The organism is Sphingobacterium suaedae (assembly GCF_042684625.1).
GTDB lineage: Bacteria > Bacteroidota > Bacteroidia > Sphingobacteriales > Sphingobacteriaceae > Sphingobacterium > Sphingobacterium suaedae.
Genome location: NZ_JBHULR010000015.1, coordinates 1 through 57,671, shown reverse-complemented (window position 1 = coordinate 57,671; position 57,671 = coordinate 1). Strand labels below are relative to the sequence as shown.

At 44.5% G+C, this 57,671-nt stretch carries 45 protein-coding genes (1 of these 45 running past the window's edge); 20 read left to right on the top strand and 25 right to left on the bottom strand.

Features of this window, described 5'->3' with window-relative positions; genetic code table 11:
- From uvrA to ACFSR5_RS15990, 3 genes are all read left to right on the top strand, one after another.
- Positions 1-1,897: the 3' portion of an excinuclease ABC subunit UvrA gene (uvrA, locus tag ACFSR5_RS16000; protein ID WP_380905469.1), read on the top strand. Its footprint begins 917 nt before the window's first position; 1,897 of the gene's 2,814 nt are visible here — the last part of the coding sequence; the start codon falls outside the window, past its left edge; the stop codon is at positions 1,895-1,897.
- Positions 1,898-1,909: 12 nt separating this feature from the next.
- Positions 1,910-3,550, top strand: coding sequence for an alkaline phosphatase PafA (pafA, locus tag ACFSR5_RS15995; protein ID WP_380905468.1), 1,641 nt, complete (start codon positions 1,910-1,912; stop codon positions 3,548-3,550).
- A 62-nt stretch (positions 3,551-3,612) separates the two neighbouring features.
- Positions 3,613-4,062, top strand: a complete 450-nt coding sequence (locus ACFSR5_RS15990) for an RrF2 family transcriptional regulator (protein WP_380905466.1) — start codon at positions 3,613-3,615, stop codon at positions 4,060-4,062.
- 61 nt (positions 4,063-4,123) lie between these two features.
- On the opposite strand, the gene ACFSR5_RS15985 is transcribed toward ACFSR5_RS15990, so the two are convergent.
- Together ACFSR5_RS15985 and ACFSR5_RS15980 are read right to left on the bottom strand one after the other, a co-directional pair.
- Positions 4,124-5,425 (bottom strand): UDP-N-acetylmuramoyl-tripeptide--D-alanyl-D-alanine ligase, encoded by a 1,302-nt coding sequence (locus ACFSR5_RS15985; protein ID WP_380905465.1) that lies wholly within the window; start codon positions 5,423-5,425, stop codon positions 4,124-4,126.
- Positions 5,426-5,653: 228 nt separating this feature from the next.
- Positions 5,654-6,475 (bottom strand): ATP-binding protein, encoded by an 822-nt coding sequence (locus ACFSR5_RS15980; RefSeq protein WP_380905464.1) that lies wholly within the window; start codon positions 6,473-6,475, stop codon positions 5,654-5,656.
- A 136-nt stretch (positions 6,476-6,611) separates the two neighbouring features.
- Here ACFSR5_RS15980 and uxaC point away from each other — a divergent pair, with 136 nt between their 5' ends.
- Positions 6,612-8,012 (top strand): glucuronate isomerase, encoded by a 1,401-nt coding sequence (gene uxaC, locus ACFSR5_RS15975; RefSeq protein ID WP_380905463.1) that lies wholly within the window; start codon positions 6,612-6,614, stop codon positions 8,010-8,012.
- Between the two features lie 12 nt (positions 8,013-8,024).
- Here uxaC and ACFSR5_RS15970 read toward each other — a convergent pair whose 3' ends face one another.
- From ACFSR5_RS15970 to ACFSR5_RS15955, 4 genes are all read right to left on the bottom strand, one after another.
- A complete protein-coding gene (locus ACFSR5_RS15970) occupies positions 8,025-8,615 on the bottom strand; it encodes an LOG family protein (protein WP_380905462.1) in 591 nt (196 codons plus the stop codon).
- A gap of 69 nt (positions 8,616-8,684) precedes the next feature.
- Positions 8,685-11,108, bottom strand: coding sequence for a TonB-dependent receptor domain-containing protein (locus tag ACFSR5_RS15965; protein WP_380905461.1), 2,424 nt, complete (start codon positions 11,106-11,108; stop codon positions 8,685-8,687).
- A gap of 110 nt (positions 11,109-11,218) precedes the next feature.
- Positions 11,219-12,970, bottom strand: coding sequence for a PspC domain-containing protein (locus ACFSR5_RS15960; RefSeq protein ID WP_380905460.1), 1,752 nt, complete (start codon positions 12,968-12,970; stop codon positions 11,219-11,221).
- Between the two features lie 33 nt (positions 12,971-13,003).
- Positions 13,004-13,336, bottom strand: a complete 333-nt coding sequence (locus tag ACFSR5_RS15955; protein WP_380905459.1) for a PadR family transcriptional regulator — start codon at positions 13,334-13,336, stop codon at positions 13,004-13,006.
- Between the two features lie 200 nt (positions 13,337-13,536).
- Between ACFSR5_RS15955 and ACFSR5_RS15950 the strand changes: the two genes are divergently transcribed.
- Complete coding sequence (locus ACFSR5_RS15950; protein ID WP_380905458.1) at positions 13,537-13,923, top strand: VanZ family protein; 387 nt, start codon at positions 13,537-13,539, stop codon at positions 13,921-13,923.
- Between the two features lie 818 nt (positions 13,924-14,741).
- Here the strand turns inward: ACFSR5_RS15950 and rlmN are convergent.
- The 8 genes from rlmN to ACFSR5_RS15910 form a co-directional block, all read right to left on the bottom strand.
- Positions 14,742-15,812: a 23S rRNA (adenine(2503)-C(2))-methyltransferase RlmN gene (gene rlmN / locus ACFSR5_RS15945; protein ID WP_380905457.1), complete on the bottom strand. Its 1,071-nt coding sequence runs from the start codon at positions 15,810-15,812 to the stop codon at positions 14,742-14,744.
- A 73-nt stretch (positions 15,813-15,885) separates the two neighbouring features.
- Complete coding sequence (locus tag ACFSR5_RS15940) at positions 15,886-16,773, bottom strand: DUF4349 domain-containing protein (RefSeq protein WP_380905456.1); 888 nt, start codon at positions 16,771-16,773, stop codon at positions 15,886-15,888.
- Positions 16,774-16,828: 55 nt separating this feature from the next.
- Positions 16,829-17,872 carry an LLM class flavin-dependent oxidoreductase gene (locus tag ACFSR5_RS15935; RefSeq protein ID WP_380905455.1) on the bottom strand — a complete coding sequence of 348 codons (1,044 nt, stop codon included), beginning with the start codon at positions 17,870-17,872 and terminating at the stop codon, positions 16,829-16,831.
- Positions 17,873-17,950: 78 nt separating this feature from the next.
- Entirely contained in the window at positions 17,951-18,532 is a 582-nt protein-coding gene (gene miaE, locus ACFSR5_RS15930; protein ID WP_380905454.1) for a tRNA-(ms[2]io[6]A)-hydroxylase, read from the bottom strand.
- Between the two features lie 157 nt (positions 18,533-18,689).
- Positions 18,690-19,325, bottom strand: coding sequence for a gluconate 2-dehydrogenase subunit 3 family protein (locus tag ACFSR5_RS15925; protein ID WP_380905453.1), 636 nt, complete (start codon positions 19,323-19,325; stop codon positions 18,690-18,692).
- A gap of 10 nt (positions 19,326-19,335) precedes the next feature.
- Positions 19,336-21,072 (bottom strand): GMC family oxidoreductase, encoded by a 1,737-nt coding sequence (locus ACFSR5_RS15920; RefSeq protein ID WP_380905452.1) that lies wholly within the window; start codon positions 21,070-21,072, stop codon positions 19,336-19,338.
- Positions 21,073-21,246: 174 nt separating this feature from the next.
- The gene (locus tag ACFSR5_RS15915; RefSeq protein ID WP_380905451.1) at positions 21,247-22,473 is read right to left on the bottom strand and encodes a glycosyltransferase family 4 protein; all 1,227 of its coding nucleotides are present in this window, start codon (positions 22,471-22,473) and stop codon (positions 21,247-21,249) included.
- 125 nt (positions 22,474-22,598) lie between these two features.
- Positions 22,599-23,027, bottom strand: coding sequence for a hypothetical protein (locus tag ACFSR5_RS15910; RefSeq protein ID WP_380905450.1), 429 nt, complete (start codon positions 23,025-23,027; stop codon positions 22,599-22,601).
- Between the two features lie 126 nt (positions 23,028-23,153).
- Between ACFSR5_RS15910 and ACFSR5_RS15905 the strand changes: the two genes are divergently transcribed.
- Both ACFSR5_RS15905 and ACFSR5_RS15900 read left to right on the top strand, forming a co-directional pair.
- Positions 23,154-24,050, top strand: coding sequence for a GLPGLI family protein (locus ACFSR5_RS15905; protein ID WP_380905449.1), 897 nt, complete (start codon positions 23,154-23,156; stop codon positions 24,048-24,050).
- A complete protein-coding gene (locus ACFSR5_RS15900) occupies positions 24,034-26,706 on the top strand; it encodes a carboxypeptidase-like regulatory domain-containing protein (protein ID WP_380905448.1) in 2,673 nt (890 codons plus the stop codon). The genes ACFSR5_RS15905 and ACFSR5_RS15900 overlap by 17 nt, the downstream gene beginning before the upstream one ends.
- 13 nt (positions 26,707-26,719) lie before the next feature.
- Here ACFSR5_RS15900 and ACFSR5_RS15895 read toward each other — a convergent pair whose 3' ends face one another.
- From ACFSR5_RS15895 to ACFSR5_RS15875, 5 genes are all read right to left on the bottom strand, one after another.
- Entirely contained in the window at positions 26,720-27,283 is a 564-nt protein-coding gene (locus ACFSR5_RS15895; RefSeq protein ID WP_380905447.1) for a DUF4256 domain-containing protein, read from the bottom strand.
- A gap of 12 nt (positions 27,284-27,295) precedes the next feature.
- Positions 27,296-27,691 (bottom strand): DoxX family protein, encoded by a 396-nt coding sequence (locus ACFSR5_RS15890; protein ID WP_380905446.1) that lies wholly within the window; start codon positions 27,689-27,691, stop codon positions 27,296-27,298.
- A gap of 10 nt (positions 27,692-27,701) precedes the next feature.
- Positions 27,702-28,949, bottom strand: a complete 1,248-nt coding sequence (locus ACFSR5_RS15885; RefSeq protein ID WP_380905445.1) for an RNA polymerase sigma factor — start codon at positions 28,947-28,949, stop codon at positions 27,702-27,704.
- Between the two features lie 26 nt (positions 28,950-28,975).
- Positions 28,976-29,323 (bottom strand): YciI family protein, encoded by a 348-nt coding sequence (locus ACFSR5_RS15880; RefSeq protein WP_380905444.1) that lies wholly within the window; start codon positions 29,321-29,323, stop codon positions 28,976-28,978.
- A gap of 346 nt (positions 29,324-29,669) precedes the next feature.
- Positions 29,670-31,100 carry an arylsulfatase gene (locus ACFSR5_RS15875; protein WP_380905443.1) on the bottom strand — a complete coding sequence of 477 codons (1,431 nt, stop codon included), beginning with the start codon at positions 31,098-31,100 and terminating at the stop codon, positions 29,670-29,672.
- 280 nt (positions 31,101-31,380) lie between these two features.
- Here ACFSR5_RS15875 and ACFSR5_RS15870 point away from each other — a divergent pair, with 280 nt between their 5' ends.
- Together ACFSR5_RS15870 and ACFSR5_RS15865 are read left to right on the top strand one after the other, a co-directional pair.
- Positions 31,381-34,398: a SusC/RagA family TonB-linked outer membrane protein gene (locus ACFSR5_RS15870; protein WP_380905442.1), complete on the top strand. Its 3,018-nt coding sequence runs from the start codon at positions 31,381-31,383 to the stop codon at positions 34,396-34,398.
- Between the two features lie 2 nt (positions 34,399-34,400).
- A complete protein-coding gene (locus ACFSR5_RS15865) occupies positions 34,401-36,179 on the top strand; it encodes a RagB/SusD family nutrient uptake outer membrane protein (RefSeq protein ID WP_380905441.1) in 1,779 nt (592 codons plus the stop codon).
- Positions 36,180-36,467: 288 nt separating this feature from the next.
- Here ACFSR5_RS15865 and ACFSR5_RS15860 read toward each other — a convergent pair whose 3' ends face one another.
- From ACFSR5_RS15860 to ACFSR5_RS15840, 5 genes are all read right to left on the bottom strand, one after another.
- Positions 36,468-37,064: an RNA polymerase sigma factor gene (locus ACFSR5_RS15860; protein ID WP_380905440.1), complete on the bottom strand. Its 597-nt coding sequence runs from the start codon at positions 37,062-37,064 to the stop codon at positions 36,468-36,470.
- A gap of 168 nt (positions 37,065-37,232) precedes the next feature.
- Positions 37,233-38,066, bottom strand: a complete 834-nt coding sequence (locus ACFSR5_RS15855; protein WP_380905439.1) for a hypothetical protein — start codon at positions 38,064-38,066, stop codon at positions 37,233-37,235.
- Between the two features lie 17 nt (positions 38,067-38,083).
- A complete protein-coding gene (locus ACFSR5_RS15850; RefSeq protein WP_380905438.1) occupies positions 38,084-39,775 on the bottom strand; it encodes a RagB/SusD family nutrient uptake outer membrane protein in 1,692 nt (563 codons plus the stop codon).
- Positions 39,776-39,785: 10 nt separating this feature from the next.
- Positions 39,786-43,268 carry a TonB-dependent receptor gene (locus ACFSR5_RS15845; RefSeq protein WP_380905437.1) on the bottom strand — a complete coding sequence of 1,161 codons (3,483 nt, stop codon included), beginning with the start codon at positions 43,266-43,268 and terminating at the stop codon, positions 39,786-39,788.
- Between the two features lie 182 nt (positions 43,269-43,450).
- Positions 43,451-44,641: a FecR family protein gene (locus tag ACFSR5_RS15840; protein ID WP_380905436.1), complete on the bottom strand. Its 1,191-nt coding sequence runs from the start codon at positions 44,639-44,641 to the stop codon at positions 43,451-43,453.
- A gap of 131 nt (positions 44,642-44,772) precedes the next feature.
- Between ACFSR5_RS15840 and murQ the strand changes: the two genes are divergently transcribed.
- From murQ to ACFSR5_RS15790, 9 genes are all read left to right on the top strand, one after another.
- Positions 44,773-45,591: an N-acetylmuramic acid 6-phosphate etherase gene (gene murQ, locus ACFSR5_RS15835; protein ID WP_380905435.1), complete on the top strand. Its 819-nt coding sequence runs from the start codon at positions 44,773-44,775 to the stop codon at positions 45,589-45,591.
- A 27-nt stretch (positions 45,592-45,618) separates the two neighbouring features.
- Positions 45,619-46,206 (top strand): RNA polymerase sigma-70 factor, encoded by a 588-nt coding sequence (locus tag ACFSR5_RS15830; RefSeq protein WP_380905434.1) that lies wholly within the window; start codon positions 45,619-45,621, stop codon positions 46,204-46,206.
- A 5-nt stretch (positions 46,207-46,211) separates the two neighbouring features.
- Complete coding sequence (locus ACFSR5_RS15825) at positions 46,212-47,225, top strand: FecR family protein (protein WP_380905433.1); 1,014 nt, start codon at positions 46,212-46,214, stop codon at positions 47,223-47,225.
- A 49-nt stretch (positions 47,226-47,274) separates the two neighbouring features.
- On the top strand, positions 47,275-49,878 hold the full coding sequence (locus tag ACFSR5_RS15820) for a TonB-dependent receptor domain-containing protein (protein ID WP_380905432.1): 2,604 nt from the start codon (positions 47,275-47,277) through the stop codon (positions 49,876-49,878).
- Between the two features lie 948 nt (positions 49,879-50,826).
- Positions 50,827-51,411, top strand: coding sequence for a hypothetical protein (locus tag ACFSR5_RS15810; RefSeq protein ID WP_380905431.1), 585 nt, complete (start codon positions 50,827-50,829; stop codon positions 51,409-51,411).
- A 65-nt stretch (positions 51,412-51,476) separates the two neighbouring features.
- Positions 51,477-51,821 carry a hypothetical protein gene (locus tag ACFSR5_RS15805; RefSeq protein WP_380905430.1) on the top strand — a complete coding sequence of 115 codons (345 nt, stop codon included), beginning with the start codon at positions 51,477-51,479 and terminating at the stop codon, positions 51,819-51,821.
- Positions 51,822-51,832: 11 nt separating this feature from the next.
- A complete protein-coding gene (locus ACFSR5_RS15800; RefSeq protein WP_380905429.1) occupies positions 51,833-52,690 on the top strand; it encodes a hypothetical protein in 858 nt (285 codons plus the stop codon).
- A 21-nt stretch (positions 52,691-52,711) separates the two neighbouring features.
- Positions 52,712-53,389: a response regulator transcription factor gene (locus ACFSR5_RS15795; protein WP_380905428.1), complete on the top strand. Its 678-nt coding sequence runs from the start codon at positions 52,712-52,714 to the stop codon at positions 53,387-53,389.
- A complete protein-coding gene (locus ACFSR5_RS15790; RefSeq protein WP_380905427.1) occupies positions 53,386-54,702 on the top strand; it encodes a sensor histidine kinase in 1,317 nt (438 codons plus the stop codon). Before ACFSR5_RS15795 ends, ACFSR5_RS15790 begins: the two co-directional genes overlap by 4 nt.
- Positions 54,703-54,849: 147 nt before the next feature.
- Here the strand turns inward: ACFSR5_RS15790 and ACFSR5_RS15785 are convergent, their stop codons facing one another.
- Positions 54,850-55,044, bottom strand: a complete 195-nt coding sequence (locus ACFSR5_RS15785; RefSeq protein WP_380905426.1) for a hypothetical protein — start codon at positions 55,042-55,044, stop codon at positions 54,850-54,852.
- 440 nt (positions 55,045-55,484) lie between these two features.
- On the opposite strand from ACFSR5_RS15785, the gene ACFSR5_RS15780 reads away from it, so the two are divergent.
- Together ACFSR5_RS15780 and ACFSR5_RS15775 are read left to right on the top strand one after the other, a co-directional pair.
- Positions 55,485-55,718, top strand: coding sequence for a hypothetical protein (locus tag ACFSR5_RS15780; protein ID WP_380905425.1), 234 nt, complete (start codon positions 55,485-55,487; stop codon positions 55,716-55,718).
- Positions 55,719-56,245: 527 nt separating this feature from the next.
- Positions 56,246-57,268, top strand: a complete 1,023-nt coding sequence (locus tag ACFSR5_RS15775) for a S41 family peptidase (RefSeq protein WP_380905424.1) — start codon at positions 56,246-56,248, stop codon at positions 57,266-57,268.
- Positions 57,269-57,671 lie beyond the last annotated feature (403 nt).

The following is a 57,671-nucleotide window of genomic DNA, read 5'->3' as shown; positions in this document are numbered from 1 at the left end:
GGACAAAAGCAAATCTGTATACGACGGTGCTATCGCTCCATGGCGAGGCGAAAAAATGGGGGAATGGCTAAATAAACTAGTGAAAAATGCGCTTAAATTTGATTTCCCCATCCACCGTGCCTATGCCGACTTAACCAAAGCGCAACAGGAACTTCTTTGGACGGGTAACAAATATTTCGCCGGGCTTCACCAGTTTTTTGAAGAGCTGGAGCAGCAAACCTATAAAATACAGTACCGGGTGATGCTCTCGCGCTACCGCGGGAAAACGGACTGTCCTGAATGTAAAGGCTCCCGGCTTCGTAAAGATGCTTCATATGTCAAGGTTGATGGGCGTTCCATCACCGATATTGTTCTTCTCCCGCTCGATGAAGCCTTACGCTTTTTTTCAAACCTGAACTTGAATGATCACGAACAAATTATTGCCAAACGCCTATTGGCCGAGATTGTTAACCGCATGCAGTTTCTTTGCGATGTCGGCTTAAGCTACCTGACACTGAATCGCCTGAGTAACACACTTTCCGGCGGGGAATCGCAACGTATCAATCTAGCTACTTCGCTGGGTAGTTCATTGGTCGGATCAATTTACGTCCTGGACGAACCCAGCATTGGTTTACATCCTCGAGATACACAACGCCTGATCGGCGTGCTCAAATCACTACGCGATGTAGGCAACACGGTCATCGTGGTAGAACACGAACAAGAAATGATGGAAGCTGCCGATTACATCATTGACATCGGTCCAGAAGCCGGCGTTAATGGTGGAAAATTAGTTTTTGCGGGCACGTACGACGAAATACGCTCCGATCAGAGCAGTCTCACAGGGAAATACCTGAACGGAACCCTAACCATCCCTACTCCTACGGTTCGCCGAAAATGGACGGATTCAGTCATCGTAAAGGGTGCGCGGGAAAACAATCTACAGGGTGTAAATGTGGCTTTTCCGCTGAATGTCTTTACGGTCGTGACTGGAGTCTCTGGCTCGGGGAAGACCTCGCTGGTAAAACGTGTACTATACCCTGCTCTGCAGAAAGCGATAGGCAATTATTCCGGTGAACAAACCGGAATCTTCGATTCGTTGGAAGGTGATGTGGAACGGGTGGAACAGATTGAAATGATTGACCAAAACCCCATAGGAAGGTCGTCCCGGTCTAATCCCGTGACTTACGTAAAGGGTTGGGACGAAATACGTGCGGTATATGCCAATCTCCCTGCCGCTAAAGCAGGTGGGCTGAAACCTGCCGCTTTTTCATTTAATGTGGAAGGCGGGCGCTGCGATGTTTGCCAAGGCGATGGCGAAGTGAAAATAGAGATGCAATTTATGGCGGACATCGTCCTACCGTGTGAGGCGTGCGGTGGCAAGCGGTTCAAACAACACGTCCTTGATGTTGAATACAAGGGTAAATCGGTGGCCGATATTTTAGAATTAAGCGTAGATGAAGCCATTTCCTTTTTCGAAGACCAACCCAAAATTCTGGCAAAAATCAAGCCTTTACAAGATGTGGGCTTAGGGTACGTCAAACTAGGACAGCCGTCCAGCACCCTGTCTGGGGGGGAGGCGCAGCGTATCAAATTAGCCTCGTTCCTGATCAAAGGAAACAACAGCAAGAAAACGCTGTTCATTTTTGACGAGCCGACAACGGGTCTTCATTTCCACGACATCCAAAAACTGATCAAAGCTTTTGATGCCCTAATTGCCTTAGGAAATAGCATTCTTGTAATTGAGCACAATATGGAAATGATCAAAACCGCAGACTGGGTCATTGACATCGGTCCGGAAGGAGGAAACAAGGGAGGAAAAGTCGTGTTCGAGGGAACGCCAGAGGGTCTAGCCGACTGTAACGAATCTTATACAGGGGAATTCCTAAAAAATCACCTACATTTAGCACTTCGTTCTTAAAACTACGTTATTATGTGGAAATCATTCTGTACAGGCGTTCTGAGTTTAGTGCTGGCTTTCCAAGCCTACGCCCAACCTGCACGACCAAAGTTAGTTGTTGGCCTCATGGTAGACCAAATGCGCTGGGACTATCTCTATCGTTTTGCGGATCGTTATGGAAGTGACGGCTTTAACCGCCTCTTAAACGAGGGGTTCTCCTGCGAAAACACGATCATCAACTATATCCCGACCTATACGGCTATCGGGCACAGCTCAGTGTACACCGGATCTGTCCCTTCCATTCACGGTATTGCAGGAAACGACTGGATTGTTCAAGCTACAGGACAGCCGATGTATTGCACACAGGACGACAACGTACAGGGCGTCGGTACTAACGAGAAAGAAGGACAGCAATCTCCGCGGAACTTACTTGCATCGACGATTACTGACCAGCTGAAATTAGCTACAAATTTTAAATCAAAAGTCATCGGTATATCCATCAAAGATCGTGGCGGAATATTGCCGGCCGGACACTTCGCAGATGCCGCATACTGGTTTGAAAGCAAATCTGGAAACTGGATATCCAGCACTTTCTATATGAAGTCTTTACCTACTTGGGTGCAGGCTTTCAACAAGCAAAAACTGGCCGAAAAATATCTGAAACAAGACTGGAATACGCTCTATCCCATCGAGACATACACCAATAACAGCATTGTCGACGACAATTCCTATGAAGGAAAATGGGCTGGCGAAGCGACCCCAACCTTTCCCCGAAGAACATCTGAGCTCATGAAAGATGCTGGGCTAGAACTGATCAAAACAACGCCGCAGGGGAATACACTAACTTTGGACTTTGCAAAAGCGGCCCTGGAAAGTGAACAACTTGGTAAAAACCCGACGAATAACACCGATTTCCTGTGCGTGAGCCTCTCGGCGACAGACTACGTCGGCCATCGTTACTCGCTGTCTGCTGTTGAGATCGAAGATACATACCTACGATTGGATAAAGACATTGCTAACTTTCTAGCTTACTTGGATAGACATGTCGGCAAGGGAAATTATACGATTTTCCTGACTGCAGACCACGCCGCTTCCTACAATCCTATGTATTACACCGACCAAAAAGGGAATGGGGGCTACTTATTTACAAGGCAGATACAGCGCAACCTGAACAACATCCTGAAAAACAAATTTGGAAACGATAAGATCGTGCGGAGTCTGCTGAACTACCAAGTGCATTTAAACGAGGGCCTGATAGACTCCTTGAAGCTGGATAAGAACCAAGTGAAGGAGACGATTATCCAACAACTGCACAAAGAAGAGGGAGTTGCCTATGTTGTTGACATGGAAAGTAACCAGAACATGTTCATCCCAGCTCCAATACGCGAGAAAATCATCAACGGCTATAACCGGAAAAATAGCGGTGCCATACAAATTATAGCGGAACCGCAGTGGTATTCGGGAACACCCCGCTCTACAGGCACTACACATGGCGTGTGGTCGGCCTACGATTCGCATATCCCACTCTTGTTCATGGGTTGGGGTATAGAACATGGCGTGAGCAATAAAGAGGTTCATATCGTGGATATCGCTCCAACCGTAGCATCATTGCTTCACGTTATGGAACCGAACGGTAGCATCGGTAAACCTATAGTAGAGGTCTTGGGGCAATAGTTTCAAGAGCAAACTAATTTCCGTACCTTTGCAAATAGATTTATTCGAAAAAAGGAAAACGTATGCTTTCTAAGAAAACAAAATACGCCATTAAGGCGCTAATGGTTTTAGGACGAAACTATGGAAAAGAGCCCATGCAGATTGTTAAAATCGCAGAAGAGGAGCGTATTCCAAAGAAATTTCTAGAACAAATTCTTTTAGAAATGCGCAACGCCGGGATCCTCTACTCTAAAAAAGGAGCTGGAGGCGGCTACAGTTTAAACAAGGCACCTGAAGATATCTTTCTATCGCAGGTGATGCGCCTAATTGACGGCCCGATTGCATTGCTCCCTTGTGTAAGTCTTAACTTCTACCGCTCCTGCGAAGAATGCGTAGAAGAACACGCCTGTGGTATACGGGATACCTTCGTAGAAGTAAGAAATGCTATGTTGCAGATACTAAATGATACCAGCATTGCTCAGTTAATAAATAAGGAAAAACAACTATCCTTCGATATTGAACCAGAACGATAAAAAGAGAGGAGCTTTTATAAACTCCTCTCTTTTCTTATATCCATTTTTTCGTCGACTTTGCTTACAGAACATCTATCAATAACTCAAAAGCCATCCCTCGCGAGGCCTTGAGCAATACTGTGCTGTCTGTTATAGGTCGGCTCTCTAATCCTGTCCTTGCCGCTTCAGTGGTCTCGTAAAATTCCCCCGCCGGCTGCTTATGTGCCCAGAACGCTTTTCCGACAAAAACCGTTCGATCCACACCTAGACGTAGAGCTTGCTCCACGAGTTTCCGGTGTTCTTCCCAGCTTTCCTCACCCATTTCAAACATATCACCCAATATAATAGCTTTATGTGTCCGCTCAATCACGGCAATATTTTCCAAGGCAGCTGCCATACTACTTGCATTGGCATTATAATAATCTGCAATAACCGTATTCCGCTCCGTTTGGGTTATCTGCGACCGATTATTTGTCGGAATATAACTCTCCACGCCGGCATTAATAGAATCCGCGTCCATCCCCAGAAAATTTCCGATCGCAACAGCCGCCAAAATATTTTCTGTATTATACGATCCAGTCAGGTGTGTAACTACCGTTTGGTAATCGGTTGCTTGGTTTAGCTTCCACCGGACCGTTAATAAGGGATCCGCCTGAGCTAATTGTCCCACCACATCATTTCCGGCCGAAAAACCATACCGAACTACATGCCGGATACCTCTAAAGGATTCCATAGCGACCAAGTGTTCATTATCTCCCTGAAGAAATAGCACGCCATCTTGGTCCTTTAGAAAGTCGTATAGCTCACCTTTTGTTTTCTTGACGCCCTCAAAAGAACCGAACCCTTCCAAATGCGCTTTACCAACATTGGTAATCAGACCGTGTGTCGGACGCGCAATTTCACAAAGGAATGCTATCTCCCCTTGATGATTGGCCCCCATTTCTATAACGGCCACTTCAACCTGGGCATCGATCGCCAATAAAGTCAACGGAACCCCAATATGATTGTTTAAATTTCCCTTCGTAGCGTAGGTTTTATAACGTTGGGATAGTACTGCATAAACGAGTTCTTTCGTGGTCGTTTTACCGTTTGTTCCTGTAATTCCAATAACAGGAATTGTCAACTGCTGCCGATGATATCGAGCAAGGTCCTGCAACGTTTTCAGAACATCGTCTACCAGGATATATCGGTCGTCCACCGCGTAGTCGGCTTGATCAACAACCGCACATCGTGCACCCGCATCCAGCGCTTGATGTGCAAATGCATTGGCATCAAACCGTTCCCCTTTCAACGCAAAAAAGATGCTTCCCGACGTAATCTTCCGGGTGTCTGTCGCGATAACGGGGTTTTCTATATAAAGCGAATATAATTGCTCAATCGTCATCTTCGTCATTTTAAGCAAAGGTACTTATCGTTCGCGTAAACAGTCAAGGCTCGTTAGAAAAACTTTTATAATTTGTAACGAATAAACGCACAAGGAAACATGAAATCCCACACGCCCACATGTAACACATCCTGATACGAATAAAAAAAAGATGCGTTAAAATCACATCTTTCTCCTTATCCCTTACCTTTTGGCCTCAGATAGTTGTCCGCAACGGTGTAGATATGTTTAGTTCAATTTATATGCTTTAACGCTGTTATTGTTAAATGTAGGAATATACACGGTGTTTGTTTGCGGATGGAAACCCAAATCAGCGGTGTTCATTTTTCCCCGCACGTCCATTAATTTTTCGAAGGAACCATCTGCTTTCACATAATATACAAGCCCGCCCCAACACGTGACTAAAAAATCCCCATTTCCTACGGGTTCCAATCCATCGCCGCCGAGCTCAAATCCCTTTGCTACCACGGTTGACTTTTTATTACTGTCAATCTTCCATAACTCCGGTCCCACCAACGCGTATAGAGCTCCATTCACATATTTTAATCCATTCACCGATTTTGTATTTTCCATGTATATCGTCGGTCTATTGTTCCGCATCTGATAGATCTTTCCCGAGCGCGTATCCGACACGTATACGACTCCATTATCGTCAATAGTCACATCATTTAACATGACTGCTCCTGGAAATTCGATTTTATTGATTTCATTTCCCGTGATAATATCAATAACGGAAACCGATGTAAGATCGGCTACATACAACATATCTTTATAAATCGCCAACCCTTTCGGGGAGTCCATTCCAGTAATCCAATCGACAGTTTTTACACTCCCATCCAAGTTTAATATCGCTACACCGCCTTTTCCATCTTTTCCCATAGCATCACCGTCGATCAGCGATACATACAATACATTATTACCTGGAGAGAACAATACGGATTCGGGTGTAGGTAGATTTTTTGTTTCCCACAGCTCGGTCAACTGTCGCTGGCCAAATGCAGTTCCAGCTAAGCCTATCCCCAAGGCCAAAAAGAAGAATCGTTTCATCATAGTCTGCTTATATAATTAATAAATCCACAATATACTCATTTTTAATCAATCGTTTTCGTAAAAAAAAATGTTCGCATCCTCGTATTTTCGTTCTATAATTATAAAATTTATATAAAAACCATAAACCTGTAACAGAATGCATTTCTTAGACGACAATTTTTTACTACAGAACGGTATTGCTGAAGCGCTTTTCCACGACTTCGCCAAGCCACTACCCATCATCGATTATCACAATCATCTACCTCCGGATCAAGTAGCGGATAATCGCTCTTTTGATAACCTTACGCAAGCCTGGCTATACGGCGATCACTATAAATGGCGCGCCATGCGGGCAAATGGTATCTCAGAGCACTTTATCACAGGAACAGCCTCAGATAAGGAAAAGTTTTTTAAATGGGCAGAAACTGTGCCTTATACAGTCCGAAATCCGCTATATCACTGGACACACCTCGAATTGCAACGATATTTTGGGATAAAAGAGCTGTTGGGACCATCTACGGCAGAACGAATTTACGAACAGGCTTCTGACCAACTGGCAATGCCTAGCCACAGGGTACAAGGACTTTTAGCAGGCATGGGCGTGGAGGTCATCTGCACCACAGATGATCCGATCGACTCTTTGGCACACCATCGGCGTTTCGCCGAAGAAGATAGGCCACTACGCATGTATCCGGCATTCCGGCCAGATAAAGCGATGCACTTGGATGATCCGCCCCTGTTCAATGCCTATGTCGATCGCTTGGGGGAGGTGACAAATCGCTCTATTCAGACGTTCAAAGAGTATCTCGAGGCCTTGAAATCCAGGCATGACTTTTTTGCCGATCATGGTTGCTGCATCTCTGACCACGGGCTACCTCATTTATTTGCGGCTGACTACACCGAAAAGGAACTGCAGAATATATTCGCGCGCACGCGGCGCGGAGAGAACCCATCGGAAATCGATATCACTAAATTTAAATCCGCCATGTTGGTTTACTTCGCTGAGTGGGACTATGAAAAAGGATGGGTACAACAATACCATGTTGGCGCATTTCGCAATACCAACGCCCGCAAGTTCAGGGAATTGGGGCCGGACACCGGTTGGGATAGTATAGGGGATTATCGCCAAGGAGAAGCCCTGGTCAAATTTCTAAATCGCTTGGATAACGGGAACAAACTCGCAAAGACCATCATTTATAACCTGAACGCGTCCGACAATGACTTATTTGCAGCGATGACCGGAAATTTCAATGATGGCGCTATTGCCGGAAAAATTCAATTTGGATCGGCTTGGTGGTTTCATGATCAGTTAGATGGGATGACTAAGCAAATGAATTCCTTGTCGAACATTGGATTGATCAGTCGATTCATTGGCATGCTGACCGATTCCCGTAGTTTTTTGTCGTTTCCGAGGCACGAATATTTCAGAAGATTGCTTTGCCGACTATTTGCCGAAGACATGCAACAAGGACTTATTCCGAACGATATACCGTGGATTGGTAGCATCGTCCAAGACATTTGCTATGGCAATGCCAAACGTTACTTTCCGTTTAAATAGACACGAGGCATATTAAACCTCATCTTTTTCTATCCATTTGGGCACTGCCGGTGCTTGGTAGTGTTCCATTTTTTCTAGAAGCTCTTCCACAGAACTGCCCACCAACAACATGTGTTGGTTTTCTGTTTTTAACAATCCTTCGGAGACCATATGGTGAATAAACGCCACCAAATGATCATAATACCCGTCTACATTTAATAAGCCTACGGGCTTGGTATGCAGGCCAAGTTGCGCCCAGGTAATCATTTCGAATAGCTCTTCGAGCGTGCCAAATCCACCTGGCAAAGCAATAACGCCATCAGCGTATTCGTTCATAATGCGCTTTCGATCATGCATGGTATCCACCGTGATCAGCTGTGTGACACCAGTATGTTCTCGTTCCTTCGAATTCAAAAAATGCGGGATAACGCCCACTACTCTCCCTCCGGCGGTCAATGTTGCGTTTGCAACAGCTCCCATAAGCCCTACTTTGCCTCCGCCATAAACCAGTTGAATGTCGCGCTGGGCAAAAACAGTCCCAACATGCTTCGCCACATGCTCGTACCGATCGGAATTTCCTAAACTAGACGCACAGAAAACAACGATACTTTCTAACTTATTCATATACAAGTATACAAAAAAACCGCAGGTACTGCTACCTACGGTCTATACTAATCCGTGAACCAGGAACGGCTACAACGCACGATTCTTTTCATCAGAATCTGTATTGTTGCGGCGATTTTGTTGTTTTAAGTTTCCAAATTTATACGTATACGTCAATCGTACCGTTTGGTTGTCGTTGTACTGCCGGATGTTTGAATTAAATTGTCCAAAATCGGTCGAGATATTGTTCTTCTGCGTGCGGAAGATGTCTGTACCCGCCAGCTTCAACGAACTACGCCCGTCTTTAAAATTATAATTGATACCCAAATCTGTTCCCCATCGCGCATGGATCTTATACACGTTATATAAAAATGGGCTATTGTAGTTCACAGAAAGCTCTGCCGAAAGCCCTTTACCCATTTTGAAGTTATTGGTGCTTCGCCCCTGAAAGAACACCGAACCTAGGTCAGCATATTCTCCAGCAATCGGTCCTTCAAAATGCATGTAAATCGTTGTCAGATTATTATTCATTGACCAAATTTTCCCAATTTGAAACGGAGCATTGATATTTAAATACGCGGTGACGTTCCTGGCTAGGTTTTCCCGCGTCACCCAAGATTCTCCTTTGATATTATCTTGCCCCATGCTTTCCACCATGGCATCATTGGTAATATCAGTTCCCAAAGTAATGTTGTACATTTTATACAAGGTATAGTTCAACGTAAATCCATCTGTGTATTGAGGATTTAGATACGGATTACCCAACATATAGGTAAATTTGTCAATGTAGTACGCAAACGGATTCAAAAATCTATAATTTGGTCGGGATATCTTTTTAGCGTAGCTGAGAGACAACATGTTGTTTTCATTCACCGTGTAGCTCAAGTTGACAGACGGAAACCAATCCAGGTAGTCGCGCTTGACGCGCTTTGCCAGCGTAATGGAATTTCCGTCAGAAATTGTATATTCGGCCCGTATTCCAGCTTTCGCGCTGAACTTTCCAAATTCCTGACTGTAGTCCACATACCCAGCTGCAAGCTGTTCGGTATATACGAAGTGATTTGGACGGCCAACATAATCTTGCCATTCACCATCTATAATCTGCTCAAACTGAAGATCGTTGTCCGATTTAACATGGCTATACTTTAAACCGCTTTCCAACTTTCCCTTTCCTATCCCTTTAGTGAAATCGATCTTTCCCACATAGATATCAATATCTACCGGCATACGGCTACGTTCAAACTCTGGATCGTAAAGAAGGTCACCGGCCGCATCCGTTGTCCGGTATTCATAGTTGATGTCGGAATTGTTTCGAAAGGCGCTCCAATCCAAATCAACGACTACTTTCCCGCCGACTGTGTCCAATTTAAACTCATTGTTGAAATTAACCGAATACCGATTGAAAGGAGTTATGCTTTTTGACGATGAGGTGAGTATAGAGTCTACTATGCCCAATTGTGGGCCAATATCGGTCAAGCTCTTGTTCAATGAGCTTTCTTTGTCGTTATCTCCTGAAAACTGCAAAAGCATCGTATTGCGTTCGGACGTCTTTTGTTCAATACCGAATTTATAGTTATGCGTTTTATTTGTTTCGGTCAGATTGGCCTGTTGATCAAAAACACGATCTCCTACTTCCTCCGATGGGATCGTCCGTTCTAAACCCAAATCGAATTCTCTTTTATTGTGCGTGTAACCATAGGAGCCGAAAACAGTCGTATTGTTTTTCTTATAGTTTAAGCTAAGCGACGAATTACCTCTAAAATGTTCCCCACGAGCAGCGCTAGCAAGAAATGTACCGTTAAATCCTTCTAAACGATTCTTCTTTAATACGATATTAATGGTACCCACAGCTCCTTCTGCATCATCCTTCGCACTCCGCTGCGTACTCACCTCCACACTTTTGATCTGGTCGCCATTCATGGCTTTCAAAAAAGTGGCTAATTGTTCTCCGCTCATGAACGTTTGTCGTCCGTCGATGGTGACGTTCACGCCCTGTTGTCCCATCAATTGTAGATTCTCGTCCTTATCTACACTAACGCCTGGAGCGCGCTGTACCACTTCCAATGCATTATTTCCAGCAGCGAGCGTAGAATTCTCCACATTTAGGATTAATTTTCCGTCACGTTGCTGCACCAATGGCACACGCCCTTCGACGGTCACTGCGCCAATCGTTTGAGTTTGCTCGACTAAATGAATATCATCCATAACGACCGATTTTCCATCGACCAGAACAACAGTAGATTTGAAAACATCGTATCCTACCGAAGATGCCTGCACAATAAATTCACCTTTGGGCGTGTTTTTAATAACATATGCACCCTGTTCATCTGAAACAGCGGTTTTAATAACGGCCTCTGCCTTCGCAGTCAGTAAGTAAACAGAAACGTTGGCTAACGGCTCACTTTTGCTGTTAAAAACTTTCCCCTTAACATCTACCTGTTGGGCAAACAAGGTAAATCCAGTGGACAACACTAAAAAACAGCTTAAAATTAAATGGGTAAATAGTCTCTTCATAGATAGATATAGATATAGATATAGATAAAATGTTCTCCTGTTCGCTTCGACCTTCATCTCGTCTATACAGGAGAACGGTAGCATGTAGTATTATTTATAGTAAGAATCCGTTAGGACCCCCCTTTTTCCTTCTTAGTGTTGATTTTTACGTTGTTGTCTTTGACTTCAATGGTCACATTAGAACCGTCTATACGAATAACGGAGTCTTGCTTGTTTTTAACAGCTTCCTTCACCGCCTTTTCCAGCTCTTCAGTGCGTTCCTCCTCCTTATCTTCTTCTTTGGGTGGTTCGGCTTGTGAACAAACTAGCCCTGTTGCTGTCATCGTCCATTCTGTGAACTTTTGATGATCGGGGTCGGGGTAATTATTTAAGCATTCCCAGCATGATATGTCCCGAATCTTACCTTCTATTTCCCGATGCAGAACCACTTTTGATCCACGAGGCAAATACACCGTTACGCTGACATATTGATCACGGTCCAACGAATTCCTATTTAAGATAAAGTGACTTGGAAACAAAATCGTATTTCCTTCCTGAATACCTTCATATACAATACTCTTAGCACGTTCAGCGGCCAATTGATAGGTTTTCCCTTTTGCCGAGTAATTGTATTGAATATACGGTTGACTTAAGGAGTCCACATTTTCAAAGTAAATTCCAACATTGGAGTGCAAATAGTTACGCAAATCCTGCCCATCGATCTGTATGTTGAATTTTGACTTTAATGAGTCCTTTTCGCTGGCATCTAGGACGCGTACATCCTTTTCTGTAAAGTAATACACCTTTTGCGCGACAATATTCTTCTGCACGTTGATGGTACTCTTTTCCCGGAAGTCCTGTGCGGCATACACACAGTAATAAATGACGCCAACGACAGATACAATCCACACAGCGAACATGGTTAGAGACAAGTAGTTATTCAATTTCTCTGTCTTAAATAGTACGCGCACGAGCCATAAAAACAGGGCCAAGAAAGGAATCGTCGTTGCCATAAAACCCAATGTCAATGCGATCACGGCATCATCTGCCGACAAGATCTGTAGCGGAGGGAAAACAATCGGGTTTTCAAGTCCAAACAAGTTCATCATATTAAAAACGTAAAAGATGAACATCCCCAAAATACTCAATCCGGTATTGATAAGCATAAGCCATGCAATCAGCTTTCCGATTAGCCCTAAGCATCCTCCCATCGCATTTCCCGCCGAACGTGCACCACGGCTAATGTGCTCGCCGGCTCCAGAAAAATTTTCAGAGAACGTCTTCACTTCTTCATCAAAAGATTTTTTGAAATTCTGCAGATTGGGAACTTCACCACGCATGGACATCTTGTCTGCCCTGGTCTCGGCAACCGGCATTACGATCCATAAAATCACATACACTAAAAATCCAGAACCACCGATGAGTACAAAGAGAACCAACAATATCCGTAACCATCTTGGCTCCATGCCGAAATAATGAGCCAAACCACTACACACACCACCCAATACTTTATCATCCGGATCACGCATCAATTTTTTTCCGACCGACTCGCCTGCATTACCTGTATAGCCTGCCGACCGAGGTTGCTCCTGTTGAAACTCGTCAGCACTTCCTTCCGTCTCTTCAAAGTCACTTACGCTTCCCATCTGCCCAATAACCTGTTGTACGTCCTCTAAATTAATGACTTCTTTCCGTCCTGTTTGAATGCGTTCGTTAAACATTTCTGCAATACGGTTCTCGATATCCTCTAGTATTTCCTTACTCTCGGCAGAGTGACCGAAATGTTTTTTGATATCGATCATATACGATCGCAGCGTCTCATACGCGTCTTCCTCAATGTGAAAGACGATGCTGTTTATGTTTATGATGATTGTCTTGTTCATGACCTTGTTTAATATTTTAGATTAGTATTGTTGTTAATTTCTTCCTTGTAATGATGTTTCTACGGCAAACACCAGTTCTTTCCACGTAATGTCCAACCGGGACAGTACTTCCCTTCCTTCGTCTGTAATCTGATAATACTTGCGAGGCGGGCCCGAAGTGGATTCTTGCCAATTATAACTCAGCAAACCATTATTCTTCAACCTCGTTAGCAATGGGTATAAAGTGCCCTCCACTATCAGAAGTTGCGCCTTCTTCAATTCTCCGATAATATCTGAAGCATATATCTCCCCTCGGGAAATTATAGAAAGAATACAGTATTCCAGTATTCCCTTCCGCATTTGGGTTTGTGTATTTTCTGCTATCATAACAATACAAAGATATATGCTTTATACTGTACTATGCAATACATAGTACTATAAAATTACAACTTTATTTATAAAACACCTGATTATCAGACAGAAAAAATTATTCTTCGAACAAGAAGAATACGTGAAAAAGTGTTAATATTTAATTTTTTGAAACGTATTTTTTGAAACGTGCAATATTAACCCGACTTTTATGAACCATGATACGATACGTATACAACTATTTATGGGCGATCATTTGGGCGATTATTATGTTGCTTTTGATGGGCTTGCCATCGGATGACTTACCGAACACGAACTTTTTTGAGGGCTTCGATAAGCTTTCTCATTGTGGATTTTTTTTCGTTTTTACAGTGTTGCTTTTGATGGGCTTTATCGTGCAATCAAAGGGACGGGCGTCGAAAACAAAAACAGTATTGCTCACGCTGCTTATTACCTCCGTCTTCGCGTTCGGTACGGAAGCTATACAGCGATACCTATCCAGTAATCGACAAGCGGATTGGTGGGATATTTTTGCCGACTATGTGGGAATCGGCATGGCTCTTTTTAGTTATATCGTACTGCACCGAAAAAGATTAGGTTATTGATATAAAATCAAAAAATTATTCCTGCTGTATTTTTCGTTATGACCAGCTCGGTCTACTAGAATCCTGTTCGATTTTCCAAAGAGGTTGTGGCTCTCCTACAGCATACGGCGGGAAACAAAAATAGACGATTACGCTGGCGCGAGTACAGCAACGATTTTTTGCAGCCGCACGTATCCTTCGAAGCGTTACATGTAGAGGCAACAATAACTCCCGTAGTCAGCACATCGTCCACTAGCAAAATATGTTGCCGGAAAACACATCAGGATCCATGTAACAAAAACGTTTTCCTCATTGTCGTAGCGTTCTAGTCGCACCTGACGTGTCTAGTTGTCGGTATGAGCAACCTGAACAAAGCCAGAAATCAGAATGGGTGTAAACAGTCAGCTATTCCGTATTCGATGTATTCACTTTGGTTACCTTCCCGTTCTGTTCGTTTTTTCTGATGAGTGGGGACAGGCACCACCATATCAAGTTCCGCAAAAAAGGAGATCTGCATAATTGTGTTCCGAACCTCCTCGCCCAAAGTAGGAGGCTATTTGATGAGCCTGCCTATATTTCAACTTATGGAAAGCACAAGTAGGGTGTTGCCATCTCGACGGGGTCCATGCCGCGTAACCACTGGAGAGTTCCGCTTAAAAAGATAGTGGTCCTTCACAGGAAGGTGGATTGACAGGAATTACATAGAAGTTCCTTTTGGTGCAAGAAAACAATTTCACAAGATACACAGATCGGAAGGAAACAACATCGAGACAAAACGCTACCAATAGTTTCTTATCTGCATAGTTTATAACCGGTATATGCAAATATAAAGCTGTTTTTTAGTTTTCCACGACCTTCTCCTTTTTTTCCTTGATAGCAAGCTGTCCGCAAGCAGCATCAATATCCTTTCCCCTACTTCGGCGAACATTCGTGACCACCCCTTGGCTACGTAGATAGTCTGCGAATTGCTCAATTTTGTCTGCTTCCGCATTCACAAAATCCGCCAAAGCGATGGGATTATATTCAATGATATTCACTTTACACGGTACGTGCTTACAAAACTTAGCCAGCTCTCTGGCATCCTCTAGTTCGTCATTGAAATGATGAAAAACGATATATTCAAACGTTACCGGATTTTTCGTTTTGGCGTAGTAATATTTAAGGGCGTCGGCAAGCGCCTTTAACGAGTTTTGCTCATTAATAGGCATGATTTCATTGCGCTTCTGATCATTTGCGGCATGCAGGGATAAGGCGAGATTAAAACGAACTTCATCGTCGCCGAGCTTCTTGATCATTTTTGCTATTCCTGCTGTAGAAACCGTAATACGCTTAGCGGCCATATTCAACCCGTCTGGGGCCGTTATCCGCTCTACGGATTTCATCATGCCGCTATAGTTTAGAAGCGGTTCTCCCATACCCATATAGACGATATTTGTCAGCGGCTGTTGATATTTTTCTTCCGCCTGCTTCGCGATAAGGACGACTTGATCATAGATTTCATCGGCTTGCAAATTCCGCTTGCGATCCATATATCCAGTCGCACAGAATTTGCAGGTGAGGCTACAACCGACCTGAGAACTGACACAAGCGGTCATCCGCTCTGGCGTGGGAATCAAAACACCTTCAATGACATTGCCATCGTACAACGTAAACGTGCTTTTTATAGTTTTATCCGTACTTACCTGCGACTGACGCACACTAACAGCACGAATTTCGAAATGTTTTTTCAAAGATTCCCGAAGAGCTTTGCTAAGGTTGCTCATCTGATCGAAATCGGTACATGATTTTGCCCACAACCACTCATAGACCTGCTTTGCACGAAATCCTTGCTCACCCATTTCCGTCAACTTATCTTTCAGTTCTGACAGGGATAAACTTCTGATATCTATCAATTTACTCTCCTTTACCACGTTGCAAAGATACACAAATTTCGATAGCCTGCCCCTACCTTCCGTTTGCCTTATGTAATAAAAACATCTATAATCAGCCTTTTGGAGTATCCGTCCTGCTTGTCTTGGCTTTTCGAATTCGTGCTTTTAAAAATCGTCTCCACAAAAAGATCGATGTTCCAATTACGATCCACAAAGGCCACACATAAATCACGCCCAATATAAAGTTTTTCATCAGTTCCCATCCCGAATGTACTGCTTGGGAGAGTTGACTCCAGAATGTCTGTGTTCCCATTGGTAAGTTGGCCTCCTGCTCAAACAGTTCAATGCGTAAGGTGCTGAATGCAATTTGATCTTTCAGACGACGCATAACGACCTCTTGACTATCTATTTCTTCCTGTAGCTGCCGTATTTGCTCTTGGATTTCCAATAATTCCTTCACATTCTTCGCTTGGCCGACCATCTGCTGGTACTTTACTAAGTACACCCGTTTGCTTTTCAGACGCGATTGTGTATCAAAATAGGTCAATGATACATCCTCGCCTTGTATTGATAAACTTGTTAATTGATCTTTTCCGTTTTCGACCGCTTTTAGGAACGCATCAAAATGCTGTGCAGGAATTCGAGCCACCAACGTATAGCTGAGATAGGCTCCCGAATTGGTAGAAGCCTCTTGTTCGTAGTAGCCTCCAAATTTTGCTAACTGTTTGTCCAGATCAGACTTACTACTCCGGATGTTTTTAGACTCCAAGGCGACCTGCCCGCTGCGGATTATTTTCTTTTCCGCCGGCACAATCGCAGATACGTTTGGTCCTTCGGCTGAAGGGGGATTTGATGTCGCGACGAAAGCCTGATCGGTTTGCTTGGCGGCATCCAAAGCAACCTCCTGCACTGATGCATTTTGCTCGGTAACCTTTTCCGGACGATTGCAGCTTAACAATAATGCCACAATGGTAAATAGAGAAAAACGTGCTCTTTTCATAACCTTATTTTAGTTAGTAGGATGCAACATTTTCCTCTATTCCATAATCTATGTCTTACTCTCCTTTTTTCAGGGCTTCTTTCACTTTAGGGATGATCTGCCCTCCATATAATTCAATGGCTTTCATCATATCGCTATGATCGGGACTTCCCACATCCATGTGGGCAGAGAAGCGGGTAAGTCCGAACATGTCAATAATATGAAGTATTTTCTCTACCGACTGATTGACATCACCTACCACGAGATGTCCGTGGATTGATCGTCCAAAATCGTATTGAGATCGCTGATAGGACGGCCATCCCCGAGAGGCTCCGATTCTATTCATTTGTCCAGCATAGACTGGATAATATTTGTCTGCTACAGCTTGACTATTTTCACCAAAGAAGGCATGCATATGAACGCCCACTTGAAAATCTTTCATATCGTGTCCATTATCAATCCAGGCTTGCTGATACACTTCAAACAACGGTTTGAAATTCTCGGGAGCACCGCCTATGATGGCGAACATCACCGGCAACCCCATCCTACCCGCCCGGATAACCGACGAAGTTGTTCCTCCAACCGCAACCCAAATCGGCAAAGAGCCATGTACGGGTCTAGGAAATATTTGCTGATTGATCAATGGTTTTCGGAATTTACCGGACCAGGTAATGGCATCCTGCTTATTCAGCCGGGTCAATAACTCCAGTTTTTCATCGAAAAGCTCGGAATAGTCCTTCAGATCATATCCAAATAAAGGAAACGATTCAATGAATGATCCTCGCCCAGCCATGATCTCTGCCCGTCCATTGGATAAGATGTCTACCGTCGCGAAGTCTTGAAAGAGCTTCACCGGATCCGCAGAGCTAAGTACTGACACCGCACTGCCCAATTTAATATTCTTTGTTACCGTTGCAGCAGCGGCCAAAATGATTTCTGGAGATGCCACGGCGTAATCTTCTCTATGGTGCTCACCCATTCCGAAGAAATCGACTCCCACTTCGTCCATGAGTTTGATCTCTTCGACGATCTCTTTCATACGTTCAGCTGCCGGCTGGATCTGTCCTGTAACAGCATTTATTTGCACGTCACCAAACATGCCTATACCTAATTCGATCATGTTGTTTTCCTTTCTTATTGTATAATACAAAGTTAAAGTAGCGCCGCATCTTGGGCATTGATCTACATCAAGAAACGATTAGCCATGGATATATTCTTTTGTGCCATAGCTTTGGATAAGCTTGCCTTCAAAGTCTAGCCACTCCTGCCATCTACGCTCGACATCCACATCGGTTGTATATTTTTTAGCAAAGTTTAGAAATGTAGTATAATGATTCGCTTCAGAAACCATAAGGTCGTAGTAAAATTTAGCCAGTTCCTCATCTTTGATGTTTTTGGAAAGCACCCGAAAACGCTCACAGCTCCTAGCTTCGATCATCGCCGCAAACAATAGTCGATCAATAAAAGATTGATTTCTCGAACCGTCTTTCTTGGAAAATTTCATCAATTGGCCAACATAATCATCCTTCCTCTCTCGGCCCAGTGCATAGCCCCGTTGCTTAATAATGTCAATAACCATCTGGAAGTGTTGCATCTCTTCAATGGCAATAGCGGTCAGCTCGTGCACGAGATCTTCCAATTCGGGGTTCTGCGTAATCAATGTAATTGCATTCGAGGCTGCCTTCTGCTCACACCAAGCGTGGTCTGTTAGAATTTCTTCCAGATTAGATTCCGCAATATTTGCCCAGCGCGGATCTGTTAATAATTTTAAACCTAGCATAGCTTTTCCTATCGTTTTCACAAAGGTACAAAATTATCCATGCCTCGCTGATCAACAGGTGGACGACAGGACACAATACCGCGACAGCCTTAAAATAAAAATAGGGAGACCGATTCGTACGATCTCCCTAAGTCTGTTAACAAAATATAAAGAAGGATCACCCAAAAAACTTCTCCGGGTCAAATCCGTGCTCTTTCAGTACATCTGCAGGGACGCCATTCCAGACCCCCGGTCTATTTCCCACGTAGCCGATATCTTTAACGCCCATTTCACTTGTAAAGAACCCAGAAGAAGTGAGGTTACGCATCAACGAGAAAAACGCCACACCCTGCTGCATTTCCGGCTTGGCTTGATCGGGATATGCGATTTCGTCGATTAATTCCATCTGCTGTTCCGATTTACATTTGATAAACACGCTTCCATACCGCTTCTGACACTGCACATCCATCCATTTAAGTCCCCCTCGCATGGGGATCTTATTGCTAGGTAGATCTTTTACCATGAATTCAATGAAATCGGGGACACCCGCATCTGACGCACTACCAGAAACATCGTCTTTAGGAATGATGATATCGGCTAAGACCGTGATAGTAGCCATCTCGTGTTCCGTAAAGAATTGCTCCGCTCGCAATTGTTTGTTCCGTGCGTGTTCAAATTCCTGAACACCGGGAAGTTTATCCGCATCGGTCACCGCGGCCTGTTCTTTTGCTTTATCTTGCTTACATGCTCCGGCCAATACGCCTGTACCCGCGGCTATCAGTCCGAGTGCTTTAAGAGAGTCTCTTCTGTTCATTACCTTGCAATTAACCGTTCAATTTCTTTTTCTGCTCTAAAATATATTCTGCGGTGCGCATAGACAGCGCTAGAATAGTCCAGGTCAAGTTTTTATCCCCCTGTTGTACAAAAGGCCCCGCATCGACCACATACAAATTCTTACAGTCGTGAGCCTGTCCCCATTTGTTCAGCACAGATGTTTTAGGATCATTCCCCATACGGGTTGTTCCTCCTTCGTGGATAATCTTTCCCGGAGCCTCTAAGCCATATAACGTATCCGCACCCGGAATGGTAGACGTAATGACCGCACCCATTTCGTGCATGATGGATTGAAATGTCTCCTGCATATGTTTTGCTTGGGCGATCTCCTCATTGGCCCAGGTATAATTAAATCGCAAAACCGGAATACCAAATTTATCAACTCTAGTCGGATCAATTTCACAGTAATTTTCCTTCCGGGCTAACGCAGTGCCGCGCCCCGCCATACCGACATTAGCACCATAAAACCGGCGATAATCCTGTTTTAAGCTTGTTCCGTATCCCCCAGCGTTTTGTTTTTCCCCATTCTTACCCGGAACATTTCCATTCACGTTAGGTACCCAGTTTAAGAATCCATACGATGGCATATGAAGTCCGCCTCCGTATTCGATATGGTACCCTCGCGGGAACGTCAATTTTTTATTATCATCCCACCAAGGAGAATAAATATGCACGCTACCAACGCCGTCTTCGTTGTACCGTTTCCGATCAAGCAATTGTGGTAAAAACCCGGACAAGCTAGCTCCGGTCGAGTCGTGCAAGTATCGTCCCACTAATCCACTACTATTTCCAACACCTCCAGGATGCGCAGCCGATTTCGAGTTCAACATCAAACGCGCGCTTTCACAAGCGCTAGCTCCTAGTATCACGGTTTTTCCCTTAACAGAGTATTCTTGCAAGTCTTTTGTATCCACATAAGAAACGCCGATAGCTATACCCTCGTCATTGGTCAAAACCTCACGTACCATTGCGTTATCAATCACTTTCAAATTCCCAGTCTTCATCGCAGGCATAACAAGACAAGAAGAAGAAGAAAAGTCGCCGTAAACCTTACACGAACGCCCGCATTGTCCACAATAGAAACATGTGCCACGGCCTTTTATTTCCGGAGAAGCTTCTGTGAGCACAGACCCGCGTCCCGGGATAACTGGAACGCCAGCTTTTTTTGCCCCTTTCGCTATATACAGTTCATTGAGTCGGGGTTTTGGCGGCTTCATGAAAATACCATCCGGTTCATTGCGGATGCCCTCGACCGTCCCGTAGATGCCAATCATACGATCCACGCGATCATAAAAAGGTTTCACCTCTTCATAAGTGATTGGCCATTCGTCCGTCACTCCATCGGTTGGTTTAAAATCGTCCGGTCCCATACGCAGCGAAATCCGCCCCCAATGGTTTGTGCGCCCACCCAACATACGCGCACGGAACCATTCAAATTCCGTTCCTGCCACTGTCGTATAGGGTTCACCATCCAACTGCCATCCTCCAAAGGCAGCATCAAAGTCGCCAAAGGGTCGTGTGGTTGAAGCGCCACGGCGCGGCGATTCCCAAGGCCAGCGCAATTGCAAGGCATCTTTTGCAGGGTCAAAAAATGGTCCAGCCTCCAACATTAACACCTTGAGCCCAGCATGGGCCAAGATATATCCCGCCATACCGCCGCCCGCACCCGAGCCCACGACAATGGCATCAAAAACTTCCGGATTTTCTTTTATTTGATAATCGGCCATAATCTCTCTCAATGATTATATGAAACGGTTTAAATGATGTATTACTCTAACTAATACCATTTAGCTCGGTTAAATATAGAAAAACTTTTCACGACATAAGAATTTCTGTGCGTATCTTTTTCGATACCTCCCATATATCGCTAGGACGCGTATACTTCGTACAACTAAAGTTCACTACCGATATTTATTTTTTTCCTCAATCCACCGAGACATATACATGCTACTGTTCAATTGCTGTGTTTGTAAAATCTGCCCAATAAAATGATCCTGCCGGTGCGTCACGAGTGACCGCTGCAGGTTGTTCAAATGCTGCAGGAAGGCTTCCTGATAAAGATCCTTGCTGTATCGTAGATTTAACAAACGCCTCCCCTCCTGCTGCGCACCTTCCCAAACGTCTTTCGTACGGTAGAGATGTGCGGCGCGCTCCACAAAAGCATCGATACGATCTTCCACGACGCCGCCCCATGTGCCGTCCTCCATCATGGATTCGGCACCAGTTGTCGTCGTAACGCTGGGCGTTCCGCTCTGCATGGCATCGACAAACTTGCCCTTTGCTCCCGCACCAAACTGAATCGGTGCGAGGAGCAGTCGATAGTGTGCCATCGTCTGCTTTGCATCCCCCGCCCTTCCTTTGATATAAAAGCGATCTTTTGCTTGTTGCAACTGATAGACCTTTTCCGTTGCGTAAGATCCATAAATGTGCAATTCTGCGTCGGGCAGACGTTCCTTTAACAAAGGCCAGATACGCATCTTCAGATATTGAACGGTATGCCAATTCGGCTCGTGCATAAAGTTACCAATGAACAGCAGATGCTTTCGATTTTCAAATATGTTCCAAGCTCGCGCGGTCGCATCTGTAATCGGCTCTTCCAGAAAGGGGAGATAATACAATAGACCTGTCGGAATATGGAAAAGCTCAGACAATAGGCGCAGTTCCTGCTGGGCAATGATCAGGGAAAGATCACAACGCAAAATGGCCGCTATCTCTCGCTTTGCTAGATCACTGTGATACACGATTGGTCTGTTTTTTTTCACCGCCTCCTGTCGAGCCGCGCGCAAAAAATGCAAATCTTCCGTATCCAGCATAGTCAGCGCCGAAGGGCAAGAACAACGGACCCTCCATCCATATTGTTCTTCCACCATAAACCGGTCGAACACCACGATATCCGGATTAAGTTCCTGTACAAATGCATCAAAACTGCTGTCATTAAGCTGGATGTCCACCTCCTGCACGTGTAGCAACATCAGCGGATAACTATGCGGGGATCTTGCTGCAGCACAGGCGAATGTCACCCGATCGCCGGCCTCCCGAAAGAGATTCAGTAACTGCAATATCCGTGTCCCAGCAGCTGATGAGGTAGGCTCCGGCCAAACCAAGCCGATAAAAAGTATGCTTCGCATAGGACTAAAATACGAATATCTAGGGAACGTTTATGATTCTTTCCGCATTCGTCCGGTGCGGAAAATTTCGGAATAAAAAAGGTGCGCTACATGCGCACCTACTCATTATTTAACCTGTTTATAAATTATCTTCTTTTGAATGTTATAGTTGTCGTTATACCATTCGACGAGTTTTTTAACGTAAATTTGGTGACAGTCTGTATGATATTTTCTTGTATATCATATTCTTTTCCGTCAAAATTCATCTTCTTGCTCGTTGGCATATCGTATGGATAAGACTCCGTACCTCCGCCTGATAGATATACATAAGCAAAACCATTCGATTTAAATTCCATGTTTTCGCCTTCACCCACCAGCACTTCGGTCACATCGGCTTGCCCCGCTATGCTTGTTGTTTTCACCACGTCGAACCATTTATTTGCACGTATAATATTCTGCGCCGTATCCCGCTCAATATTATCCACCGTTTCTTCACTACACGATGCCAACCCCAACGTAAGCACCCCAACAAGTAAGAACATCCAATTCTTAAAAGTCAATATCAATCCTCTCATCTCTTTAAGTTTTAAAATTTATGATAAGGCTCAACCAAGTATTGTGCCAAACGAAAAAAAATTAAACTCGATTTGTCATCTACGATATTTTCGTATATCTTTGATTTGTTCATAAATTGATCTATCATGAAAAAAACAGTATTTTTTACCACACTCCACCTTCTTTTCGTACTAATTTCTTCAGCGCAAGAACAAGCAATCGCTATAGTGCACTATCAATTCAAGCACATCAACGATACAATGCAAATGGGGCAATATCTACGCGACGAAGTGGCCACCTACCTTGGCAAGCACAGCAGCTACTATGCGAGCTATTCTGGTATTAGGGCGAATGAGGAAATGGAACAACAGATGAGCGATCCAAACTTCGATGGAAATCTGGTCCTCACGAAAAATAGTACGCCCATTACACGGTATTATTTTTTTGACAATCAACATTCCAAAGCAAAAGAGATTGTCCATATCGCCGGAGATCTATTTTCAACAGATAGCGATTATCCCGAACAAAAATGGGTTCTTACTAGCTCACAGAAGGTCATCGGTGGTTATACTTGTCAAAAAGCCACGACACACTTTAAAGGACGAGATTATGTTGTATGGTTTACAACCGAACTTCCGTTTGCGGCCGGACCGTGGAAACTACGCGGATTACCTGGATTAATCCTGGATGCTCGTGACACAAAGGAAGAAGTCATTTTCGAATATGCAGGTTTCGATAAATTAGAAAATAGTACATTTCTTATTGGAGTACCCGACAAGGCCTATTCGTCGACACCGACGGAGGTGAAAAAACTGCTGGACGCGTTCCGAGCGAACCCTCAGGCCTATCTGGAAGCAAAAAGTCGTACAGCTCGCTCTACTCCCGGTTCGGCCCAGCCGAACAGAGTCGATATTCATGCAAGTAAGGAAGTGGATAATACGAACAAAATGGATCCCAGCCGAATAAAATCGATGAACGTTAAAACCGACGAAAGCTATAAACCTTCAAAAACAACGAATAATCCAATTGAACGTACGCCATAGTTTAAAATCGATCTTTATTGTAGGCATTTTTTTAGTCCTAGTTCTCCACCTGCGTGCGCAAGATCGCATTACCGGATTCGTCCTGGATAAGAAAACCGCAAAACCGATTCCGTCGGCGAGCATCAACATTAAATCCGCTGATGGAAAAATCCGCTCATTTAGGGTTACAGATAAAAATGGAGCGTTCTCCGTCGAATTAAACGCATCATATGCCAATTGCTTGCTGGAAATTAATCATTTAGGTTATGAACGATACCAGCAGGCCTTTTCCAATCAACTGGAGCATTTGCGAATCGAATTGACCCCGCAAACAATTTTGTTAGAGGGTGTAACCGTTAAAAGCAAACCCAAAGCTTACCGTCTTGGCGACACGCTAACATATGATGTTGGAAGTTTCGCAACACAAGAGGATCGGAGCATCGGCGACGTCATCAAACGATTGCCTGGCATGGAAGTGTCTGACAATGGACAAATTAAATACCAAGGAAAAAGTATCACCAACTTTTATATTGATGGTGACGATCTACTCGATGACCGATATGCGATCGGTTCAAGAACAATTCCGCATAAATTAGTACAAGATATCCAGGTGCTGAACAATCATGAGCATATCAAGGTGCTAAAAGATAAGCGCTTCACGGATCAGGTAGCCATCAATCTGGTAGTCAAACCAGACGCTAGGCTGACCTTAACCGGAGAAGTAAAATTAGGGATTGGATCGCCAAAAATCTACGACAGCGAACTGAACACTATTTTATTTAACAAAAAATACAAAACGTTAAATGTACTCAATGGGAACAATCGCGGTACAGATCTGAGCAACGACTTCATCGGATACAACGAAAATAACGTGCTTGCACGAATAGCAGCAATGCCGATCAATAATCTTTTGTCTTTGGGAACAGTCGCCCCACCTCCATTGGATAAACAACAGTATCTCATGAACAATACAGTAGCGTTAAACACGAACCATTTCGTTCATTTAAAACGTCACTGGCAGATGAAATCTAACGCGCAGGTATTATACGACCGACAAACCGCCAAATTTAACGGTTCGACCACTTTTACCACACCCACTGATAGGTTCACATACTCAGAACAACAACAGAGCGAATCTTCAAAGCTTTTAACAGCATTGCGCTTAACCCTAACTAAGAATGCCGAAAAAGAATACGTCAACAGTGTTCTTGCGTTCGAATACGAAAACGACGATGGCATAGCCACAATACGAACAGGAGATCAATCCCTTGATGTAGGAAAAAAACACCGCATCCATGGGTTTTCTCATGACTTTGACTATGTTCCGGCGCTTAAGAACGGCCACATTATACAAACGAAATGGCAAGTACAGTTTGGAAAAACACCACAAACGATGACCATCACACCTGGTATCTTTCCGACCTTGCTAAACGATAGCGCGAACTATGCATCCACAGCGCAATACATCAAAGTCCCCACTTTTTTTTCTTTATTATCTGCAGGATACCACATTCCAAATGGAAAAATTAAGCAATATTACAGCGGAGCGCTGGCCTATGAGAATAAGCAATTTGTTTCACAGATAGAGACAACGGCCGACAGGCTCCCTCACCCAGTAGACTCCATCACAAACGATCTTCTATGGCGTCGTGTGCAATATACGCTTAATGCGACTTATAGCTGGAAGTCCAGGCGATGGGCCATGCAATGGAGCCTTCCTTTAACATCACGATACACTGCGGGTACTGACGCCTCCTATGGCCTCCACTCAAACCAACGTCATTGGATTTTCCTTCCCTCGTTGGACCTCAAGTACCGCGTATGGCAAGAGGATGAACTGAATCTAAGCTATACCCGCACCGCTAATTTTGAAGACATACAGGACCTTTATAGAGGTATCGTCATCCGCAATTACCGTTCCCTCGCCCAAAATTCCACAACAATAAATAAGAGTTCGACGCATTCTGCAACCTTGCAATACCGGATGGGCAGAACAACAAAGCTTCTATTCGCAAATTTTGGACTTCAATTCAGGCAAACGCATAGAGAAGCCATGCTATCCCAGCGCTTTTCCAACGATATTTCCCAAACAATTCTTCTTCCTTTGCCCAACAAGACCCGTTCCATCAGCCTGCATGCAGGAATCGACAAATACGTCTTCTTTTTATCGAGCACCGTTAAATGGAAGGGTGGATGGAGCTCTTCCGTCTTCGATCAACTTTTTAATGACCAACTTCTTCCATTTCAGAGCAGTACATTTTTTATGCAGCCACGTCTTGAACTTAAGATCGCAGAACAACTACACCTCACATATCAAGGTCATTTTAGCTGGTCTAGTTCAAAACAGAAACATTATCCAAACCTGAGTAACCGGGTATTTTCTGCAACTCAAATAGCGGGCATACCGTATACACCTTTTCCAGGATTATTATTGCGCATAAACGGCAAACATTCTTATACATCCCAATCTACCTTACAGCCATTCCACACCTTCTTCATAGACGCTTTTACACGATGTCGCATAAAGAAATGGAAAACCGACCTGGAACTCAGCCTGAACAACCTCGCCGACATAAAGACATTTGAAACCTATTCCATTACTGCAAACGAGCAAACGCAGAATAGTTACGACATACGAGGTCGCACCATTATGTTACGTATGATATTCGCATTATAAATACGTAGCTCAGCTACACATACAAGGCACCACGAAATCCCCGGGCTCCGTAGTAGGAGTCCGCGCCATTATGATATGTAAAAACCTGTCCGTACCGACGGTCACAAAAGATGGCCCCTCCCAGTTTTCGTACCGCATCTGGCGTCTTCACCCACGTGGAGGTTTTCAAATCAAATTCCCCCAGCTGCTGCAAGTTTCGATACTGCTCTTCGGTAAGGATTTCGATACCCATTTCTTTTGCCATATCCATCGCAGATGTCGTCGGTTTGTGCGCTTTTCTAGCGTCCAATGCCGCCCGGTCATAACAAACACTACGACGCCCTTTCGGACTCTCGGCAGCACAGTCGAAAAAAACATACTGATCTCGTTCCTTATCATAACTGACGACATCTGGCTCTCCACCTGTTTGTTCCATTTGCTCCAAACTCCAAAGTTTTCCCGGGTCGGCAAGCAATCGTTCCTCCACTGCAGACCACTTCAGCCCAACATGACGGGTTTCATTTTTCTCAAACCGCTGTTGCAGGATCGTCAACAGCAATCGTTGCTCCGATTCACTCCATTTTTTTGTATTTCCCATATACGTTATGTTTTATGTAAAGACTACACGATCCTTTTGCCGCAACGTCCGGCTCGCTGGCCTAAAATACCAAGAAAGAGCAGTCAGAACAAGTAATAATAAAGACGGCAATATACTACTAAACGCCTCCCTCATGGCCAAATGCGATAGGATCGCCCCGGTCATCGCAAAGAAAAATCCCGCATAAGCCCACTCTTTGACCAATGGGCACCTAGGCATGAGTACCGCTATGGTGCCTAAAATTTTCCAACCGCCAAGGATAGTCAGTAAATAAACAGGATAGCCTAATTTCGCAAGACTCTCGACCTCCTCTGGCATTTTCAGCAATTGCACCACACCTGTCGAGGTCATACCCAAGGCCAACCATACTGTTGCAATCCAATAGATGATTTTATTTCTCTTTTTCATGTTGTAATCGTTAATTTTTTGAATGTACTATACTATCCAGTCGTTGCTGAATAACTTGTTTCTCGGTCGTGGTCTTTGCCAGCGCCTGTCCCTTCAACAAGTTGGCTCTGGCTTTTTCATTATTGAAACCCGCGTAGAGTTCCCCAAGCAAAACATAGTAAAAGTGATTACCACTCAGTTGCAGCTTTTCCGCTTCATGCAGGGCGACCTCCCTGCCGTCTGATTTATATAACGCATAGGTTCGATTGAGGGCCACTGCTGGCGAGTAGTTCACCAGTAACAATTGGTTATATAATCGAAGTACTTCTTCCCACTTCTCTTTATTATCCGCTTTGCTGCAATGGCAATAGGCAATACGAGCTTCCAAATGATACGAACTCATTTCATCTCCCGCGGCTGAACATCCTAGGAAATACATTCCTTGCTGAATAAGATCTTGGTTCCAGTCCCGCTCATCTTGATCTGCATATACCACGAAAGATTCCGCGCTCGTTTGCCTCGCATGGAAACGGGATGCGTGAAAACACATCAAGGCCACCAACGCATTGGTTTTCGGTAGGTTGGTAAGCGTATTTTCTGTCAGCATAATGCCCAGTCGCAACGCTTCCCGACACAGGTCCAAGCGCAAAATTTGGTTCTGTGTGCGCGAGTAATACCCTTCTGTAAAGAGTAGATAAATAATATGTAGCGTATTGTCCAGTCGTGCCCGGATAGCGTCCGATGAGGGGATTTCCATCTCAATACGTTCCATGCGCAATCTTTCTTTCGCGCGGAACAGCCGCTTGTTAATAGTTTCTTTGTTTGTCAGAAATGCCTCGGCAATTTCCTCAATGCTAAAGCCACATAAAATACGCAAGGCTAAACCAATCTGGGCCTCACTGCCAATAGCCGGATGACAGATCGCAAAAAGCATCTGCAAAAGGCTGTCTTTGATATTCTGCTGTGAAAAGTGCGCATCATCCATATCAATAGTCTGCGCTTGGTTCGCAGCCACATGCGGTATCACCTTGTTGGTCAAGATTTTGTCGCGCCGAAAATAAGCGAGTGTCTTTTGGCGCGCCACATGATAGAGCCAGGCGGTGGGTTGTGCCGGAGTCCCCATCCGCTCCCACCGCGCAGCCGCCGTCAGAAAGGTATCGCTTACAATATCTTCCGCCATTTCCATATACTGCAAACCATATCGTTTACTGATCACAGCGACCATCTTCGCGAACTCCGCTCGAAACAGATTGTCCAAAAGATCTTTTTGTTCGCTCATTTGTAGCCCTATTGATAGAATATTACCTACGAAAACGTGAAAACCGGCCTGATTTCTACGGTACCGCCCTGGTCGATCGCCGGACATCCATGTGCCAACGTCGTTGCTTCTTCCAGGCTATCTGCCTGAATCCGTAAAAATCCGCCCAACATTTCCCGTACTTCCACAAAGGGTCCATCCGTGACTACACCTCCTTTTTTCAGCACCTTGCCGTTCGGTTCAAGTCTCGGTCCTGCGCTCACGACGTGTCCCTGTGCAGCAATACCGCCAACCCAATCTTCCCATTTTTTCCCCAAGGCTTTCATCTCTTCTGCGTCTACGATTGTTTCCTCCGCATGTTGCGGCAAACGAAATAGTAACATAAATTCTTTCATAGTTCTCGTTTTTTAATGTTATATACTACAAGAATGCTCGAGCATCACGAAATTGGACAAACGAACTCATTTTTTTTTCGTTGAAGCGGAACCGGTGGTTCATACGGTAAAATTTCAGCCTATACCAGTAAGAAATAGTGTTTCTGCGATTTTTCATGTAGCTATTTGGTGAGGCTCCCGAATTCGAACATAGAATAATGAACAGCCTTACGCAGGTCGACGACTTGAAACCATCGGCTGGCATAAAGTGACTTAACTTCCTATCCGCCCCATATTGAACCGAATTTTTAGAGATTCCCTATTCGTTTCATCTCGCAAAAACTTGGTAACATCATCCTGGCAACGCTTAGTTTTCCATATCCGACCAATCAAAGGTTGGGTTTTCGGAAGGCTGCTTTACCTTTTTGATCTGTGCAGACAATTCCTTAACACGGGCAGGATTTTCTTTCGAGACATCTTTGCGCTCTCCAATATCGGTTTGTAGATTATACAATTCCAGGCGCTCTGGTCTCCCTTTCTCTTTGAATCGAATCAGCTTCCAGGTCCCTGCCGAAATCGCCTCCTTCAGCACACCTTGTTCATTGAATTGCCAGTATAGGTACGTATGTTTTTTCGATTGTTTATGCCCCGCCAAGGTCGGCACAAAAGAAATACCGTCGATTGCTGAGGGGTGCTCTACACCCGCGAGTTCAGCCCATGTGGGCAGCAAATCCCAAAATGCCCACGGTTCCTCCACATGGGAGCCCGGTTGTGTCATCCCTGGGACTTTGGCAATAAAGGGAACCCGGATACCTCCTTCATACAGGTCTCGTTTTATCCCGCGGAGTGGACCCGAACTGTGAAAAAAAAGAGGATCAGCACCTCCCTCGGCATGGGGCCCGTTATCGCTGCTAAAGAAAATATAGGTATCATCTTCCAAGCCTAACGCTTTCACCAACGCGACGATCCTGCCCACATCGCTATCCAATTTCTTAATCATGGCAGCAAATGCGGCATGTGGCTGCGCCTGATCCCCGTAATTTCCTTTCCTTTTGTAAGGAGTCTCCGGCTCAAACACACTGCTACCATCCGCTTGTCGAAAGTCCCGTAACAGACTGTCCGGGACAACCAACTCGGCATGCGGAAGTGTAAACGGCAGGTATAAGAAAAAGGGCTGATCTTTGTTCTCCCGAATGAAATCGACCGCTTTGTTGGCGATTAAATCCTGGGTATAGTCGGTATTCCTGACAGGCACAACCCGCGTCTTACCGTCACGTATTTCACACAAGCTATCCGTATAATAATGATGGGCATGTGCTTGATCTAAATAGCCGAAAAAATTATCGAAGCCTTTTAAATGCGGAGCACCTTGTGATTCGGCATCCCCTAATCCCCATTTACCAAACATACCGGTTCTGTATCCCGCGTCCTGTAAGATCTCCGCCACTGTAATATCCTGCGAACGAAGCGCTCCTTTGCCATCCTTGCCTTTGGCGTTTCCCCGCACGTAGGCTGTTCCCATATGCTTTCCGGTCATCAATGCACAACGTGATGGTGCACACACCGTATTACCCGCATAGAATCTGGAGAAAGTCGCGCCTTCCGCACCGAGTTGATCAATATGCGGCGTCTCCACCCGCGAATGCGCATTGAATGCGCGAACATCACCATAGCCCAAGTCGTCCGCCAAAATAAAAATGATGTTGGGTTTCCTCGTTTTTTGGGGTTGTGCATACAGCCCATCAATCCATAAAAATCCGCAGATAAGTAGCCCTATGGCATACAAAAGTCTTTTCATATCGTTTCAATCGTTCATAAGTGGTGCTTTCGCCATACCGTCCCTTCTGTGTTCTTCCGTTCGAAATCGGTAAGCGCCATTCAAATATAACAGGAAACTTCAGAAAGTCCATTTGTTCAATAGATTATTTTACAGAACGTTTCCGCCTATGTCATTAAGAAAAAAATAACAACTTCTTAACAGTGGCTTATTTCTGTATTCCTAACATTGGAAGTTAAATAGACACGACAAAACGAAAAAAGTAAGACATCACCTAAACAGTATTAATTCAACCTATACGATGAGAAAACAATTTGTATGGCTAGCCTTCTATGGTCTAGCGTTATCTATTTCCCCCACCCTTTCCCTCTCAGCATCCAAACAGACATCAAAATTCATGCAATCACAGCAAAATGTGTCTGGTCGGGTGGTCGCCGCAAACGGAAGGCCCATCTCAGGCGCCACAGTATCACTGAATGGTACACAAACGAGCACCACAACGGATGGCGACGGACATTTTTCGATTCAAGCGAAACAAGGACAGCAACTTAGAATTACCCATGTCAGTTACCAGTCTACGGAGATCACCGTTCAACAGACGAGTTTTATCGTTACCCTTCAAGATATACAAGGTGCGTTGGACGAGGTCGTCGTGGTCGGCTATGGAAAACAGTCCAAGGCTGATGTCACTGGCGCACTTACCCAGTTAAAAGCAGATGATATCCGCCAAGGTATGCCTATTTCTGTAGATAACATGTTGCAAGGAAAGGTGTCTGGAGTTCGCATTGCGCAATCCAGTGGTGAACCCGGCGCGGGCTTAGATGTATTTATACGCGGCGTCGGGTCCATCCGGAGCGGGAGCACCCCGTTGTTTGTTGTGGACGGTATCCCGTTGAGTAATGAAAATGTGAGCGCAGCATCTCCAGACTTTGGGCTGGGAAGCACACAGGCAAAAAATCCACTTAATTTTCTGAACACGAGCGACATCGATGCTATTACGGTTCTAAAAGATGCGTCTGCCACGGCGATATACGGTGCACGTGGAAGTAATGGGGTCGTACTAATCACGACAAAATCTGGAAAAAATATGGAGCCTTCCCTTACCTATGATGGCTCCGTGGGCAGCTCTTCGGTCATCAAAAAACTCGACCTACTGACTGCCAGTGAGTACAGAAATGCGCTGCTGGATGAGGCTTACGATCATGGAGGCAATACCGATTGGCAGGATGTTATTTTCCGAAAAGGGGTTAACCAGAACCACAACCTATCGTTTGCCAAATCCACGGGTTCTGGAAATTACCTAGGTTCACTTTCCCGAATGACACAAGAAGGCATTGTACAGAACAGTGACTTTAAGCGTACTACCGGTCGATTGAATGCCGAAGAATCCTTCTTCGATAACAAACGTTTACGGATAAAAATGAACCTAACCGCGAGCGACATTAACGAAACGGGAATTCCCAACGGAAGCTCAGCGGGTTCCGATGGCCAGGTCATCATCCACGCTCTTATGGCTAACCCGACCCGTACAGTCCGGGACGAAAATGGAGATTTTACTAATTTCAATATGAATGCTCATTATAATCCCGCCTACCTACTGGATATCTACGAGGACAAGACCAACACGTTCCGTGTACTCGGGAATATCGAGGCCTCTTTCCGTATCATCGAAGGTTTGGACTACCGCATCAATTATGGATTGGATAAGTCGACATCTGAACGCAGCACCACCATATACCCCAACATGACCGATAGACGTCCCAAGGGTGCTTATATGCAGAACAACCTGAATGCACTGACGACACTCCTCGATCAATTTTTGACCTATAACTTTGCCACTGGTAAGCATACGTTTGAGACACTTGCTGGGTTCTCCTACCAACAATTTTCCTTCGCAGGAACAGCGTTCGGTATGGAAGGCATAGCAGAAAAGGGGGAGGGTGTCGCCCCAGAGCACAACCCCGGCTACCTCGGGACGCCACTAAGTCCGAGCGGCTACGCACAGAAAAACGAACTTCAATCCTATTTTGGCCGAGCCAATTATAACTATGACAACCGCTATCTACTCACAGCATCCCTCCGTGCAGACGGTTCAACGCGTTTTGGCACGGATCAAAAATATGGATATTTCCCTTCTTTTGCCATAGGATGGAATATGGCCAATGAGCCATTTATGGAACCGTTGTCTGCTATTCGCGAATTAAAGATCCGCGGAAGTTGGGGGCAAACGGGAAACCAAGAGGTGCCGAACAAAATTACACAAGCCAGCTATTCGCTGGATCCAAGCGCAGGATATTACCTGTACGATGACCTTGGTTTAGTGAACGGTGTGACCGTGAACCGGACCGCAAATCCAGGCCTCAAATGGGAAGTCGTCGAACAGTTTAATGTCGGAGCCGACTTCGACCTGTGGAATGGTCTATTGTACGGGTCGATCGAATACTACAACAAAAAAACCAAAGACCCCATCCTCAATATCCCGGCAGCTCCCCTGAGCCCAACAACGACCGTCTGGAAAAATGTTGAAGCACAATTGATTAATAAAGGGTTCGAATTCATGTTGGGAACACGGCTTTTTTCTACAGACGACTTCCAGTGGAACCTTGACGTCAACGGATCGACATTGTCCAACGTCATTAAAGACCTGCCCGTTTCGGAACTCTATTCCGGAAGTATTTCCGGCCCCGGCTTATCTGGCGTGACCGCCAATATTTACAAAAACGGATATGAAGCTGGATCCTTTTTTATGTTAAAGCATATAGGATATGATCAAGAAGGTAATGACCTCTTTGAAGACATCAATGGCGATGGCACCGTGAATACGGCTGACCGCCAAATTTTCGAAGGGGCTATTCCAAACTTTAACTTCGGCGTAAACAACCAACTTCGATATAAGGGGGTTGATTTCGCTTTCTCACTTATCGGGCAAACCGGAGGCTACCTTGTGAACAACACAGCTTTAGACTTAAACATAAACAGCTTGGCTTCAGACCGCAACGTACTTGCCAAATTTCAGCAAGATGGAGCAAACCCTAACAATGCCGTTCAACTGTCTTCCCTGTATTTGGAAAAATCGGATTTTATCCGGTTGAATAATGTCCAACTGGGATATACCATTCCCAAACAACTGATCAAATTTATGAAGTCCTGTCGCGTTTACGTGAGCGCGCAAAATCTGCTCACCATTTCAGATTATTCCGGCTACGATCCGTTAGTCAATACGATGAAAGCCGTCGGCGGTAATCAATCTTTAGGGATCGACTATACGACCTACCCTGCCGCAAAATCAGTTCTATTCGGTGCTACTTTAAAATTCTAATTATGATAACGATCATCTCAAAAATAAAAAATAGATATATCCTACAAACTGTTTTGGGTGCGCTGCTCGCGGTTGCCACAGCTAGTTGCACTGACCTACAGGAAGAAGTAATTGACGAAGTGCTAGGATCTGCACATGCAAATCCTGAAAATGCATTAGCTGCTGCATATGGACAAATGGCCAGCTCCACCTTCGTAGATCACGGAAATGTCTTCGGCTTACAGGAGTATAGCACCGACGAAGCTTTGCTTCCAACGCGCGGGAGTGATTGGGGAGATGGCGGCAAGTGGCGCGCCATTCATGAATTTACATGGGCGGCGGATAACGCAGTCGTCACAAGTACTTGGAACAACCTAAATAGCGGGATAACCAAGTCGCTCACTGCGATCGCTGCTATTGAGGCACAAGACTTTGCAAACAAGGAACTATTTCTTGCAGAAGCTAAAGGACTATTGGCCTTTTACACTTTTCATACGCTCGATCTCTTTGGACAGGCTCCGTATCGTACACCGAGTGATCCCGACGCGCCGCTAGAAATTCGCAAAGCGGAGTCGTCAATCGACGCACTTATTCAGGAGGTTGAGTCCTTGTTGCCCAAGTTGGCATCAGTCAACGAAAATTCAACGCACAACGGGAGGTTCACCAAAGAGGCCGGGCATGCTCTGCTCGCAGATATGTACCTCAATCGCGCTGTTTTTAAGGATCGGTACGCCTCGACATTTAACTTCAACGAGCCAGCCGTTGGAGGCACAGGCACTGACATGGATAAAGTTATTGAACATACGTCTGTACTTATAAACGACAACCGGTTTCAGCTGGAAGAAAATTACTTTCGGAACTTTGACATCGATAATGACAATGGCTCTGAGCTCATCTTTGTCGTCAAACAAGACATCAACACACAGCGAAGCAGCGACAATGATTTTGCATACATGCCGATGGAGCGGAACCAAAAGCCGTCGCCCGCGAACCGCGGTACCAACGCGACATGCATCACGCCCGAGTTTTACGAAACTTGGGCAAATAATCACGATGACCCTCGTTTTCATCGTCATTATAGATATGCAGACGGTACGTGGTTTATGAACAATGGAACAGACGTCAGCGTACCCGCAAACAGCATTGTGCCGAACAGCAACAACCTTCCCTGGTTCCACTTTAATCGAGGGATACAATCTGGACAGCAATATGGACCCAAATTGCTGTCTAGTGGTGATTTTGAACGAACCTCTGACGGACGTATCAAAATCAGTATGCTCTACTGTGAGAAAAATACATCCCTTCCGATGGATTTTACACCAGCGCTTAACTTTGACAATCCTCGCCAATCAGTTTTCACACAGGCACAAATCAATCGCGGAGCGCGTGTGTTTAAATACGAATTTGACCCGGAAAGAGATAATGGTAGCTCCCACGTCGACATCCCTTTGTACCGTCTGGGTGGCATCTATTGTATGCGGGCCGAGGCGTATTTCAGGAGAGGCAATACGGCCGAAGCACTCGCAGATGTTAACATTTTGCGTACCTCTAGAAAACGAGAATCGCTGTTTAACAACGCGCCCGGAAAGCCTATCTCCGCACTGACAGAAATGACGCTGCTTCGAGAGACCGGCTTTGAATTGTACTGGGAAATGTACCGACGTAAGGCCTTGATTCGATTCGGCAAATTTAATGCCGGGGGGTCCGTGCGCCCCGTTTCGGAGAACACGCGCCGAATCTATCCGATCCCGCAGACCACACTTGATGCCTCTGCTGCGTTTGAACAGAACGAAGGGTATTGATAAACCTTACATATAGCTAAAAGCTGTACATTAACAGGGCAAGTCGATGAACTTGCCCTGTTGTTTGTTTCTGTGTACTGAATACCTTAAGGACAACTGATATTTCTACTATTCCTGCGGGGTAATCCTTAGTTCTCTCTTTCGATCAACAGGCTCATTTAAAAAATATTCAGAAATGACTTTCTAGCGCCGCTCATCAAGAGCCGCGAATGTAGTTGGCGACTCGACCGTTTTTACGAAAAAAAAACGGAGCGATACAGATCACCACCGGGCGGTTAACTAAGGTGATTAAAGGGTGTTATTGTGCAAGTTAATAAGCCATAAAATACTTAGCTGATTGAACACTAGTTTTTTGTGCTTGAACACCTGCTGCAGCGTTGCAAGCGCTTTAGAACGCGCAAAATATACCATGTTCGCCGTCGTTCCGAGTTCCTCACAAATCTCTTGGGTATTCTTCCCTTCCATAAAAGACAATTGGAAAATTTTGGCTTGCTGTGTCGGTAGCTTCTCGATTTCCTGGACGACTAAAGCAATCACCTCTGTATAAATTATTTTGGTCAGGATATCCTGATTCTCATCCTGCAGATCGTCCAGCAAAGCGTCGTCTTGATAGCTTATATGCCTATGCTGCCGAAGATGATCCAAACAGCCATTCTTCACCACGAGGTAGAGAAAAGATTTGATACTTTCCACCGCGTGGAAGTTTTCTCGACGCTCCCAAAGTTTTACAAAAGCATCGGAAACTATTTCCGAAATCGCTTCCCGGTCTTTGACAATTTTAAATGCAAAAAAATGTAACGGTTGGGCATATGCATCCATGAAGAAACTGAGGGCTTTCTCTTTACCGATCTGCAAATCAGCAACCTGTCTGTCGAACGTCTTCATGTAGAGTCAATAGGTCTATGTTTGTGGCTATAACAAACTTAAGAGTAATTCTATAAAAATAAAAATGGTACTGACAGTTTATTTTTAATATGATGAACCAAAAGGACGCTATATCATCAAGAAAGCGCCAAAAAGTATTTGGCGCTTTTTATATCGCAGGACGTGGCGTTACTCCGCCTTGAACACCCAAAACCAAGCGGTTCCCCAGGCGCCAACTCCGGGCTCTGGGTAGGAAAGCACCATCCGCTCATTATTTAATATCAGAATATCGTACTCATATACCGGTTTACCCTCCTCATTGGGCGATTTTCCACAAAGGACAGTAACTCCTTTTGTGGTTAATTTCCCCTTGGCCCACACAGTACCGTCTTCTAGAGTGATCTTTTTAGTCATATCAAAAACAAAAGATCCTGTTTCTGTTTGCCCGTTTGATTTCACCTTGGATAGCTTGGCCCCACGCAAGGAGAAAACCATTTTTGCACCTACGCCTTCTCCAGTAGCCTGACCGTCTATTTCCGGTTCTTTCAATGTCCACCAAGCCGGCGCTGTACTGGCCATATACCCTCCATTCCCCCAAACCGCAGGTTGATCTGTATCCCAAACCCAGTTCTTTTCCCCACCATCCGTCAAGTACCCCCACTCCAAAGGTACCTCAAAATACAATTCGTCGACTTGAACAGGCACAACTTTTGAAATCTCCGTACCATCCGGATTTTTTCCTGTGAAAACAATGTCGTTTTGACCTGTGACAACGAGCAAAACCGTATCTGTTTTCTTTCGGGTTACACCAATACCATAATCCCAAGAAGAAAGTACCGGGCTTTTATTGTCCAAAACCACCTTGTTCGTTTTCTTTCCGTTAATAACAAGCGGTGTTGCCGTAATGTCAAGCTCGTCCGCCGTAATGCCACCGCCAATGTCAAGCCTATCTTCTATAGGCTGACAGCTGACAAATACCATACTACTTATCAGTGCGATGATGTATATACCGATTCGATTCATGTGATTAAAAATTAAAATTACCATCCAGGGAATTCCGCTTCTGGTGTTCCCCACCCTTTATTTTGAACCATTACTCCTTCAGACAACTGAATTTGCGCCTCGGGAAGCGCCCAAAAACCTCCAGTAGCTTCGTACCTCGCCCGATACCCTCCTCCAAAAGCTTTCATTTTCGTATCGATGCCTTTGTTTTTGATATCGACTCCTTCCTGCGCAGCCAGAGCCGCAGCCGCATCGCCCCAGCGCATCAGATCGAAATATCTCAATCCCTCAAAAGCCAACTCCCAACGACGTTCTCTTTTTAGAGCGGCCAAAGAATACCCAACAGCAGGCAATTTCACCCGTGCACGAACTCGATTTAAATTGGTCGCATCCTCTTTTAGCTCCGCATGCATCAGTAACACGTCCGCAAATCGTATTAGGACCAAGTCCTGCATGTGACTGCGTTGCATATCGTCAATGGCCTCATCAGCGAGTACCGCATAAGAATTTAATAATACGCCCTCACTATACGCACGGATGGGTATGTATTTCTTCTGCCAAAGTCCCGTTTCTTCCATTTGGTTATCCGCACCGTAGATGTAATCTTCCACATCGGTATCTCCGTTCAGGATCGAACCCGTACGCCGGATGTCCGTGGGTTCTGCTTGTCGCCAGGCATTCCACAATTGTGTATTAACCGGTCCTGCCCCCCAGCCTGCACCAAAAGGAAAGGTAGAGGCACCACCATTGTTGGACCGCAACCCAAAGTGCAACACATACTGATTGGAATAACCCAGTTGAAAATCCGTACCCCAGTCTACCGAAATACCGAATTTGACAGCGAATACAGTTTCCTTGTTACCATCTCCCTCCCACTTTAAGTTATTATCCTTGACGTAATCGTAATCCGCAGCAGTGTAGGTATTGGTATATGGCCATAGGTTACGGAAATCACTCACCAGGTCGTGTCCACTATTTGCAATACAATCGTCCAACCAGGCAATAACTTGAGCCTTTTCAATCGAACCGCCGCCAACAACAGGAAGAGATGTCTTACTGTAGTACCCTGTATAGAACAAAAACACGCGGGCCATTAACGCTTCGGCCGCCCACTTGGTTGCATGCCCAGAAACGGTGTTCGTATAAGAGGTCGCTGGCATAAGGCGAATCGCCTCCTGTAAGTCAAACGCGATCTGCGCATAGGTCTCTTCAGCCGGAGTTTTTGGCAAATTTTGAGCCTCCACGCCGGTAACAAGGGGCACTTCGCCAAACATTTGCGAGAGCTCGAAATAAAAAAGTGCCCGCAAAAAATAAACTTCTCCTTTAAGCTGGTTTTCCTGTGCCTCACTTTCCCAGCCTTCTATTTGATCAAAGTTAAACAGCGCGGTATTGGCGCGATAGATGCCTTGGTAACGCGCGATCCAATATGGCTCAAACCGGCTCGACTTCGTGTTCATCAAGTGATCTAGCCCCTGCATATCTTTGTCATTTTCACCCCCCCCTCCGAACCGGTCGTCCGAAGCCAGTTCAGCCGCATAGAAATGCGTATGTTGCGGGTTAGAAATTGCAGCACTTAATGTCGAATAAATTCCCGTAACCATTTGGTTCGCGTCTTCTACAGTCCGTGGAAAGTTTCCTGTATTTTTCTTCGTATAATCCTCCGAGTCCAAAAAGCTTTCGCACCCCGTGAGTACAAGAAGCAGACTTAATATATAAAAATGTCGTTTCATGGTTGTTTCGTTAAAATTTGAGATTCAAGCCTACTAGATAAGTTCGCGGACTCGGATAAAATCCAAGGTCGATACCCGAGACCCAAGACTCGTCGTACCCATAACCGATTTCCGGATCCATACCCGAGTACCCTGTAAAGGTGTACAGATTTTGCGCCGTGAAGTAGATACGGGCCTGTCCAAAAGGAATTTTTGGGAAACATGATTTCAGATCGTAACCCAATGTAATGTTCTGGATCTTCACGAAATCCGCATCTTCGATATAGATGTCTGAGATGTACTGGTTGTTGGTATGAGCCCCCATCGTCAAGCGCGGATAGCGATTTGACGTTCCTTCACCGTGCCAACGCTGGAAAACCTCCGTTGTAAAATTCTGCAAAGGCGAATCGGCAAATGATCGGTACGATTTTGCGATCTGATGTCCAAAGGCACCAAACGCAGTCACGCCAAGATCCAATCCTTTATAACCTACCGTCAGATTCAGCCCGCCAGTAAAATCCGGATGTGGATTCCCAATCATGATCTTATCATCGTTGGTTATGGCGCCGTCTCCATTACGGTCTACGAAAATAACATCCCCCGGCTGCGCTGTAGATAACACGCCAAGTCCCTGATTCTTGTAAGCTTCGATCTGTTCTTGGTTCTGAAAAATACCACCCGTCTGATAACCGTAGAAATAACCGATTGGATAACCAACTTGCGCCCGGTACATTTCGGTCGTACCCTGGCTCAACACATTTTCTTGACCATGAATGATTCCTTCACTATTCGCAATCTTTTTTATCTCATTTTTATTGTATGCACCATTTAAACTCACCCCATATCGAAAATCATTGATTTGATCGTTCCACGTCAGCCCGAGCTCGACGCCTTGGTTTTCAACGTCTCCTCCGTTGATAAATGGCGCATTGGTACCATGTATAGCCAAGGTGGGTGCCACGACTAACCAGTCTTTTGTTGTCTTTTTATACCAATCAAATGTCCAAGCCAAACGATTGTTGGCAAAACGGGCATCGAAACCAATATCCAATTGCTCAGAGGTCTCCCATTTGATGTCCGAATTTGGCAAGATGTCGGGATACCCCCCCGTTTGAAGCGATCCTTTGTTGTTTCCAAAGTAATACCCATTCTGCGTGTCGAAGGCTACGGTGGCTAAATACTGCCAGCTGTCAATCGCTTGGTTGCCGTTCTGCCCCCAGCTCGCCCGTAACTTGAAAAAGTCAAGCCAATTTTGCGTGTTTTCCATAAAGGATTCATTGCTCACCACCCAGCCCGCTGCCACGGATGGAAAATAACCCCACCGGTTATCAGGCGCGAAATTGGAAGATCCATCCGCCCGGAAAATAAGCGTGGCCATATAGGTTTCATTGAAATTGTAGTTCAACCGACCAAAAAAGGATGCCAAGGATCCTTCCGGCCAAGGTGCTCCTGACAAAATTGTAAGCCCTTCGGCTACCCCCTTCGTATTGGTGATCCACGCGTTCTTCCAGGATCCGGGAAAAATAGAATTGGAGTTCGTAGCACTTAAATCCGATCCCATGCCCCATTTCTCGATGGACTGCCCAACGACTGCGTCAAAATGATGCCCGCCGCCAACTTGCCAGAGATAAGACAACGTGTTCTGGAAAGTCGTGCTATAGCCGTTTCCATGATTCTGCTGCACATCGTCCTGCGGATTACTGTTCGTAGTTGACAAAGTAAAGATTGGCGTATATTGTCGATACGAAGACGCATTCATTTTGTAGCCGAACGTGCTCTTGAATTTAAGATTTTCGATAGGTTGAATTTCTACCGAGGCATTAGCAAAAAGCGCGTGGCTGTTACTGATATTCTGCCCGCGCCGATAAACCATATCGGCGATTGGATTGGCCGTCGCTCCGTCTAAACTCCAACCATCCGCAATTTTACTGGCCTGATCATAATATCCTCCAGCTTCGTTAAGAACCGGCATCAGCGGATTTCCAATCAGCATATTATGGATGTCATTCCAGTAAATATTTCCAATACCAATACCCGATTCCTTGGTGTAAGAATACGTCAAATTCTCGCCAATGGTAATAACATTGAAATCGTCATTCTTTAGTAAGACGTGCTCGGAATTAAGCCGAAAGTTATGTCTTTTTGAATTCGGTTGTACAGGCTTGCCAAAGATTCCATCTTGTTCAGAAAAGGAATATCCAAGGGTAAACCGGGACTGTTCATTCCCGCCATTTAGGTTAATAGCATGATTTTGCGTTAATGCATTATCGTTCTGTATCTCCTTGAGCCAGTTGGTCCCGTTCCACGTGCCATCCATAATCTGTTGATATTGTTTTGGTATGATCGTCGCCCAGTCGTATGGAGCTTGTCCTTCGTTAAACCGGATCTCATTCTGAATAGTCATGTACTCCTTCGCGTTTAACAACGAAGGCAATCTGTATGGGTTCTGCCATCCGACAAAAGCATCATAGCTAAACGACAGTTTGCCGGCTTTCCCTTGCTTTGTCGTCACCAGTACAACACCGTTTGCCGCCCGCGACCCGTATATTGCCGCAGATGCAGCATCTTTCAATATATCGACGGATTCAATATCCGAAGGATTAAGGGTATTGATATCCCCCCCTGGGATCCCGTCGATCACATAAAGGGGCGATGAATTTCCAATAGTACCCAAACCCCGAATCGTTACCTTGAAATTCTCTCCGGGCATACCTGAAGACTGGGTGATCTGTACGCCGGGGGCTTGGCTTTGCAATGCCCCCATTACACTGGACGTACTCAATTTCTGCAAGTCCTCCCCTTTTACCTGTACGGAGGCCCCCGTAGTGAGTTTTTTCTTCTGTGTACCGTATCCGATCACCACGACTTCGTCAAGATCTCCCGAAGTAGCTTTTAAGACTACAGGCAGTACCTCGCGGTTGCCGACCCGAATTTCTGCCTTAAAATAACCTACGTAACTGACCAGCAAAATATCCTCTGAAGGATTTAAGGTAATACTAAAGTGCCCTTGCGCATCGGTAGTTGTCCCTTTCGTCGTACCGGGAACCAATACCGATGCCCCTTGAATCGGACTCCCCTGTTCATCTGTGACCGTACCATGAATGTTACGTTCTTGTTTGGCCAACAGTGTATTTGCCGACGCTGGTCCATGTGTTATCCTCCGCAGGATAATGGTTCCGTCCGAAATTTCCCAAGATATCGCTTTGTCTTTAAAAAGCACGGTCAGGGCTTTTTCTAATGGGAGTTGTTTAATATCTGCCGTCATACGCGTGGTGGCAATGTCCTTTCCATTCAGAAGAAAAGGCATTCCACTTTGCTTCTGCACGGACCGCATGACGCTGACCAAGGGTAAATTGACCGCTTTTACGGAAATCTGCTGAGCAAATCCGCTGGCGTAGATTTTAAAAACACTCAGGACTGTAAGTAGGATGGTTAGTTTCATGTGTAGTATCCAACGCTTAGTGTGTGCCCCGCTTCTGTCAAGGCCATAGTCATTCTGTTGTATAAAAATCATATTTTTGTACAATTAGGATTTAAAGTGAATGCATGTTTATTATCGGTAATAGCGTGTTTCAAGAAATCCGCCATGGCCGGATTAGGGTGTGCTAGACCCTATCCGGTCTCTTTTTTTTATCCGGCGACTAGGTCGGATAGGTGATGTTCGATGTGTTCATGTTTTTCTCTGTTTAGTATTTATTATTGGATAACGACCAGTTGAGGACCGGTCTTTTGTTGTTTAAGTTGGAACTTTACACCGCTTTTTTCCAAGATACGAAGCACTTCCTCTAAGTTTTTATCTCGACCGATTTCGCCGTAAAAATACGTTGGTGCAGGTGCGCCCCGGTACGTAATATCAATAGCGTACCAACGGCCAATAGCTTTCATTAGTTCGCGCAGTTCCGTCTCATTAAACAAAAACTTATTGTCTTTCCAGGCAACAAAGCTCTCCACATCCACAGTTTTCTTTTCGATCCCGTTAGCTGTGCAAACCGTCTGCTCATTAGGACGCAATTGGATCCGACGACTTCCTGCTTCGACGGTTACCGAGCCTTCGACCAAGGTCGTGATCTCCTGGCTATCGTCGCGGTAAGCGGTGATATTGAACGCCGTTCCAGTCACCTCGACCCGCTGATTTTTACTGTGTACCGTAAAGGGTATGTTCCGATTGTTCACCCGTTGCTTGGCGACCTCAAAATACGCCTCCCCTTCTAACTCTACCTCACGGCTCTCGTTATTGAAGACGCACGGATAGCTTAGCTTGGACGATGAATTTAACCACACGCGACTTCCATCCGACAACGTGACAGTATATTTTCCTCCTTTGGGAACCTGTATGGTGGCGGAGAGTCGGCTAAGGTTCGCTTTATCCTCTTCCAGAAGCGGCGTTCCGTCGGAATATATAAACTGGTCATCCAGTACAATCCCTTCTTTGTCGCTTCGTAGATCTATTTTTTTTCCGTTCGATAAGATGAGCTCAGCTTTATTTGTGCCTGCCTTAATATGGCTAATGTTCAGTTCGCCACTGGACGCAGCCTGATGTCTCCACAACATATAGCCAAACACGGAAATTAGCAGCAACGCCGCCGCCGCAACCGAATACGCTCCAAAAGAAAATCGGTGCAGATTTTTTCGGCGTACCGGTGTTTGCCGGATCTTTTGCCATGTCTGCTCCTTAAACTGGACGGACCATTGGGCGTCACGCTCTTCTTGCAGATTCATCCAAACTAACGCATCTTCAAAAAGCTCTTTTTCGTCGACCACCTTTTTAAACAGCACCTCATTTTCAACACGTTCCATTCGCCAACGATCCAGCAAATAGGTCTCCTGCTCACTAATGTCGCCTGCGATGTATCGCTTGATTAACTGCGCTATTTCTGTTGTATCCATAACGAATTTATACCGGTTAGTAGCTGTATAACGAAATGCTTAGCAAAATCTTAGTAACTTTTTCACTTTTTTTTCTCGGGCAGTACGTAAATCGCTAACATAGCGTGTCTTTATAATAAAGCCGTATAAAAATGATGCTTCAAACCGAACAAGCTTATAAAATTGCAAACTTGCACGAATTGTCTACCGAGGAGATACTGGAAGGTATCAACGAAGCCGATCAATCTGTAGCTCTTTGTATTTCGCAGCGCCTCCACGATATACAGAGCGTTGTTGATGTTATTGTTACGAGTATCCGCGGAGGAGGCCGCGTTTTCTACATTGGTGCCGGCACAAGCGGCAGATTAGGTGTATTAGATTCCTCGGAATGCCCACCCACCTTTGGCGTGGATCCAACGCTCATACAAGGAGTCATTGCAGGTGGCGATGCAGCATTACGTCAGGCTGTTGAATATGCGGAAGATGACACCACTGCAGGGTGGCTCAAATTGCAAGAATCTGGGATAACGAACAAAGACATCGTCATCGGTATTTCAGCATCTGGGCATACGCCTTATGTACTCGCTACACTAAAAAATGCTGTTAAAAATGGTATATTAACCGGGTGTATTGTTTGTAACGATAATTCACCGATCCAACAGATGTCCCAATATCCCATAGTGATCCCCACAGGACCTGAAATCATCGCCGGTTCAACACGGATGAAAGCGGGAACGGCACAAAAAATGGTGTTGAATATGATCAGTACAACTGTCATGATACGACTAGGCCGGGTAAAAGGGAACAAAATGGTCGATATGGAATTAAAGAATAACAAGCTCTATAATCGAGCCGTCCGGATGGTGATGGAAGAGACGGGTTGCACAGAGATAATAGCTCGTCAATTAATCGAAAAATACAAAAGTGTCCGTCAAAGCATCGCCTGCTTTCAAGTAGATTGCGAGAAGTAGACCAATATGCCTATCGACGAAAAAATTATGCAGACATTAATTACACGGCTGACCAACGGGGACGAAGCCGCGTTTAAGCAATTGCATGGCCTGTTGTTCAAGCCGCTATACCACTACGCCCTCATGTTGCTAAAAACGAGAGAGACCGCCGAAGAAGCTACAGCAGATGTCTTTGTCAAGTTATGGTTGACACGAGAGCAGTTGACTCACGTCAACCATCCACAGCTCTATATCTTTAGGTCATTGAAAAATATTTGTCTCAATAAGCTGCGCACCGAGAAAAACAAAAGTGCAACCCTCATCCCACTCGAACATCAAGATATACAGAGTGATTCTGCAGGACCAATTGAATTGGTACATAACAAAGAGCTTGAGGAATTTTTAACCGCAACGGTAGCAGCGCTTCCTGAACAAAGACGCCTTGCATTTACCATGATCAAAGATCAGGGAATGAAAAATAAAGATGTCGCAGAACTATTGGGTATCTCTCCGCGCACCGTGGAGAACCATGTATATAAAGCAATCAAACAATTGGCTGCGCATATCGAGATCTACTTGGAGAAAGATCCGCGAGCCAAGCGAAAGGGTAAACATTTCTTTTCCCTCTTTTTTTAAATCCTATGGCACAAGATATGAGCAAAGACGACTTTTTATTGCTGTTATCGAAGAAGCTGACTGATCGTCTCGATCAACAAGAGCTACTCGATTACCACATATACCTTGCTAATCATCCAGAATATCAAGAGATCGTAACGACCTTAGACGATTTTTTTCGCGCAGAACAGCAACCTATATCCGATCTGGAACAAGAACTTCATTTGGAGAAAATATACGACCGTATCGGTCGTCCGCACCGCAGTAAACGCGGATACAAACGTGTTTTACAACTAACTATCGGAATAGCCGCATGCCTACTTCTTTTCTTTATCTGGAATAATACCCGCAAACAGGAGTTGGACACCATACAGCCCCCGATCACTTTTCAAGAAATAAGCAGTCCGAAAAAAAACTATCTCGTCGCCTTAGAAGACGGGACGACAGTAATCTTGGATCAAGACGCTACCTTGTTCTTCAACACCGCGTTCGGAAGCAAATCCCGATTGGCCCGATTGGAAGGCAACGCTCAGTTCGATGTGGCTACAGATGCAGAAATGCCCATGCGTATTGATCTCAAAAACTGGGACATCGTCGTCAAAGGAACATCGTTCAATATCTTTCAAGATAAAACTTCAGGTCATTACGAACTCCAACTGTTCGAGGGAAAAGTTGAAATTGCGTCTAAAAACAATGCTCGCCCCCTCTTACTGGTCAAACCTAAACACAAGGTCAAATGGACAGCAACAAGTACACAGCCCCATGATTTCCATATGTCCAAAATGACAGATGATGAGCTTTATACCAAACAACAGCAGTACAGGGATAGTCTGATTTTTAAAAACGTGGCGTTTAAGGATCTTGCGGTCAAGATTAAGGATCGTTATAAGAAAACCTTGATTTTTAAAAATCAGAACATCGCTCGTAAGCGATATACCGGTATCATCTCCAATATACGCCTGGAAGAGCTATTGTACGTGTTAAGCATCGGCAACTCCTTTAACTATGAAATAAGAGATAGCATCGTCATTATAAAGTAGATCTGATTATCCTAGCCGTATAGATATGTATAAAATGCTTTTTTTAAATATGATATGCGTATTCATCGCACTATCGATTTATGGGCAGACGCGTACAGTCAAGCTTGAAAAGGGGCGATACGCGATTAAAGAAATACTGGCATCCATCCAAACGCAGCACCAAGTGATTATCTTCTACAGCGACGATGTGGTACTGGACAACATGCACTTTCAGGTCGACCAAGCGAATATGCCGCTAACACGCTTATTTGCAGAGATGCTCCGTCCCTATAACTTAGGAGTCAAAAACCTTAATAATAGCGTATTTGCGGTATTTTCGGAGTCGTCTTCCTTCTCCGAGACCAAGGATACCATTGCAGGACTTGTCTTGGATACACTAGGCGGGGCGGTCGAGTTTGCTAGCATTCGGTTGTTCGACCAAAACAAACGTCTTATTGCTATTTACAATACCGATCAGAATGGAACGTTCTTCATCACCGACCAACTGGAAAATGATAAAAACTATCACGTGCAGATTTCCGCACTCGGCTTTAAAAGAAAAGAAATACACTATAGGCATCCCGACACAGAGGTTTTGCGTAAAATATCTTTAAGCCACGATCAGATTCAGTTACAGGCTGTTGAGGTGAATGCCAAGCGCAGGCCATTCGAACGGATAGCCGACCGATTGATTGTACAGGTGGAAGGCTCGGTTTTGGAAAATGGACTTTCAACGCTGGAAATATTGCAACGCTCCCCGGGAATATGGATAGATCCCAACGGGAATATTCGGCTGCGGGGCAATCAACATGTACAGGTTATGATAAATGACCTCGTGCAGCGCATGTCCTCAGAGCAGCTCGCTGAGTATCTGAGGAATCTGCCTTCAGAAAGTATCAGTAAAATAGAAATCATACCGAATCCGGCAGCAGAGTATGAAGCGTCGGGTACGGCCGGCATCATACGGATTATATTACGAAAAAACAGTTTGGATGGCTTCCGCGCCAACCTCCTCGCTCGATATCTTCAACAGGTCCACGATCCCTACTACAACGTCGGAACCATTATGGATTTTAAGAAAAACCGGTTATTTCTAACAGCGGTGGCTGGCTATCTGAGAAACGATGAATATATCTATGCATCAAACGATATCAGATACGCAGACAGCTCAACGTATAACAGCTTCACCGACCGCTACCGAGAAAGCAAAACGTATAATGGCAGGCTTACGGCTATCTATGATGTAGCCAAGAATCAGAGCTTGGGATTTCAGGCCATATTATCCAAAAACCGAACCGATCAGGATTTCTATACCGACAACACGCATTTCCTAAAACAAGATACGTTGTTCAAACAAACGTACAACAATTGGTTAACCAAGCCATCTCAATTTTCTTCTACCCTGAATTACAGCTGGAAGCGGGATTCCCTAGGCTCGTCACTCAAATTCCTTGCTGATTATGTTCGCAATCAGCATCAAGAAGAAAACCATTATACTCTCCAAAACAAAGAAAGTCTAGTGCGCGAACAATACATCAATTATTCGCCGAGTAAAACACGTATCTATAGTTTGCAAACCGATTGGATGCAGTATTACAAAACCTCCTTCAATTGGTTGGCTGGAGTCAAGTTTATCGGAACACAACGAGACAACGAAGTAATTCGAAAGAATTTTCTGAATACAGAATGGGTAACAGATCCAGGGTTAAGTAACGAATTCAGGTACAGCGAAAACTTGATCATGGGATACGTAGCATTCAACTACAAAAAGAACAAAAGCTCAGCGAAATTGGGTTTACGGGCCGAACAGACTCACGTAAACGCGCGATCCCTTACCTCAACAGAACGGATACAGCAAGACTACCTCAATCTTTTCCCTTCTGTTTTTTTACAGCATGAGGTGGGTAACCAGCATGCGCTCTTTGTAAATTATGCCAAACGGATCAACCGTCCTTCTTTTAAAAACCTTAATCCCTATACGTTGCAGATCGACGACTTTATCCTCCTAAAAGGAAATGCAGACCTTAAACCGGAAATAGCCCATCGAGTGGAAACTGGAATACAATTGAGAAACAACATGTCCATCGACATATTTTTCAGTTACACCGAAGACAAAATCTTCCTATTCACAGAAACGGAGAACAATAAAACACTCGTTTATCAATCTAGAAATTTTCCGTATAGCATGGATTTCGGCACAAATATGTTTATCCCCTGGAAGTTATACACCTGGTGGACGGGTCAGACCAACGCTATGTGGTATAGAAATGTGTTCCAAATGAAAGATACAAAGCTGAATCAACAGACGTCGGAAATTGGTATTGCTCAGTTTTGGAAGGTAAAAAAATGGTTTGATGCGAGTCTATATCTCGGATATACCTCGCCACGAACAGCGGCAAATACCAAATATGCCGATCAATTCTACACCTCGATAACATTGTCGAAACGCATAGCCAAGGACAAGGGAAAGATAACACTGCTCTTCAATGATCTATTCAATACCGCGAGAGAACGGGAATGGACATCACGCAATGGCGCCTTTGTTGATTTCTATCAAAAAAGACCCACGCGTACATTCGGGCTTTCGTTTTCCTACTTAATCACAAAAGGTAAAAAGCTTGACGATAAGAAAGTAGAAGAAAGCACCAAGGAAGTCAAAATCCGGGCAAACTGAGTGATTTTTTAGAATTTCCAATATCGCTCGTCAATTCCTTATACTGTTTTTTACGAAAAGAGATTCAATTTTTTCCGCCAACCACTCTCGCATGATATTTACCCATCACCATTAAGTCAATACTCATTGTCGGCAGATCCTTTAAAATAAAAAAGTCAGTGAGTAAAATACCCTCTTTTACCGTCCATGGGAGTAGTAAACAGAAAACTCAGCGTCAACAGAAATGTAACCACCGAAATAAACCGACTAAAATCCAATCTGTTGATTCTAAAAAAAGTGATCCGCCCAAGTCCAGTCATTATCTCTATAGCTCCTATAAAATTTGCATCCATCAAGATCATATAGAGCAATTAATCAAATGTTCTAACTATCGCTCTTGCCGCTTCTGTAGTAATCAAAACAATTGGTTTTTCCGAAACGAACTTTCTTACTTGGACAAGTTCCCCGCAGGCATCTGTATGCGTGCGATCCGGAATCATCTCCCCGATTAACAGTCGGTTAATATCTTCCGCTCTGGCGGGGTATCCCTAGACGTCATCGATTGACTTTGCGTACACCATGTTGGTAATAAAGAGCATACACGGCATTTATTACTATTTTATCATTTCTTATTGTTTTAGTGGGATAAAGGCTGATTCTAAAAAGCGGTAATAGTGCCTCCTGTGTGTGTCTTGAAGAAAAGACTGAAATGTGCAAGACTGATAAAACCCAGTTGATATCACCAACTTATCGCTGTAGCGTGGATAGCGTTTAGCTTCCAATATAATCCTATTCTGTATAAGGCTGGAAGGATACGGAAACCGGAGTAGGCGAATACATTGGAGAGCGTCTTGAACGACTTACTGAACAAGTTTCTCGCGTTATTTTATACTATAAAAATAGTAACCAAATAGCTTTTTCATTTTTTTTTCATAATCCACGGTTAGCTTTGATTTATAATCAAAAAATATGAAAAGTTTAAGCTTATTAGCTATTGGTTTGCTGCTAGGTACAGCGAGCATAGCGCAAGAAGTAAAGAGCCAAAATCGCTCTACCCAAAAGGCAACGATGACGGCAAACAACAATACCTCGAAAAAGTCCGCCGAAGCCTCAGGAAATACGCAAACAGACATCGAGCTTAAACAGACGGCTGAAGGTGTCCACCCGCGCAATCGAGGGGCTGAAATCAGTGAATTGACCAAAAGCGTGGATGGATCTGCTACCGGAAAAACCGTAAGCGATGTAGCTTCTTCCCTTACGGTTCAGCCAAAAGCCGAACAGGCGGATAACCATGGCGCTGTGGTTAGCACAACCGCAACAGCAGAACTCGGCTCTGATGTAAAGGGAACAGCGGTAAGTGCGGTAGCTTCGTCAGTAGGCCAAGTGCAGTCGGCTGCAAACACAGCAGTCAAGAATGTTGACGTAGCCACCCAAACAGCGGTAAAAGCCGTGCCGGCAGTGAAAGCTCAAGTCAACACCAATACAAAAGTTGATGTTAAACCGGTGAATGTCCGGACGAACACTAAAATTCGCACGGCTGTAAACATCAAATAAACGAACAAAAGATGTAACTTTGGGTCGAGGCCTCGACCCAAAGTTTTGATAATTAAGAGAAAACAATGTTTTGCAAAGTATGGATAACAGGGTTATGTGTATGGGCTGTATCGACCAGTATCGCCGCCACGCCAGCTCGCATAGTAGCATACACCATGCCCCCCATGCTTCAGGATACCACCGGCCGATCAGACACGCGGCAACAGCAGAAATCACCAGAAAAAACCAACGGAGCCGAACCCGTAAAAGAAACAGCAGGGCAAACCGTAGAAAAGGTGATCAAAGTTGTTCCGAAGGCACGAAACCAACAGATTCCACGACCGGTTATTCCGCGGATTAACCACGTAGCTCCCGGTGTAAAGGTAAAGGTGAAAACCAATGTCAAAACGAAAATCAACATCAAACTTTAAGCTAATCTTTCATGAAAGCGCTATACTTTTTGACGCTGGCCTTCGCGTCTGCCCTCGTAGCCGACAGCGTCCCATGCCTTGCACAGACTGCCGACAGCATCACACGAAAAACAACGTTTACGTGGTCGACGCTACTGAGTAATAATGCTAATTATTATGGACAGGCAGCGACAGAACGACTACCCTTCGCTTACACGGATCTTCGCATGCGCACCGCGGTTGGATGGTATGTCTCAGCTGGTGGATACCAGCTATTGAAGGAGGGTGCTTTTCCTTCCGAATGGCATGTCGGAACGGGCCTCGACTTCAGCATCGGTAAACAGATCTCGCTAAATGTCGGTTACACCCGTTCCTTCTATAGCGACGATTCGCCCCTTCTTCAAGCGTCCAATCCGAATAGTATCTCCGCCGAAATCGGATTTAACCACCTGTTTCAGACGGATTTGGAAGGCGACTACAACTTTGGTAAGGAAAACGACTTTTTTACAACCCTTACCAATAGCAAAGTGGTTCCTCTGCATAGCTTTACCGACAAGGATCTACTTTATGTAAAGCCAAGCGTTGCTTTGACAGCGGGCACACAACGCTATTACACCACCTATTTGGAAGAAAAAAAACGCCGATTTGGGTTACCCGATCTCTTAGGTAATAAAATACTCCCTAACGAACAGGAGCCGGAATATGACGAAACAACCGTACAGTCTACCGATTTCAAAATGCTGTCCTACAATTTTCAGGTTCCATTAATCTGGCAATACCGCAGCAGTGCCATATTGCTGTCCTACCAGTTATCCATATTGGGCAAAGATGTCTCCGCGGAACAAAGGCATAATTCGTTTCTTAATGTAGGTTATTTTTATCAATTTTAACGGCAAGCGACTGGCAAATAGATGAAAGTACTGATCATAGAGGACGAGCCCGAATTGGCGAAGGAGATCACGGATTTCCTGACTACGGAGCGGTACGACTGTCAAATTAGCGCAACTTTCCGTAATGCCACGACGCTACTGCGTGATCGTTTTTTTGATACCATTGTGCTGGATCTTGGCCTACCGGATGGGGATGGCCTAGAACTCCTCAAACTAATCAAAACCGACCATCCAGATAGTTCAGTCGTCATCGTATCGGCTCGAGGAGCGCTGGACGATCGTATTCGAGGCTTACGTAGCGGCGCAGACGACTATCTGCCAAAGCCATTTTCCTTAGCAGAATTACACGTCCGTCTACTCGCCATCCATCGCCGACGATTTGGCCATACCGCACAACCGTTACAGGTTGGCGAGTTTCAGATCGACATCGAAAACCGAACGGTTCATCATCGCGAAAACGAAATTCCACTCTTTAAGAAAGAATTTGATCTCTTAAGCTACCTGTTGCTCAATAGGAACCGGCCACTCAGCCGAGCACAATTGTACGAACATGTATGGGGTGATCTGAGTTTCCCGAGCAGCGATTCGAACTATATCGACGTACATATTAAGAACATTCGAAAGAAACTCTCGGCCTATGCTCCTGCACCATGGCTGCAGTCCGTCCGAGGCATCGGCTATAAAATCGTGGCACCGTGAAATTGAACACCAAGCTTACGCTCTATTTTACAGCGTCCAAGTTATTAATCTTTGGATTCTTCCTCGCTATTTTACCCCCCGTTTTTCAGTGGTACTCCCGCTACACCATCGATAAGTTCTTGCATGTCCAGGAGAACAAAGTATTCGACAATATCCGGCAAAATGGGATGGAATACTACCTGCAGGGTGAACAGAGCTATGGAAGTTATACCATGCTAAAAGAAGACTACATTGCCATTCAAGCCACCCTTGGAGACACGTCCAACCCACAACAGGGCAATATCAACAATCAACGGCGCATTGTAGATACCGACACGCTCGATTACCGCATCTTACATCGATATTTTGAAGCAGACGGAAAGACGTATTTATTGGAAATTGGCCGTTCGCAAGACAGTATCTCCCTCTATGCAGACATTCTGCAACAGGTCGCATTAGGTATTTTGATGATCTTGCTGCTTCTTACTGTTTCCATCGATTACTTCTATGGTCGACATCTCTTAGCCCCACTACAACGCATTATCCGAAGGAGGCTTACAGAGCAACGATTCCCTTTTGACCTGAATTTTCAACCCATTCCGACCACAACGAAAGATTTCCGTTTGCTTGATGAACGACTGTGCGAACTTATGAGGAGGGCCACACTTGCCTATACCCGCGAAAAAGATTTCACCGCCAATGCATCGCACGAACTACTCACTCCGATCAGTATCCTGCGCAGCAAAATGGAAAACGTACTCGCACAACCGAATGTTCCCGTTGCTGTTCAAGAACGTCTGTTTGCATCCTTGCAAACACTCGAGCGTCTAAACCGAATTGTAAAAACATTACTTTTTTTAGCACGAGTCGATAGCGGACAATATCAGCGTACACAACGTGTTTTCATTGCCCCGTTGCTGGAAAAGATCGCGCAGGAGCTTGATCCTCTCTTCGAAGAGAAAAAAATCAAGCTTACGTTGCAGGTTCCTCGCGATCTGTGTTTGGACAACCAGCACGAAGAATTGCTCTTCCACTTGTTTTATAACTTAATGAATAACGCCATTGCATACAACCGATCTGGAGGTTGGATAAAGGTTAGCCATACGACAGAAGGAACACCGCAAGGTATCGTCATCGCTGATAACGGTAAGGGCATGACACCGTCCGAGGTCGAACAACTTTTCCACCGCTTTAAAAGTACACAACCTACAGGCAATGGATTAGGGATGTCGATCGTTAAAGGCATTGCTGATTTTCTGAAAATCGATATCTCCGTGCAATCCGCGCCCAATAAGGGGACAAGAATCGTGTTACAATTCGATTCTTTTTCGTAAAATTAAGAAAGAAAAATTGTTTAGACTGACTCGTTTATTGCACAGATAACCACGATGTTGCTAATAAATTTTCTTAAAGAGAAGCGACCCCACGCTTTCGCTAGCTCGCTTCTCCTAAATGTCCGGTATTCATATCCTAACCGAGCCCTAGTAAGCCCCGTTAAGAATCTCCAATGCAGTATAGGATCTTACCCGTTCAAGGACCTGCCACATGGATTCCCCTCCCAAAGTGCGTCGATCTTCCACGTTTACACTTCTATCCTTTGTCCATTTTAAACCACCTTTGATGCTGTTCATATCTACATCAGATAAAACACAACTTTTTTTCTGTAAATCTTTCATAGCGAATACTTAAATATGAGTAACTAATTTGCAGAAAAAGTAAAGTATAATGGCAGAAGATGAATATTCGTATAGAATTGATTTAATATTCGACCGTGATCGTTCAAATATTTGCTTTCGCTTTCCTGTGCGAAACGGATATCTTCAGCTGTCAAAAAAGAATTACCTTCGCAATTTCTTTCCGTTTTCTTCAACGTTTCCAAACATTAGATTCCGATCCGTCCGGATTCGTTCCTCTCTAGCTACCTGCCGGAATGATTGTAATTGGGGCCGTAATAATTTTAATGTTTTGCTAGAATATTTTTGCCATGAAAAGCATCCTGATTACTTACGTGGGGGCTTTTCCAGTATTTATGAAGACAAGTTTGAATACGTTTTCTAAAAAGGCGTATTAAAAAGATCTGCTTACTCCGACAATTCCCTACCTGAAAAACACGTCTTTGATCAGAAACAAGTCCAATTTAATATCTATCATGGACTCCCTCATGGATTGGGCTACCCTACTTCCTATGGGAGAAAATATATACGTAAAGCTTCATGTAGAATTGGATAAAGTGGATTCTATACTACAGATATATGGTCACGGCGACATATTTAATCAAGAAGCACTGCGAATAGCTCTGTTATTGAAAGGCCTGTCTGTGACCTATAAACGAGGGAGAATTGCTTCATAATTCCATGTTTTTATCGTTTGTCTTACGAAATACAGCAGCAGTTCAGTTCCTTTAAAGAGCTGAAAAGACAGTCAATCCTCTGCTCGTTTTTACGGCAGCATTCGAAATACAACGCAATGAAAAATTTACAGGCACATTGTACGCCTATACGTGGAAACATAACCACACTACTACAGTAGTTTCTCTGTCGACTGGTCGATTACTCATGTGTTGCTAAAGCCTAGAAGTTTTACAACTCCGCATGGAAGTTTCATTAGGCAAGCAATATTCCCTTTACTTTTAGATAACGTATCCCTCGACATTTGATCGTAATAGAATTCGGCTTACATACATCGATAACAGCACGCCTCTATCATTTGGAAGTTTTTAGTACCTTGGTATCAACGGACTTATTCCTCTTTAAGGAATACGGCCATTGGCTATTATTCTAAATATAAAACGAATGTAATTCGTCTCTATTATTCTTATCTTGGGGCCTATTCCAATATCTAGAATACAACTTAGGTTTAAATCACTAGCTACATATTATGATCAGAAACATAGTTCTAAGCGCAATATTTTTCTCAATTTATCCTTTGGCACATGCTCAAATAGCGGCTGATGTAAAACTGTTTATTGAAAGGTCCTTCGAATTTATTGATTCCAATACAATTAATACCCAAAATATCGATAGCATAAAGAACTGGCTTTATACAAATTCTGCAAATAGTAATTCAGTAGATGATGTTGCCCCTTTATATACAGAAGTTTTTAAGCGCTTAAATGACCATCATGGCAACTTACAGTATAAAGACAAGACCTACGGCTGGAAGGTCCCCCTGAAAAACGCGAATGCGTATATCAAAAAAAGGCTGACGGAGGAAAAATCGGTTATGAGTATGGTGCTAAAAGGAGAGTATGGCTATCTTCGAATTCCGGGAAATACCGATTATGCATTTAAAAAGGTGGATAGTATTGCTTCCGATATTGTGGATCATATCAATAAGATTAATTCTCCGAATATTAAGGGCTGGATTATTGATCTCAGGTGTAATACTGGTGGAAATATGTATCCTATGATGCTAGGGTTAAAAGATTTTATTGGTGATGAAGTTGTTTTTGGTGGTTTTCAGAACGCAAAAGGGAAGCCCACAGGTAAGTGGGAGATAGTAAGTGGTAACATGTTAATTGACGGGATTTATTTACAGCGCACCTCTCATTTAAATAGATCCATACCTTCTACCGTTCCCTTGGCTATATTGACCAGTTCGTACACGGCAAGTGCTGGCGAGATGACGGCTATTTCTTTAATAGGACGTCCCCATACGATTGTGATAGGAGAGACAACCGCTAACTATATTACCGCTGTGCAGGGTTTTAAAATCAATGTGAATGCTGCTATCAATCTATCCACAGATTATGTAGTCGATAGGAATAAAAAGGTTTATACAAACAGTATCGTTCCAGATAGGGAAGTAGTAGGCGGCGACAACTTTGACGAAATGCTAAAGGATGAAAAAATAAATATGGCTCTTAATATTTTAGAAAAGAAAGAGTTTTATGATAACTGACGCGGGAGTGGTGCCGTCTTTCGTTTTCTAAAACACGATATAGTTCCTCTAAATTACCCGTATGGGAATTTACTCGATACATTTTACATTTGTACCTGATTTTGCAATAAAAAAATTTAAAGTTCCAATAACAGAGAGTTTTCCTCTTGTAAATTGAACTTTTCCAACACCAGCTCCATCCTTTATGATTAAGATAGAATCGCTATCAATTTGATAATTATCAATAAGCGAAATAATTCGATTTGCTCCATACACTGGATAAATTCCATTTTCATTGTGTCGGCTTCCCCCAATTAAGACTGCGTAATTTTACAAAATTCTCATCAAATTACCCTAAACCTAAAAGCCCTAACACGCCTGTTTATCGCCTTCAAAAGCCGAAAGAGCAGCATATTCCGTTGGT

Coding starts and splice junctions, on each gene's coding strand:
- pafA (WP_380905468.1), top strand. CDS start 1,910: ATGTGGAAATCATTCTGTACAGGCGTTCTGAGTTTAGTGCTGGCTTTC.
- ACFSR5_RS15990 (WP_380905466.1), top strand. CDS start 3,613: ATGCTTTCTAAGAAAACAAAATACGCCATTAAGGCGCTAATGGTTTTA.
- ACFSR5_RS15985 (WP_380905465.1), bottom strand. CDS start 5,425: ATGACGATTGAGCAATTATATTCGCTTTATATAGAAAACCCCGTTATC.
- ACFSR5_RS15980 (WP_380905464.1), bottom strand. CDS start 6,475: ATGATGAAACGATTCTTCTTTTTGGCCTTGGGGATAGGCTTAGCTGGA.
- uxaC (WP_380905463.1), top strand. CDS start 6,612: ATGCATTTCTTAGACGACAATTTTTTACTACAGAACGGTATTGCTGAA.
- ACFSR5_RS15970 (WP_380905462.1), bottom strand. CDS start 8,615: ATGAATAAGTTAGAAAGTATCGTTGTTTTCTGTGCGTCTAGTTTAGGA.
- ACFSR5_RS15965 (WP_380905461.1), bottom strand. CDS start 11,108: ATGAAGAGACTATTTACCCATTTAATTTTAAGCTGTTTTTTAGTGTTG.
- ACFSR5_RS15960 (WP_380905460.1), bottom strand. CDS start 12,970: ATGAACAAGACAATCATCATAAACATAAACAGCATCGTCTTTCACATT.
- ACFSR5_RS15955 (WP_380905459.1), bottom strand. CDS start 13,336: ATGATAGCAGAAAATACACAAACCCAAATGCGGAAGGGAATACTGGAA.
- ACFSR5_RS15950 (WP_380905458.1), top strand. CDS start 13,537: ATGATACGATACGTATACAACTATTTATGGGCGATCATTTGGGCGATT.
- ACFSR5_RS15940 (WP_380905456.1), bottom strand. CDS start 16,773: ATGAAAAGAGCACGTTTTTCTCTATTTACCATTGTGGCATTATTGTTA.
- ACFSR5_RS15935 (WP_380905455.1), bottom strand. CDS start 17,872: ATGATCGAATTAGGTATAGGCATGTTTGGTGACGTGCAAATAAATGCT.
- miaE (WP_380905454.1), bottom strand. CDS start 18,532: ATGCTAGGTTTAAAATTATTAACAGATCCGCGCTGGGCAAATATTGCG.
- ACFSR5_RS15925 (WP_380905453.1), bottom strand. CDS start 19,325: ATGAACAGAAGAGACTCTCTTAAAGCACTCGGACTGATAGCCGCGGGT.
- ACFSR5_RS15920 (WP_380905452.1), bottom strand. CDS start 21,072: ATGGCCGATTATCAAATAAAAGAAAATCCGGAAGTTTTTGATGCCATT.
- ACFSR5_RS15915 (WP_380905451.1), bottom strand. CDS start 22,473: ATGCGAAGCATACTTTTTATCGGCTTGGTTTGGCCGGAGCCTACCTCA.
- ACFSR5_RS15910 (WP_380905450.1), bottom strand. CDS start 23,027: ATGAGAGGATTGATATTGACTTTTAAGAATTGGATGTTCTTACTTGTT.
- ACFSR5_RS15905 (WP_380905449.1), top strand. CDS start 23,154: ATGAAAAAAACAGTATTTTTTACCACACTCCACCTTCTTTTCGTACTA.
- ACFSR5_RS15895 (WP_380905447.1), bottom strand. CDS start 27,283: ATGGGAAATACAAAAAAATGGAGTGAATCGGAGCAACGATTGCTGTTG.
- ACFSR5_RS15890 (WP_380905446.1), bottom strand. CDS start 27,691: ATGAAAAAGAGAAATAAAATCATCTATTGGATTGCAACAGTATGGTTG.
- ACFSR5_RS15885 (WP_380905445.1), bottom strand. CDS start 28,949: ATGAGCGAACAAAAAGATCTTTTGGACAATCTGTTTCGAGCGGAGTTC.
- ACFSR5_RS15880 (WP_380905444.1), bottom strand. CDS start 29,323: ATGAAAGAATTTATGTTACTATTTCGTTTGCCGCAACATGCGGAGGAA.
- ACFSR5_RS15875 (WP_380905443.1), bottom strand. CDS start 31,100: ATGAAAAGACTTTTGTATGCCATAGGGCTACTTATCTGCGGATTTTTA.
- ACFSR5_RS15870 (WP_380905442.1), top strand. CDS start 31,381: ATGAGAAAACAATTTGTATGGCTAGCCTTCTATGGTCTAGCGTTATCT.
- ACFSR5_RS15865 (WP_380905441.1), top strand. CDS start 34,401: ATGATAACGATCATCTCAAAAATAAAAAATAGATATATCCTACAAACT.
- ACFSR5_RS15860 (WP_380905440.1), bottom strand. CDS start 37,064: ATGAAGACGTTCGACAGACAGGTTGCTGATTTGCAGATCGGTAAAGAG.
- ACFSR5_RS15855 (WP_380905439.1), bottom strand. CDS start 38,066: ATGAATCGAATCGGTATATACATCATCGCACTGATAAGTAGTATGGTA.
- ACFSR5_RS15850 (WP_380905438.1), bottom strand. CDS start 39,775: ATGAAACGACATTTTTATATATTAAGTCTGCTTCTTGTACTCACGGGG.
- ACFSR5_RS15845 (WP_380905437.1), bottom strand. CDS start 43,268: ATGATTTTTATACAACAGAATGACTATGGCCTTGACAGAAGCGGGGCA.
- ACFSR5_RS15840 (WP_380905436.1), bottom strand. CDS start 44,641: ATGGATACAACAGAAATAGCGCAGTTAATCAAGCGATACATCGCAGGC.
- murQ (WP_380905435.1), top strand. CDS start 44,773: ATGATGCTTCAAACCGAACAAGCTTATAAAATTGCAAACTTGCACGAA.
- ACFSR5_RS15830 (WP_380905434.1), top strand. CDS start 45,619: ATGCAGACATTAATTACACGGCTGACCAACGGGGACGAAGCCGCGTTT.
- ACFSR5_RS15825 (WP_380905433.1), top strand. CDS start 46,212: ATGGCACAAGATATGAGCAAAGACGACTTTTTATTGCTGTTATCGAAG.
- ACFSR5_RS15820 (WP_380905432.1), top strand. CDS start 47,275: ATGATATGCGTATTCATCGCACTATCGATTTATGGGCAGACGCGTACA.
- ACFSR5_RS15810 (WP_380905431.1), top strand. CDS start 50,827: ATGAAAAGTTTAAGCTTATTAGCTATTGGTTTGCTGCTAGGTACAGCG.
- ACFSR5_RS15805 (WP_380905430.1), top strand. CDS start 51,477: ATGTTTTGCAAAGTATGGATAACAGGGTTATGTGTATGGGCTGTATCG.
- ACFSR5_RS15800 (WP_380905429.1), top strand. CDS start 51,833: ATGAAAGCGCTATACTTTTTGACGCTGGCCTTCGCGTCTGCCCTCGTA.
- ACFSR5_RS15795 (WP_380905428.1), top strand. CDS start 52,712: ATGAAAGTACTGATCATAGAGGACGAGCCCGAATTGGCGAAGGAGATC.
- ACFSR5_RS15785 (WP_380905426.1), bottom strand. CDS start 55,044: ATGAAAGATTTACAGAAAAAAAGTTGTGTTTTATCTGATGTAGATATG.
- ACFSR5_RS15775 (WP_380905424.1), top strand. CDS start 56,246: ATGATCAGAAACATAGTTCTAAGCGCAATATTTTTCTCAATTTATCCT.